General features: G+C 54.1%; 53 protein-coding genes and 1 pseudogene (1 of these 54 running past the window's edge). 29 read left to right on the forward strand and 25 right to left on the reverse strand.

Going from position 1 to position 56903, the window contains the following annotated elements:
• Positions 1-267: pseudogene (locus ABF287_RS05600) on the reverse strand (sodium:alanine symporter); the annotation flags it as partial.
• Positions 268-277: 10 nt separating this feature from the next.
• Positions 278-715 carry a universal stress protein gene (locus ABF287_RS05605; RefSeq protein ID WP_347184031.1) on the reverse strand — a complete coding sequence of 146 codons (438 nt, stop codon included), beginning with the start codon at positions 713-715 and terminating at the stop codon, positions 278-280.
• 201 nt (positions 716-916) lie between these two features.
• Here ABF287_RS05605 and ABF287_RS05610 point away from each other — a divergent pair, with 201 nt between their 5' ends.
• The 3 genes from ABF287_RS05610 (at position 917) to ABF287_RS05620 (ending at position 5854) form a co-directional block, all read left to right on the forward strand.
• Complete coding sequence (locus ABF287_RS05610; RefSeq protein ID WP_347184032.1) at positions 917-1399, forward strand: Lrp/AsnC ligand binding domain-containing protein; 483 nt, start codon at positions 917-919, stop codon at positions 1397-1399.
• A gap of 397 nt (positions 1400-1796) precedes the next feature.
• A complete protein-coding gene (locus tag ABF287_RS05615) occupies positions 1797-2747 on the forward strand; it encodes an efflux RND transporter periplasmic adaptor subunit (RefSeq protein WP_347184033.1) in 951 nt (316 codons plus the stop codon).
• On the forward strand, positions 2744-5854 hold the full coding sequence (locus tag ABF287_RS05620; RefSeq protein ID WP_347184034.1) for an efflux RND transporter permease subunit: 3111 nt from the start codon (positions 2744-2746) through the stop codon (positions 5852-5854). The genes ABF287_RS05615 and ABF287_RS05620 overlap by 4 nt, the downstream gene beginning before the upstream one ends.
• Before the next feature lie 59 nt (positions 5855-5913).
• On the opposite strand, the gene ABF287_RS05625 is transcribed toward ABF287_RS05620, so the two are convergent.
• The 9 genes from ABF287_RS05625 to ABF287_RS05665 form a co-directional block, all read right to left on the reverse strand.
• Entirely contained in the window at positions 5914-7296 is a 1383-nt protein-coding gene (locus ABF287_RS05625) for an FAD-linked oxidase C-terminal domain-containing protein (protein ID WP_347184035.1), read from the reverse strand.
• 80 nt (positions 7297-7376) lie between these two features.
• Positions 7377-7913 (reverse strand): TRAP transporter small permease subunit, encoded by a 537-nt coding sequence (locus ABF287_RS05630; protein WP_347184036.1) that lies wholly within the window; start codon positions 7911-7913, stop codon positions 7377-7379.
• A 64-nt stretch (positions 7914-7977) separates the two neighbouring features.
• Entirely contained in the window at positions 7978-8517 is a 540-nt protein-coding gene (gene dctP / locus ABF287_RS05635; protein WP_347184037.1) for a TRAP transporter substrate-binding protein DctP, read from the reverse strand.
• The gene (locus ABF287_RS05640) at positions 8514-8957 is read right to left on the reverse strand and encodes a hypothetical protein (RefSeq protein ID WP_347184038.1); all 444 of its coding nucleotides are present in this window, start codon (positions 8955-8957) and stop codon (positions 8514-8516) included. Before ABF287_RS05640 ends, dctP begins: the two co-directional genes overlap by 4 nt.
• 22 nt (positions 8958-8979) lie before the next feature.
• Positions 8980-10086, reverse strand: a complete 1107-nt coding sequence (locus tag ABF287_RS05645; RefSeq protein WP_347184118.1) for a TRAP transporter large permease — start codon at positions 10084-10086, stop codon at positions 8980-8982.
• The gene (locus tag ABF287_RS05650; RefSeq protein ID WP_347184039.1) at positions 10044-10196 is read right to left on the reverse strand and encodes a hypothetical protein; all 153 of its coding nucleotides are present in this window, start codon (positions 10194-10196) and stop codon (positions 10044-10046) included. The genes ABF287_RS05645 and ABF287_RS05650 overlap by 43 nt, the downstream gene beginning before the upstream one ends.
• A gap of 12 nt (positions 10197-10208) precedes the next feature.
• Positions 10209-11735: an amidase gene (locus ABF287_RS05655; protein ID WP_347184040.1), complete on the reverse strand. Its 1527-nt coding sequence runs from the start codon at positions 11733-11735 to the stop codon at positions 10209-10211.
• Positions 11736-11850: 115 nt separating this feature from the next.
• Positions 11851-12798, reverse strand: a complete 948-nt coding sequence (locus ABF287_RS05660) for a LysR substrate-binding domain-containing protein (protein ID WP_347184041.1) — start codon at positions 12796-12798, stop codon at positions 11851-11853.
• An 83-nt stretch (positions 12799-12881) separates the two neighbouring features.
• Positions 12882-14216, reverse strand: coding sequence for a PLP-dependent aminotransferase family protein (locus tag ABF287_RS05665; RefSeq protein ID WP_347184042.1), 1335 nt, complete (start codon positions 14214-14216; stop codon positions 12882-12884).
• Positions 14217-14303: 87 nt separating this feature from the next.
• Here ABF287_RS05665 and ABF287_RS05670 point away from each other — a divergent pair, with 87 nt between their 5' ends.
• The 6 genes from ABF287_RS05670 (at position 14304) to ABF287_RS05695 (ending at position 20281) form a co-directional block, all read left to right on the forward strand.
• Positions 14304-15455, forward strand: coding sequence for an MFS transporter (locus ABF287_RS05670; RefSeq protein WP_347184043.1), 1152 nt, complete (start codon positions 14304-14306; stop codon positions 15453-15455).
• 170 nt (positions 15456-15625) lie between these two features.
• Entirely contained in the window at positions 15626-16369 is a 744-nt protein-coding gene (locus tag ABF287_RS05675; RefSeq protein ID WP_347184044.1) for a GntR family transcriptional regulator, read from the forward strand.
• On the forward strand, positions 16366-17337 hold the full coding sequence (locus ABF287_RS05680) for a TRAP transporter substrate-binding protein (RefSeq protein ID WP_347184045.1): 972 nt from the start codon (positions 16366-16368) through the stop codon (positions 17335-17337). Before ABF287_RS05675 ends, ABF287_RS05680 begins: the two co-directional genes overlap by 4 nt.
• A gap of 104 nt (positions 17338-17441) precedes the next feature.
• Positions 17442-17948 (forward strand): TRAP transporter small permease subunit, encoded by a 507-nt coding sequence (locus ABF287_RS05685; protein WP_347184046.1) that lies wholly within the window; start codon positions 17442-17444, stop codon positions 17946-17948.
• A 3-nt stretch (positions 17949-17951) separates the two neighbouring features.
• Positions 17952-19229, forward strand: coding sequence for a TRAP transporter large permease (locus ABF287_RS05690; RefSeq protein ID WP_347184047.1), 1278 nt, complete (start codon positions 17952-17954; stop codon positions 19227-19229).
• An 8-nt stretch (positions 19230-19237) separates the two neighbouring features.
• A complete protein-coding gene (locus ABF287_RS05695) occupies positions 19238-20281 on the forward strand; it encodes an L-idonate 5-dehydrogenase (protein WP_347184048.1) in 1044 nt (347 codons plus the stop codon).
• 59 nt (positions 20282-20340) lie between these two features.
• On the opposite strand, the gene ABF287_RS05700 is transcribed toward ABF287_RS05695, so the two are convergent.
• Positions 20341-20799 carry an Lrp/AsnC family transcriptional regulator gene (locus ABF287_RS05700; RefSeq protein WP_347184049.1) on the reverse strand — a complete coding sequence of 153 codons (459 nt, stop codon included), beginning with the start codon at positions 20797-20799 and terminating at the stop codon, positions 20341-20343.
• A 130-nt stretch (positions 20800-20929) separates the two neighbouring features.
• Here ABF287_RS05700 and ABF287_RS05705 point away from each other — a divergent pair, with 130 nt between their 5' ends.
• Positions 20930-21676: a tryptophan 2,3-dioxygenase family protein gene (locus ABF287_RS05705; protein ID WP_347184050.1), complete on the forward strand. Its 747-nt coding sequence runs from the start codon at positions 20930-20932 to the stop codon at positions 21674-21676.
• 54 nt (positions 21677-21730) lie between these two features.
• Here the strand turns inward: ABF287_RS05705 and ABF287_RS05710 are convergent, their stop codons facing one another.
• The 4 genes from ABF287_RS05710 to ABF287_RS05725 form a co-directional block, all read right to left on the reverse strand.
• Complete coding sequence (locus tag ABF287_RS05710) at positions 21731-22852, reverse strand: aminotransferase class V-fold PLP-dependent enzyme (RefSeq protein WP_347184051.1); 1122 nt, start codon at positions 22850-22852, stop codon at positions 21731-21733.
• A gap of 156 nt (positions 22853-23008) precedes the next feature.
• Positions 23009-24028 (reverse strand): ABC transporter substrate-binding protein, encoded by a 1020-nt coding sequence (locus ABF287_RS05715; protein WP_347184052.1) that lies wholly within the window; start codon positions 24026-24028, stop codon positions 23009-23011.
• Complete coding sequence (locus ABF287_RS05720) at positions 24004-25374, reverse strand: sensor histidine kinase (RefSeq protein WP_347184053.1); 1371 nt, start codon at positions 25372-25374, stop codon at positions 24004-24006. The genes ABF287_RS05715 and ABF287_RS05720 overlap by 25 nt, the downstream gene beginning before the upstream one ends.
• Positions 25367-26032, reverse strand: coding sequence for a response regulator transcription factor (locus tag ABF287_RS05725; protein WP_347184054.1), 666 nt, complete (start codon positions 26030-26032; stop codon positions 25367-25369). The genes ABF287_RS05720 and ABF287_RS05725 overlap by 8 nt, the downstream gene beginning before the upstream one ends.
• A gap of 107 nt (positions 26033-26139) precedes the next feature.
• Between ABF287_RS05725 and ABF287_RS05730 the strand changes: the two genes are divergently transcribed.
• From ABF287_RS05730 to ABF287_RS05740, 3 genes are all read left to right on the forward strand, one after another.
• The gene (locus ABF287_RS05730; protein ID WP_347184055.1) at positions 26140-27126 is read left to right on the forward strand and encodes a tripartite tricarboxylate transporter substrate-binding protein; all 987 of its coding nucleotides are present in this window, start codon (positions 26140-26142) and stop codon (positions 27124-27126) included.
• 75 nt (positions 27127-27201) lie between these two features.
• Complete coding sequence (locus tag ABF287_RS05735) at positions 27202-27684, forward strand: tripartite tricarboxylate transporter TctB family protein (protein WP_347184056.1); 483 nt, start codon at positions 27202-27204, stop codon at positions 27682-27684.
• 1 nt (position 27685) lies between these two features.
• Entirely contained in the window at positions 27686-29197 is a 1512-nt protein-coding gene (locus tag ABF287_RS05740) for a tripartite tricarboxylate transporter permease (RefSeq protein ID WP_347184057.1), read from the forward strand.
• A 132-nt stretch (positions 29198-29329) separates the two neighbouring features.
• On the opposite strand, the gene iolG is transcribed toward ABF287_RS05740, so the two are convergent.
• The 5 genes from iolG to iolD are packed head-to-tail and all read right to left on the reverse strand — an operon-like array spanning position 29330 to position 34866.
• Positions 29330-30316: an inositol 2-dehydrogenase gene (gene iolG / locus ABF287_RS05745; protein WP_347184058.1), complete on the reverse strand. Its 987-nt coding sequence runs from the start codon at positions 30314-30316 to the stop codon at positions 29330-29332.
• A 4-nt stretch (positions 30317-30320) separates the two neighbouring features.
• Positions 30321-31160 carry a class II fructose-bisphosphate aldolase gene (locus tag ABF287_RS05750; RefSeq protein WP_347184059.1) on the reverse strand — a complete coding sequence of 280 codons (840 nt, stop codon included), beginning with the start codon at positions 31158-31160 and terminating at the stop codon, positions 30321-30323.
• Positions 31157-32011, reverse strand: coding sequence for a 5-deoxy-glucuronate isomerase (locus ABF287_RS05755; protein ID WP_347184060.1), 855 nt, complete (start codon positions 32009-32011; stop codon positions 31157-31159). Before ABF287_RS05755 ends, ABF287_RS05750 begins: the two co-directional genes overlap by 4 nt.
• 9 nt (positions 32012-32020) lie before the next feature.
• Positions 32021-33001, reverse strand: a complete 981-nt coding sequence (gene iolC, locus ABF287_RS05760; RefSeq protein WP_347184061.1) for a 5-dehydro-2-deoxygluconokinase — start codon at positions 32999-33001, stop codon at positions 32021-32023.
• A complete protein-coding gene (gene iolD, locus ABF287_RS05765) occupies positions 33001-34866 on the reverse strand; it encodes a 3D-(3,5/4)-trihydroxycyclohexane-1,2-dione acylhydrolase (decyclizing) (RefSeq protein WP_347184062.1) in 1866 nt (621 codons plus the stop codon). Before iolD ends, iolC begins: the two co-directional genes overlap by 1 nt.
• A 119-nt stretch (positions 34867-34985) precedes the next feature.
• On the opposite strand from iolD, the gene ABF287_RS05770 reads away from it, so the two are divergent.
• The 3 genes from ABF287_RS05770 to ABF287_RS05780 are packed head-to-tail and all read left to right on the forward strand — an operon-like array spanning position 34986 to position 38140.
• Positions 34986-36083 carry a Gfo/Idh/MocA family oxidoreductase gene (locus ABF287_RS05770; RefSeq protein ID WP_347184063.1) on the forward strand — a complete coding sequence of 366 codons (1098 nt, stop codon included), beginning with the start codon at positions 34986-34988 and terminating at the stop codon, positions 36081-36083.
• A gap of 20 nt (positions 36084-36103) precedes the next feature.
• Entirely contained in the window at positions 36104-36994 is an 891-nt protein-coding gene (locus ABF287_RS05775) for a TIM barrel protein (RefSeq protein ID WP_347184064.1), read from the forward strand.
• 12 nt (positions 36995-37006) lie between these two features.
• Positions 37007-38140 carry a Gfo/Idh/MocA family oxidoreductase gene (locus ABF287_RS05780; RefSeq protein ID WP_347184065.1) on the forward strand — a complete coding sequence of 378 codons (1134 nt, stop codon included), beginning with the start codon at positions 37007-37009 and terminating at the stop codon, positions 38138-38140.
• A gap of 12 nt (positions 38141-38152) precedes the next feature.
• Here ABF287_RS05780 and ABF287_RS05785 read toward each other — a convergent pair whose 3' ends face one another.
• Entirely contained in the window at positions 38153-39151 is a 999-nt protein-coding gene (locus tag ABF287_RS05785) for a LacI family DNA-binding transcriptional regulator (protein ID WP_347184066.1), read from the reverse strand.
• 189 nt (positions 39152-39340) lie between these two features.
• Here ABF287_RS05785 and ABF287_RS05790 point away from each other — a divergent pair, with 189 nt between their 5' ends.
• The 3 genes from ABF287_RS05790 to ABF287_RS05800 all read left to right on the forward strand — a co-directional run bounded on the left by ABF287_RS05790 (position 39341) and on the right by ABF287_RS05800 (position 42247).
• Complete coding sequence (locus ABF287_RS05790) at positions 39341-40285, forward strand: sugar ABC transporter substrate-binding protein (protein WP_347184067.1); 945 nt, start codon at positions 39341-39343, stop codon at positions 40283-40285.
• Positions 40286-40358: 73 nt separating this feature from the next.
• Positions 40359-41471, forward strand: a complete 1113-nt coding sequence (locus tag ABF287_RS05795; RefSeq protein WP_347184068.1) for an ABC transporter permease — start codon at positions 40359-40361, stop codon at positions 41469-41471.
• Positions 41471-42247 carry an ATP-binding cassette domain-containing protein gene (locus ABF287_RS05800; protein ID WP_347184069.1) on the forward strand — a complete coding sequence of 259 codons (777 nt, stop codon included), beginning with the start codon at positions 41471-41473 and terminating at the stop codon, positions 42245-42247. Before ABF287_RS05795 ends, ABF287_RS05800 begins: the two co-directional genes overlap by 1 nt.
• Positions 42248-42328: 81 nt before the next feature.
• Here ABF287_RS05800 and ABF287_RS05805 read toward each other — a convergent pair whose 3' ends face one another.
• Positions 42329-43189, reverse strand: a complete 861-nt coding sequence (locus ABF287_RS05805) for a helix-turn-helix domain-containing protein (RefSeq protein ID WP_347184070.1) — start codon at positions 43187-43189, stop codon at positions 42329-42331.
• A gap of 189 nt (positions 43190-43378) precedes the next feature.
• Here ABF287_RS05805 and ABF287_RS05810 point away from each other — a divergent pair, with 189 nt between their 5' ends.
• From ABF287_RS05810 to ABF287_RS05835, 6 genes are all read left to right on the forward strand, one after another.
• Positions 43379-45391 carry an ABC transporter substrate-binding protein gene (locus tag ABF287_RS05810; RefSeq protein WP_347184071.1) on the forward strand — a complete coding sequence of 671 codons (2013 nt, stop codon included), beginning with the start codon at positions 43379-43381 and terminating at the stop codon, positions 45389-45391.
• A gap of 80 nt (positions 45392-45471) precedes the next feature.
• Entirely contained in the window at positions 45472-46485 is a 1014-nt protein-coding gene (locus tag ABF287_RS05815; RefSeq protein ID WP_347184072.1) for an ABC transporter permease, read from the forward strand.
• Between the two features lie 11 nt (positions 46486-46496).
• Entirely contained in the window at positions 46497-47642 is a 1146-nt protein-coding gene (locus tag ABF287_RS05820; RefSeq protein ID WP_347184073.1) for an ABC transporter permease, read from the forward strand.
• On the forward strand, positions 47635-49245 hold the full coding sequence (locus ABF287_RS05825; protein ID WP_347184074.1) for an ABC transporter ATP-binding protein: 1611 nt from the start codon (positions 47635-47637) through the stop codon (positions 49243-49245). Before ABF287_RS05820 ends, ABF287_RS05825 begins: the two co-directional genes overlap by 8 nt.
• 88 nt (positions 49246-49333) lie before the next feature.
• A complete protein-coding gene (locus ABF287_RS05830) occupies positions 49334-50704 on the forward strand; it encodes an alpha-glucosidase/alpha-galactosidase (protein WP_347184075.1) in 1371 nt (456 codons plus the stop codon).
• 18 nt (positions 50705-50722) lie between these two features.
• Complete coding sequence (locus ABF287_RS05835) at positions 50723-52267, forward strand: tryptophan halogenase family protein (RefSeq protein ID WP_347184076.1); 1545 nt, start codon at positions 50723-50725, stop codon at positions 52265-52267.
• A 20-nt stretch (positions 52268-52287) separates the two neighbouring features.
• Here ABF287_RS05835 and ABF287_RS05840 read toward each other — a convergent pair whose 3' ends face one another.
• The gene (locus ABF287_RS05840; RefSeq protein WP_347184077.1) at positions 52288-53091 is read right to left on the reverse strand and encodes a helix-turn-helix transcriptional regulator; all 804 of its coding nucleotides are present in this window, start codon (positions 53089-53091) and stop codon (positions 52288-52290) included.
• Between the two features lie 107 nt (positions 53092-53198).
• Here ABF287_RS05840 and ABF287_RS05845 point away from each other — a divergent pair, with 107 nt between their 5' ends.
• Together ABF287_RS05845 and ABF287_RS05850 are read left to right on the forward strand one after the other, a co-directional pair.
• A complete protein-coding gene (locus tag ABF287_RS05845; protein ID WP_347184078.1) occupies positions 53199-53927 on the forward strand; it encodes an aspartate/glutamate racemase family protein in 729 nt (242 codons plus the stop codon).
• Entirely contained in the window at positions 53924-54772 is an 849-nt protein-coding gene (locus ABF287_RS05850; RefSeq protein ID WP_347184079.1) for an asparaginase domain-containing protein, read from the forward strand. Before ABF287_RS05845 ends, ABF287_RS05850 begins: the two co-directional genes overlap by 4 nt.
• Here the strand turns inward: ABF287_RS05850 and ABF287_RS05855 are convergent.
• Positions 54765-55235: an Rrf2 family transcriptional regulator gene (locus tag ABF287_RS05855; RefSeq protein WP_347184119.1), complete on the reverse strand. Its 471-nt coding sequence runs from the start codon at positions 55233-55235 to the stop codon at positions 54765-54767. The genes ABF287_RS05850 and ABF287_RS05855 overlap by 8 nt on opposite strands.
• 160 nt (positions 55236-55395) lie before the next feature.
• Between ABF287_RS05855 and ABF287_RS05860 the strand changes: the two genes are divergently transcribed.
• Positions 55396-55989, forward strand: coding sequence for a hypothetical protein (locus ABF287_RS05860; protein ID WP_347184080.1), 594 nt, complete (start codon positions 55396-55398; stop codon positions 55987-55989).
• Positions 55916-56903, forward strand: partial view of a DNA polymerase Y family protein gene (locus ABF287_RS05865; RefSeq protein WP_347184081.1) — the 5' portion only. It continues 464 nt past the right edge of the window; the window shows 988 of its 1452 coding nt (coding positions 1-988); its start codon is at positions 55916-55918; the stop codon falls past the right edge of the window. The genes ABF287_RS05860 and ABF287_RS05865 overlap by 74 nt, the downstream gene beginning before the upstream one ends.

A 56903-nucleotide genomic window follows, 5' to 3' on the forward strand; every position in this document is an offset into this window, starting at 1 on the left:
AAGCTGAATAGCGTGCTTGAAGAAGCGGAACTGAACAAAGCCAAAGTAGACAGTGAAAATTGTCGCAGCGATCACAAGCCACATCACGATCCACGGAAAACTTGTTCCGGGGAAAGGTGCAAAGATCAAATTGACGAACCAGCCAGTCGAGGCGGCAAATGCGTCGTTTACTTTTTGGTCGAGCGTCATGGCTTCTTGCGCGAAAGCTGGTGATGCGACCAGTGCGGTCAGGCCGGTCAGGCCCAGAATGTTGCGTTTCGTATTCATGATCTTCCCTCTATCCGACAACCGTGACAGGCACATCGGCGTGCATCACTAGGTTTTGTGTTGAGCTGCCAAAAATGCGTTTGGTAAAGCCATCCGAAGACGAGCGGCCAACAATAATTTGCGCCCCGCCGTTTTCAACTGTGAGCTTGTTAAGTGTCTCAGCGACGTCGCCATGACGCACAAGTCCCGATGCCTTAAATCCGGCAGCGGTGAGTGCTGCGACGGCTGGTTCGACAATACGCTTGCTCGCGAGCGCGATCTCTTCTTCGCGGCGCTTGTGGCGTTGCGCATTCTCTTCCGCTGTTTGGAAGGTGAAGGGCGACCATTCGATGACGTAGATGGCTAGCAACTCACAAGAATCCATTTTGGCTGCCAAGTCCTTGGCAAATGTGAGTGCACGTTCACCGGTTTCGGTTCCGTCCAGTCCTATGACAATTTTGAGTGTCATATTGTTCTCCATGTTGGTTTCGTTTGCAGTCTGGTGGGCATTCGCCCTTGTCTTGAGTGTAGCGTGCACAGGCTTTTGCTTTCATGCAATCAAATTCACTCAACTTTTATAATAGTGATAATCACTAGACATTGGGCATTTATTGACGTTTATTTTGGTAATAATTCTCGTAATGTAGGTCAAAATTAGGAAATATTGCTAGTGAGTAGGGATTTAGACAAGATCGACCGTAAGATTCTTGCGGAGCTGGAATCGGATGGACGCCTGTCAATCGTCGAACTTGCGGTGCGGGTGAACCTGACCAACACTCCGTGCTCAGAGCGCGTGAGGCGGTTGGAACGTGACGGATTCATCAGTGGATACCGTGCAGTTCTGGACTTGGAAATGCTGAATCTAAGCCATTTGACTGTGGTTCAGGTGTCGCTCACGGCGACTGGTGGAGACGACTCGTTGGAACGTTTCAACGCCGCTGTGCGTCGCATTCCAGAGGTCGAAAGTTGTTTGATGACGGCCGGATCTTTTGACTATGTGTTGATCGTAAGGACGCGCAATATGGCGCATTTTCGGATGGTGCTGGGCGACAAGTTGAACAAGCTTCCGGGCATCATGCAGACCAATTCTTTCGCGGTTATGGAAACTGTTAAAGAGGCCAAAGAGTATCGCGGTGCGCCGCAGGCCGACTAAATAGTCGTGCCTTTCGTACGCACACATGGGTCTTGCAGCTTCAAAATTTAGTGGCGAGCTGAGACCAGAAAAGCGCTATATATGATGCACAGTGTTGTGGTTGAGCGACGATTGCCAAATCGCTCGCCTTTTTTGCGTGTTTCCTATGGTAACGTTGCAGCCAGGTCCTATCTATACCCACAATGAAATGCGCCAATTGCAATTACTCTTGGCCAAAAGGAACGCATATATGACGCCCGCAGATCAAAAAACAAAGGTGCTCTCTTTCGACAACGATAAAGGAGCGTCGCGCGCTACGTGGATTGCTGTGGTGCTTTTGCTTCTCATTGTTGGATGGATGGGAAGCGGATTCATTTTTCCTTCTGAGAAAGAAGAAGGAAAGACTGAAAGAGCCGTCTTGGCGCCCGTTTCAGTTGCGGTGGACCCATCGACTGCTGAAGTGGTTGTGCAAAACTATCAAGCCGAAGGTCAGGCATTACCAGATCGTGACACGATTTTGCGGGCACGCACTTCAGGCGATATTTCCGAAGTCCTGATTGAAAAAGGCGAAATCGTCAATTCGGGCGATGTGATTGCACGATTTGTGTCGTCTGAAAACGAGGCGGATATTAAACAAGCAACAGAAGGATTGGTACGTGCGCAGCGCGAGTTGGACAATGCGCAACAATTGTTGGAGCGTGGCGTGGCCACCACTGATCGGCTTGTAAACGCACGTTCTGACCTTGCTGCTGCAGAAGCGCGTCTGACGGCCGTGCAGCGCGCCGCGGACAATCTCGCGATCACCGCGCCCTTCGGCGGCCGGTTGGAAACGCTCGATCTAGATGTTGGCGAATATGTTGCGGCGGGCACAGAAGTGGGTCGCTTGGTTGACAATACGCCGTTGACAGTTGCCATTCAGGTGCCACAGCAAATGCTGACGCGGATCAAAGCTGATCAAGTGGCAACAGTGCGGTTTATCACCGGTGAAGTCCGCGAGGGCGTGGTGGCTTTTGTTGGCACATCTGCCTCAGCAGAGACACGGACATTCTTGGCTGAGATCAAAGTAGCAAACGAAGACGGCGCCATTCCAGCGGGCATTTCCGCTGAAATCAGCATCCCGACAGGCGAAGCGAAAGCGCACTTCTTGTCTCCCTCCATCGTCTCTTTGAACGAAACCGGTGCTCTCGGTGTGAAAACGGTTAGCGACGACAACACCGTTAAATTCTACCCGATCGAGGTTGTGCGCGCACAGATTGACGGCATTTGGGTCACCGGTCTGCCCAATCAAGTTGACGTTATCACTGTCGGACAGGGCTTTGTAAACGAGGGCGAAACCGTCGATCCGTTGCCTGAGGAAGCTGCCCAATGAACGCACTTATAGACGCAGCGTTTTCACGCACACGCATTGTAATTATGACCTTGGTCATCCTTTTGGGCATCGGTGTGATCTCGTACGGGGCCATCCCAAAAGAGGCCAGCCCAGAAATTCCGTTGCCTTTATTTTATGTTTCAACGGGTTTGGATGGTATCAGCCCCGCTGATGCTGAGCGGCTTTTGCTTGAGCCTATGGAAACCGAGTTTTCATCGATTTCAGGCCTGCAAAGTATGAACTCGGACGCGACTGAAGGCTTTGCGAGTATCCAGTTGGAGTTTCTGTCAGGGTCTGACACCAATGAGGCACTCGATAAGGTGCGCGAAGCCGCGGATCGTGCACAAAGCGACCTGCCCGACGATGCCCGCGACATCACGATTACAGAAATCAATACAGCGCTGTTTCCCATTATCACGGCCATTTTGTCTGGCCCTGTGCCCGAACGGACGCTGAACAACATCGCCGAAGACCTGCAAGAAAACATCGAAGGTCTTGGGGGCGTTCTTGAAGTTGATATTGGCGGGCAGCGCTTTGAGTTCCTCGAAGTTCTGATCGATCCCACTGTGTTTCAAACGTACAACCTGTCCTTCGATGAACTGATCGGACAAATCCAACGCAACAATATGCTCATTGCCGCTGGCGCGATTGAAACAGATGCGGGCCGTATTGTTTTGAAGGTCCCCGGTTTGATCGAGGACCTTGAAGACGTTATGGCGATGCCGGTGAAGGTACGCGGCAATGCGGTTGTGACCTTTGGCGACGTCGCAACTGTGCGGCGCACCTTTGAGGACCCAAGCTCATTCGCACGCATCAACGGTCAGCCTGCATTGGCATTGGAAGTGAAAAAGCGCTCTGGCGCAAACATCATCAACACTGTGGACGAGGTCAAAGCCCTTGTCGAAACCATGAGTGTCGACTGGCCTGACAGTATCGAAGTGACCTATTTGCTCGACGAAAGTAAGCAAGTGAAGTCGCTGTTGACCGATCTGGAAGCCAACGTCATCGCCGCTGTTATTTTGGTGATGATCGTGATCGTCTTTGCGCTCGGTTTTCGGTCGTCCATTCTTGTTGGTGTTGCCATCCCTGGGGCGTTTTTGGCGGGTGTGATTGCCCTGCTGCTCATGGGTTACACGATGAATATGGTGGTTTTGTTTTCTCTCATCCTCGTGGTGGGGATGTTGGTGGACGGGGCGATCGTCACAACAGAACTTGCTGATCGAAAGCTGCAAGAAGGCCTTGCGCCTAAAGAAGCCTATGCCTTTGCGGCAAAGCGTATGTCTTGGCCCATCATTGCATCAACTGCGACGACACTCAGCGTGTTCTTTCCATTGTTGTTTTGGACAGGAACCATTGGCGAGTTCATGAAATTCTTGCCGATCACTGTCATTCTGACACTCTTCGCTTCCGTGTTTATGGCGCTTGTCTTTATTCCGGTCCTTGGTGGTTTGATTGGTAAACGTCCACCACAAACGGCCAAGTCGAAAGCCGCGTTGCATGCCGCTGAGTTTGGCGATCCTCGCGATATCGGTGGGTTCACTGGTATGTACGTGCGGGTTCTGCAGTGGGCCATTTTGCGCCCTGTGGCGACGCTTTTGCTTGCACTATCGTTGCTGTTGGGGGGCTTCGGTCTCTACGGTCAATTTGGCAAAGGCGTTACTTTCTTCCCATCGGTCGAACCTGACTTTATGCAAGTTCAAGTGCGAGCACGTGACAACTTTTCAATCTTTGAACGCGATGCGCTTGTGCGCGCGGTCGAAGAGCGGTTGTTGGGCTACGATGAGATCGCAAGTGTTTACGCGCGCTCTATGATGAGTGCTGGTCAAGGTGACGAAGAAACCATCGGGACCTTGCAGCTCGAGCTCACAGATTGGGACACGCGGCGTAAGGCGGTAGAGATCGGTGCAGACATTCGTGAAAGTGTCGCAGACATCGCGGGTATCGACGTGCAGGTGCAAACCGAAAGCGAAGGCCCCAACTCTGGCAAACCCGTTAGCCTGAAAATCACAGCTAAAAACCCAGATGCACAAGCCGAAGCTGTCGCGCAAATCAGAGCGATAATGGACGAGCTAGGCGGGTTCACCGATGTGACCGACACGCTGCCTTTGCCGGGTGTCGAGGTCTCGATCTTGGTCAATCGGGCTGAGGCCGCGCGCTTTGGCGCGGATGTCAGTTTGCTTGGACAAGCGGTGCGTTTGTTGACCCAAGGTATCACGGTGGCAGATTACCGCCCCGATGACACCGACGGCGCGCTTGATATTCGTGTGCGCTTCCCGCGTGAAGAACGCACACTTGCACAGTTGGGCAGTTTGCGTGTGCCGACCTCTTCAGGTCTGGTCCCAATTTCAAACTTTGTGACGTTTGAGCCGTCTGCCCGCACGGGCGTCATTCGGCGCATTGACCAAAAACGGGTCACAACCATCGAGGCCAACGTCGCGCCTGACGTTCTGGTGAACGACCAAGTTGTGGCGCTTACAGAGGCCTTGAGCAAAGCAGAGCTGCCAGAGGGCGTTGAGTTTAGTTTCGGTGGTGAAGCCGAGGACCAACAAGAGAGCATGATCTTTTTGATGAGCGCTTTTGGCGCTGCGATCTTCTTGATGTTCTTTATCTTGGTCTTGCAGTTCAACAGTTTCTATCAGGCGTTTATCGTGATGAGTGCGATCGTCTTTTCGATCGGCGGCGTGTTGCTTGGCCTAATGGTCACGGGGCGTCCGTTTGGCATCGTTATGGGGGGGATCGGCGTGATCGCTCTGGCGGGGATCGTGGTCAACAACAACATCGTTTTGATTGACACCTACAATGATCTCAAAAGGGCAGGTCAGTCGCCGCTTGAGGCGGCCTTGCGCACCGGTGCCCAGCGTTTGCGGCCCGTTGTGTTGACCTCTGTGACAACCGCTTTGGGTCTTATGCCAATGGTTATCGGGCTGAACCTGAACTTCTTCACGCGTGAAATCGTCTACGGTGCTCCGTCAACGCAGTGGTGGACAGAGCTGTCGTCAGCCATCGCCGGCGGATTGGTGATCGCGACGGTGCTTACACTCGTGGTGACGCCAGCAATGTTGATGTTGGGAGAGCGCAACCGCGCGGTTGGCAAGAAAACAGCTTAAACGACACTTTACGTCAAAGCATAAAACGGCAGCACACTCGGATGTGCTGCCGTTTCTTTTTAGGTGTTCCCCACCGGGAAAATTTTCCCAGGGTTGAGAATGTTCTTTGGATCGAGTGCGATTTTGACCGCTTTCATGACGTCGACCGCGCCGCCAACTTCTTGGCGCAGATATTTTTGCTTGCCTTGGCCGATGCCGTGTTCGCCGGTACATGTACCGCCCATCTCGATCGCGCGCATGGACATGCGACCCAAATAGCCTTCGACTTTTTCCACGTCATCAGCGTTTTCTGGGTCAAAGCACAAAATCACGTGGAAGTTGCCGTCACCGACGTGGCCCAAAATGGTCCCCGCAAGGCCTGACTCGATCAGGTCATTGTTTGAGGCTTCGATGCAATCGGCCAAGCGTGAAATAGGTACACAAGCGTCTGTTGAAAGACCCTTTTTACCAGGGTGCTGAGCCAAAGCCGCCCAATACGCATTATGGCGCGCTGTCCACAAAACGTTCCGCTCATCAGCGTTTTGCGCGTATTTGTATTCAGTCGCACCGCAATCCGTCGCAATTTCGCGGAACATTTCATTCATCTCGTCCGTGCCCGCTTCGTGGCCTGAGAATTCAAAGAACAACGTTGGGCAGACTTTCAAATCAAGTTTGGAATAGTCATTGCACGCCGCGATTTGGCCCGCATCCAGCAATTCAATCCGCGCCACATCCAGCCCACATTGGATCGCCAGAATAACAGCGTTACAGGCGTCCTCAATCGTGTCGAACTGTGCCATGCCGCCGATGACTTTGTCAGGGATGCCGCGCAGTTTCAACGTGAGCTCGGTGATGATCCCAAGGGTTCCCTCTGCGCCAATCATCAAATGGGTCAAGTCATAGCCCGCAGATGACTTTTTCGCACGAGTGCCCGTACGGATAATTTCGCCATCGGCCAAGACGCATTCCATAGACAAAATGTTGTCCGCCATCGTCCCGTAACGCACAGCGTTGGTGCCAGACGCGCGCGTCGACGCCATGCCGCCGATGCTGGCGTCGGCGCCAGGGTCAATCGGAAACGTGAGTCCTGTGGCGCGCAGTTCTTCGTTCAGGCGTTTGCGGGTGATGCCCGGCTGCACAACGACCAAAAGGTCTTCGTCGCAGACCTCAAGCACCTCGGCCATTTCAGACATGTCCAATGAGATCCCGCCGTTCGGGGCGTTGATTTGCCCCTCAAGGGACGAACCCGCGCCAAAAGCGATGACAGGAAAATCATGCGCGTGGCAGATCTTCAAGATTTGAGAAACTTCGTCAGTTGATTTTGGGTAAGCAACCAAGTCTGGGCTTTGCGATGCTATGTATGTGGCTGTGCTGGCGTGGTGGTCACGGACGGCCTGCGCAGTGTGCAAGCGGTCCCCTAACAATGGCGCTAAGGCCTCTGCAACAGTGTGTGGCAAAGTCATTTAAAGTCTCCAATGTCGCGCGAATGTCGCGCAAAGTATAGATGTTCGTGGGGAAAGTCGATCGGCACGCTTAGCCGAGATCAATCCAGTTGGGTGTTTGTCACATCATTTGTAGTGACACTCTGTGGCGCCGCCCAGCGGGCCGCGAGGTGCAGCAAAATAATGATGAAAGCGATGGGAACGGACATTGAAATCCAAACCATCGGAATACCCAAAGTGTCGGCCGTCAGACCTGATTGGCGCATCAAGTAGCCTTTGGAAAAGCCGCCCTTGAGGCCAACGAAACAAAAGTAGATGACCGGCAATGTAAACGTCAAAATCGCAGCTGTTTGGATCGCATCGGTGACCAAACCCATGATATGTGGGCGCTTGGGGAAAACAGTGTCCATCAAGATCGCATCAGAGTTGGTTTTAAACGACAACGTCGCGCCCAAAAGGCCAGTCCAGACCATTGAGTAGCGTGCAATGTCTTCTGTCCAAACAGGTGGAGACGAAAACGCATATCGAGCTACAATTTGGATCATCACAGTTACAAACATCGCACAGACGGTGAAAACCGCAGCGCGTCGTGCCACTTGGTGAATGCCGTTGCTGGCCGATACAATAATCTGTCGCATGTTGGACCTCTTTGTAGAGTGGGCGGGCAGCATGATGCCCCCCGCCACGTTGGTTGAGTATAGCTTAGCGTGTGCCGTCAGACAGGTCTGTCCAAAGTTTCACGTCCTCGGATGGCATCAAGCCTGAGTCGTAAACAGGTTTGGACATTTCGCGGAACGCAGCGCGCTCTTCGTCTGTCAAACGCTGAACTGTTACGCCCAACTCTTCGAGAGACACAAGACCGGAAACAGACACGTCGTCCAACCATGTACGTGTTGCGGCATCCGCTGCGTCAACCGCACCGTCTACAGCTGCACGGTCGTCTGCAGACAGACCATCGTACCAATCTTTAGACACGAGCACGGCACGCAGTGGCCAGATAACACGTGCGTCAGAGAAGTTTTTGACGAAGTCAGTTTGACCCCAAGTCACAGGTACAAGCGGTGAGTTGAGGTAGCCATCGACCACACCAGTTTGCAACGCCGCTGGAACTTCACCCCAAGGCACGATTGTGCCTGCAGAACCCCAAGCTTCGTACATAGCGATCTGAGCGTCATCCAATGCACGCATGCGCAAAGAGCTCATGTCTGCAGGTGCGCGAACAGCCTGTTTCGTGGTGATCACGCCGGATGATGGCCCAAGCGGTGCCAAAGCAACAACATGATGTCCTGACCAGCGAGGTTTTCGTTGATGCGATCGAACACTTGGCCTTTTTCCAAAGCGCGATCCATGTGCGCGATGTCGTCAAAGATGTAAGGCAAACGTACGCCGTAGATGAATGGGTCAACTTGCGCGATGGAGCGCACGTCAGGCAATGAAACTTCCAAAAGACCAGTTGAGACTTGGTCGAATTTCTCAGCTTCGTTGCCCACAGAACCGCGTGGCAATTCGCGTACTTCCATACCCGCTTCTGTCAAAGCAGCGCCGAATGTTGCGGCCCAGTTGTAGGATCCAGATGTTGCCAGATCAGGTTTGCTGTCGAGTGCGATTTTGACTTCGGCAGAGGCCGCCATCGCTGTGGTCGCGGCTAAAAGGGCCGTGAATGTGAGTGCTTTAAGGTTCATGAGTATCCTCCCTCATTTGTGGTTAGTTTACAGAAAATCCGAACAACGTCGGTAGGTAAAGGCTTAGTGACGGCCACAATACCAACGCCGCCAAGACAAGAACTTGGACAACGATGAATGGCAAAACAGTGTAGGCCAGTCGCCAGTAGTTAAGATTGGTCATTGCAGAAACGACGACCAAACATTTGCCTAGAGGTGGTGTGATCAGGCCAACGCAAAGGTTGAAACACAACACGATGCCAAGGTGGATTGGGCTGATACCTTGCTCTAGGGCTTGCGGTGCGAAAAGTGGGATCAAAAGCGTCAACGCAACGGGTGTGTCCATGAACATACCAGCGATCAAAAAGACGCCAACCAAGAAAAAGAGGTATTTGGTGCCGGTCAAGCCAAAGGCTTCGACCCAATCGGCCAATGCCGAAGACCACCCCATTTGCCCAGCCAGATATCCCAAGACGGAAATCGCAGCCAAGATAATAAAGATAGTGCCTGTCATACGCGCTGTTGCTTCGACAGCGTCGTAGATCATGCGAAAGCTCAAACCTCTGTAGTATTGGCCGGCCATCAACGCGACCAAAACAGCAATGGCAGAGCCTTCCGTTGGGGTGGCCAAACCAAAGACCAGTGATCCCAAAATAACGACGGGCAAAAGCAAAGCAGGGGCGGCTTTACGCAGGCTTGGCCAGAACTTTGGTAGATCGTCAGATGCACCACCGGGGTGATCTTGGACGTGTGCCAAAATGCTGTTCAGTGCCAGCAAAGAAACGGCCAACAAGATGCCAGGAATGACGCCTGCAACAAACAAGGCTGCCACCGATGCGCCTGTCAAACCACCATAAATGATCATAATGATCGAGGGCGGAATGATTGGTCCAATCATAGATGACGCGGCAGTGATCGCGCCTGCATAGTAACCATCATAGCCACGCTCTTTCATCTCAGGAACGAAAGTACGCGACAGGGCAGCACTGTCAGCAATAGCTGAGCCAGAAATGCCCGCAAAGAAGACGCTGGTCAGAATGTTCACGTGACCAGGTCCGCCTTTGAAACGACCAACGATGGCCATCGCAAAGTCGATGAGGCTGCGCGTTACACCTGCGCGAAAATGCGCTGCGGTAGGATCGATAAAAATTGGCGTTTATCCACCGCGACAAAGCTCAACACCGACACTGCGCCCATAAGATAGGCAAAGGCAGTGCCGCTGATCAGCAATACGATGAATACGATTGGAATGAGCCACATAGTCTTGTTCCTCTACACTGCCGTTTTGACGGCGTGCGTTTTCGTTGCGCCATCAAAAATGGGCGGGTGGGTGACGATGGATCTTAGATCGACAGTCGAAGCGGCAACGTCTGCAACATTTGCGATCGGGCGAGCGGTTTCGGGGGTTTGCGCAAGAAACGCTTCCACCGCATGGGATGCGGCTAATAGGTTTTCGTCGCCACGTACAGGTCCGAGCAGTTGAAGCCCGAAAGGCATACCGTGAGGGTCAAGCCCGCTCGGCAACGTGATGGACGGACCACCTGGCAAGGATCCGCGATAGGTCAGCGCAAGCCAGCGGTAGTAGATGTCCAACTCTTGCCCATCGATGTGCGTGGCATGTGCTTGGGTCCACTGGAATGATGATACGGGAACTGTTGGCAGCAAGATAACGTCGTAATCTTCCATCAAGGCATTGAAGTTGCGCAAAATTTTCGTTTGCTCAATATGCGCCCAGCTGCGGTCTGCCAAGGTAAAGCTGTTCCCCAGCGCGACATTGGTTTTGATGTTGTCGCCATATAGTTCGGGCGTGTCTTCGACACCTTGACCAAAGGCGGCGACAAAACTCTCCGCGCGCAAAATATCAAATACGCGGTCCATATCACCTAGATTTAGATCAACCGGTGTGCATGACCGAGCTTGCGGCGCGAGTGCTGCAACCCGTGCGCGGAATGTCTCGCGAATCTCAGGGTCCACCGGAGCGCCGCCAAAATCTTCGCTATAGCCAATCCGCAAATCGCTCAACTCAACATCCGGCAGCGTTTCAAACCGCGCCTTATCTGATGCAGGAATGGACAGCGGGTCGTTCGGATCATCTGATTGAATCAGCTTGAGCATCAGAACAAGGTCTTCGACAGTGCGCGCCATCGGGCCCAGCACTGAAATGCCAGACCAGCCCAATGGGCGCGTCGGGTGCGCGACAACATCAACCGACGGACGATATCCAACAATACCGCATAGTGCTGCAGGAAGTCGCAACGACCCACCCGTATCTGAGCCCGTGCACAGAGGCAAAAGGTCGGCCGCCAATGCTGCAGCGGATCCACCTGAGGACCCGCCCGCAATGAGATTTGGGTTAAACGGATTGCCCGTTGCACCCCAAACAGGGTTGCGGCTGTTACCACCTGCGCCCAGTTCCGGAACGTTTGTTTTGGCCAACATGATTGCACCAGCGGCACGCAATTGCGCCACCATTGGCATATCTGACGCAGGAATGTTGCCACGCGCACGTGGATTGCCATGTGTCGTCAACAGACCTTTGGTGTCTTGCAGATCTTTTACCCCGATCGGCAACCCATCAAGTGGGCCAATCGGCTTGCCTTCTGCCCAGCGACGCGTCGCCTGCGCGGCCTCAATCGCCGCGTTTTCAGCGTCCGTAGCTGTCAGCGCGTTAATTTTCGGATTGAGTGCTGCAATCTGGTCAAGGCAGGCAGATAGGTAATCGGTCGGCGTCAAAGACAGGTCTGCAAAAGCAGCCAGCACTTTTGTGGCAGACCATTTGGTCAGGTCAGAGTTACCCATTCGGGCACGCCAAGCGATGCAAAGAAAATACTGACACAAGGCCCTCCCAAGAATTGTGTTTCGTTATCTTATGCAGTGCAACTTTGAGATAATAGTGAATAATTGGCTCAAAACATTAACCATATGGAATTGTTTTGACGTCGCTGGCGGCTTGTTGGAGGCATTTCAAAAACAATGACATCGTGCCGCCAGTTGTCATTCTGTCTGTGCGCCAAAAGCAGCGCGCCTCGGACAAGAGCCCATGCGTATCCAAGGGCAATATGACAAGATCGCCACGCGCAGCATGGCTTTGCGCAAGGCTTTGTGGCAGCAGGCAAAGCGTTGGCATTACACGAAGAATCTCCAAATTGAGCGCTAAAGACAATGACGCAATCGTATTGGTTGGGGTCGTTAAGCCGTGCTCGGCAAACAATGTATCGACAGCTTGGCGTGCAACGGAATTGGCCTGTGGCAATATCCATTGCGACGATGCCACGTCCGCCCACTCAAGGCTTTTCGCGCGCGCCAGAGGGTGCGTGCGGCCAGCAGCAACCACAAGAGGTTCGGAATGCAAAGACATCTGTTCAATGCCTGCCAGCTCGCGGGGTTGCCAAATCCGTGCGATCACAACATCCAGTGCACCAGATTCGAGTTCGGGAAACAGGCTGACAAAGTGACCCTCAAACACTGACACATTGGCGTGCGGTGCGCTGCCCTTGAGCAACGACAACGTGCCAGGCAACAAAACGGGCGCGACGGAGCTCACGACACCGATGGCCAAGGATCCAGAAACACCTGTTGCCATGGCTTCAATGTCAAATGCGGCCCGATCCACTTGGCCCAAAACCTGTTTGGCATGTTCCGCGAGCCGCGCGCCGATGGCGGTCAAATACAGTCGGTTTTTGGTGCGGGTCACCACAGGGACGCCCACAATGCGTTCTAATTCAGCGATCTGCTTAGAGACAGCGGGCTGGGTCACATTCAACGCTTCTGAAACGCGCGCGACCAATCCCAAATCGGACAAGGCAGCGATCACCCGTAAGTGGCGCAGTGTGATGGCCTTGTGAAAGTCATTGCCCTTCATTGCGTATCCTGTCTGAGAATTGGGCTTTACCGTAGGTTATTTCACATGAATTGAAGTCCAGCACAACGACAGCGTGCCAAACCTTAGCTTGGGCTCGCATCATCAATCGCTGTTCGTACGGCTTTGAGCGCCGTTTGGAACTCATGCTTTGGCACGCCGCCAAATGCGATGCGCAACGCCTGTGGAATGGCGGAACCAACAGCAAATGGGCGCGCATCTGAAACAGATACCCCCAATTTTTTGAGCGAGATCACAATCGGTTCAGCACGCACGCCCTGTTCAAGCGGCAGCCATGCAAAGCTGGCATTTCGATGCGACAGCAACCTGTGATCCCTCAAGATGTCCGCACAAATGTTTTGGCGTTCGGCGCCGTCTTCGCGTCTATTGGCTTCAAACTGTGCCAAGGTGCCGTCCAAGATCCAGTTTGTGACCAAGTCCGAAATCAACGCGGGCGCATTCCAAGTTGTGGCACGGATCGCTTCGGTAAGCGGTTCAATCTGGGGAAGGGGCGCGATCAAATAACCAAGGCGCAAACCTGTTGCGAGGGTTTTGGAAAACCCACCAATGTGGACGGTACGTTCCGGCGCGAGGGTCAAAAAACCTGTGGGCGGATCGGGTTCTAGAAAAGCGTAGGCCGCGTCTTCGAAAATCATCAGATCATGCCTGCGCGCAACATCGACGATGCGCAGGCGCGTTGCCAAGTCCATCACAGTGCCCAATGGGTTATGAACGGTTGGCATCAAATAGACGGCTTTGATCCGCTTGGACTGGCAGCTTCGTTCAAGCGCTTCTGGGTCCATGATGCCGTTGCTGCTGGCGATGGGCACTAGGTCTAGACCTTGCAGCGCCGCCACAGATTTGAACCCCGGATACGTGAGCGCGTCCGTAGCAACAGCATCGCCATGTGTCAAAAGCCCGAACCCAAGCAAAGACAATCCATGCTGCCCACCTGATGTGATCAACAGCTGCGCAGGATCGATAGGGCCAAGCGTGCGCTGCACATCATTGGCGATAATGGCGCGTTCGTGGTCGCGCCCGCCGTGTGGTTGATAGCGCAGCATTGCGGATAAATCGCCGGATGTCGCCAGCCGTTTCAGCGCGCTGCGCAGCGTGTCTGCGTCAGACGTGTCGCTTGGCATATTGAACACCAAATCGACGCTGCCATCTGCCGCAGACTGCTGTAGTCCCAGCGACAGAGGAACGCCTTTGTCACGCACAAATGTGCCACGGCCCGCTTCACCAACAACGGCGCCCCGTCGTTCTAGCTCCCCGTAGGTCCGTGTCGCCGTCGCCAATGCAACGCCAAATCGTTCGGCAAAGGCGCGATGGGTGGGGAGTTTGGATCCCGGCGCGAGCTTGCCGCGTTTGATCGCTGCTTCGAGTGTGTCAGCCAGTTGGAGGTATCGCGCTTTTGCCATGGGCTCACTGTATCTAGTACAATTGAAAAATTGTCATAATTGTGGCGGCGTGGCATGTCGATTTCAAGTTCAATCTTGAGGTCAATTATGTCCAAGCCGCTCTCTGCATCTCTTCTCGCAATCGCTTTGTTTGTCGTCACCTTCGCGGTGAACCTGCAAGCGCCACTTTATGACGTCTACGCGCAAGCTAGCGGCGTGGGCAACGTGGCGGTCACCATCGCTTTTGCAGCCTATGTCGGGGGGCTAATGCCGACTTTGATGGTGCTCGGCGGGTTATCTGATCGTGTTGGCCGCAAAGTGCCAATTGCATTTGCGCTCATTTTAGGCGCGCTGGCCACGGTGTTGCTGGTGCTTTGGCCAAACATGATTAGCCTTGTTTGTGCACGTCTTTTGCTTGGAGTGGGAACAGCGCTCGCGGCGACGTCTGGTGCGGCCTATATGACAGATATATTGGGGCGGGAGCGGCAGAAGTTTGCTGCGTTGGTCGTCACGTCAGCAACATCGCTTGGCTTCGGCGGCGGTGCGCTTGCAACGGGTCTATGCCTCGCCGTTCAAGGGCAAACAGTGACCCCTATGAGTTACCATGTTCTGATCCTTGTCGCGCTTGTCTTGGCTGGTGGCGTCTTAGGACTGCCTCGCTCGCAGGTGTCGTTGTCCGTGTCGTTGATGCGATTGCCGGTCTTTGCGTCTGGCACATGGATGTTTGGTCTGGCGATGGCTTTGGCGTGGTCCACCAGCGGGATGACAATTGCCGTAGTGCCGCTTGAATTGGCTGCCCGTGGCCTTGGAGGATGGACTGGACTTGTTGTGTTCTTGGCGATTTTTGTAGGCTTTCTGTGCCAACCATTGGCACGTCGCATGACAAACGCCCGCGCGCTCTCGGTGGGGTTTGTATTGGTGCCGCTGGGGTTTGTCGTCTTGCTGCTTGGCGTGTGGTTCAACGCATTGATACTGGTGCTGCTTGGAACGTGCATCACAAGTGCTGCCAGCTATGGCTTTACCTATCTCGCGTCTTTGGCAGAGGTCGCGCGCCGTGCGCCTGACGATCAAGCACGGGCCACAGCCGGTCTATTTGTCTACGCGTATCTCGGGTTTTCGGTGCCTGTTATTGTAACCGGATTGCTTGCGGATGCTCTAGGACTTTTGCCTGCAATGATTTTGTTTTTGGCAGTTCTGGTCAGTGCGACTTTGACTGTTTTTGGACGGTGGCAGCGTTCAGATTCTGCTCTGATCGTGTAAATTTTTCGCAGGAGCGTTGGGGTTTTCTGCGGAAGTTTTATAAAAATAGTAATAAATTCAATTACCTAAGGATAATTATCTGGAGTCGTCTGGTTTTTTAGATTTGGCATACAATTTTCATTGCTAACTTGTATGGAAGTATGCAAGTTGTGACTGGGAGGAGATTCTACATGTTGCAAATGGACCCAATTCGGCCACTTGATCCGGCTTTGCCGATCACGCCGCAGCTGACCAAACGGCTGCGCAACCGTATCATTCGCAACCATCTCAAGCCTGGGGATACCATTTCGGAAACCGAGATCGCGCAGGTGTACGACGTCAGTCGCCAGCCAGTGCGCGAAGCGTTTATTAAGCTATCTCATCAAGGTTTGATTTTGATCCGCCCACAACGACGCACAGTCGTTTCAAAGATCGCATATCAAGACGTGTTGGATGCGCGTTTCCTTCGGGAAGCCATCGAAGCTGACATCGTTCGATTGTTGGCGAAGACGCGTGATGATGCCGTGATCGGTGCTTTGCGTGACCAGATCGAACAGCAAAAACGCGTGCGTGCGGATGATCCTGAATCCTTCACGCGTTTGGACGAACAATTCCACAGCATGCTTGCAGAAGCGGCGGGCAAAGCGGGCACTTGGGGGTTCGTCGAAGGCGTCAAAGCCCAAATGGACCGTGTGCGCTTTTTGTCGTTGGCCGACTATCCAACCGAGTTGCTTGTTCAGCAGCACACGGAAATCGTGGACATGGTCGAGGCGCGAGATTTGGACCGCGCCGAAGAAAACGCTCGTCAACATTTGCGCGCGATGCTGGACAATTTGCCCAGCGTCATCGCGGCAAACCCCGACTTTTTCGATTTGCCTGATGGCGGCATTGCCCCGTCAGTCAATACACCCACTCTAGGAGGAGAGTATTCATGACAATCAATTGGAAACTACCAGCGGTCGTTGCGACTGTTGCTGCGTTGATGTCCACGCCACTTATGGCACAGGACATGACGCTGAAACTTGGCCACCTCGCCAATGAAGAAAACCCATGGCACAAAGCGGCCGTTAAATTCGGAGATGAACTGTCTTCATTGACCGAAGGTCGTATTGCGGTCGAAGTGTTCCCAAACGAGTCTCTTGGCAAAGAAATTGACCTGATCAACGGCATGCAGCTTGGCACTGTTGATATGACGATCACAGGTGAATCGTTGCAAAACTGGGCGCCAATGGCGGCTCTTTTGGCTGTTCCTTATGCGTATAAATCGCTTGAGCACATGGACGAAGTCGCCTCTGGTGAAATCGGTGACCAGATCAAAGCGCAGATCATCGAAAACGCACAAGTTCGCCCGATCGCGCACTTTGCACGTGGCCCGCGCAACCTGACATCCAACCGTGCGATCACCACACCTGACGATCTTGACGGCTTGAAGATGCGCGTGCCAAACGTGCCGCTTTTCGTTGATGTTTGGAAAGCCCTTGGTGCGCAACCCACACCTATGGCCTTCTCTGAAGTGTTTACGTCGCTTCAAAATGGCACCATCGGCGCACAAGAAAACCCGCTCGCTTTGATCCGCTCTGCGAACTTCAACGAAGTGCAAAGCCACATCAACATGACCGAGCACGTGCGGTCTTGGATCTACCTGACAATCGCTGAAAGCACATGGTCGAAGTTGTCTGCGGATGACCAAGCTGCAGTGATGAAAGCTGCAGCCGTTGCACAAGCTTACGAGCGTGAGTTGTTCGAAGCTTCCGTTGCTGATGACCGTGCCTACCTCGAAGGCAAAGGTGTTACCTTTGTTGAAGTCGACGGCCCTGCGTTCCAAGCAAAAGCGAAAGACGCGGTCTTGGCCAACGTGAACGACGAAATCAAGCCTATCGTAGAAGGCCTGTTCTCTAACTAAACCTCCCAGTTTAGGTCGTCCCCACGCCTATTGCGCTCCCTGGCGCAGCAGGCGTGGGTTCATTTTTGACAGCAGCGCAGCGCGCAAGATCGATTGAGCACCGTATGAAAATACTACAACAGATAACGCAGGTCTTTGTTTGGTTGGCCAGAGCCGGCGCTGGACTGGCCTTTTTGGTCTTGATCTGCGCCGTTTTGGTTCAAGTTGTGGGCCGCACCATCGGCAATTCGCCGGTTTGGACCGAAGAGCTGACACGCTACGCTTTGCTGTATCTCGTCGCCTTTGGTGGCGGGTTGGCGCTGCGATCTGGTGACATGGTCAACGTTGATGTCTTTAGTGAAAACTTGCCGGGACGTGGCCCTTGGATGCTGCGATTTTTCTCAGCCGTCGCGACCCTTGGCTTGACTGTTTATCTTTTGGCACCTGCATGGAAATACGTCTCGATCGGACGCATGCAGACATCGCCTGCATTGGGTCTGCGTATGACCTATGTTCATTTCACCGTCTGGCTGTTGCTGGTTGTTCTTGCTGTTGCCGCTTTGGTGCGCATCGCGGGCATGATTGCGGGCACGGATGACGGCACGCCTGAAAAGAAACCCGAGGAAGCATAAGCCATGGAAGTCACAGTTCTTTTCAGTTTGTTTGTTGGCGGTCTTGTTATTGGCTTGCCAGTTGCGATCACGCTTGGTGTCGCCTCATTGGCGTATCTTACGCTTGCCGGCATTCCAGCCGTGGTCATGCCGCAAAAAATGTACGCGGGCATGGACGTGTTCGTGCTGCTGTCCATCCCAGGCTTTATTCTGGCAGGCAATTTGATGAACCTTGGTGGCATCACCCAGCGGATCATTCGCTTTGCCAACGCTTTGGTCGGTTGGATAAAAGGCGGACTTGGATTGACCAACATCGCTGCCTCCATGCTGTTTGGTGGCATCACTGGCACGGCTGTTGCTGATGCCGCGTCCATCGGTGGTGTGATGATCCCCGGTATGAAAAAGGCGGGTTATCCGGCTGCGTTTTCGGCTGCTGTGACCGCTGCGTCCTCGACCGTTGGTCCGATTATTCCACCCTCTGTGCCAATGATCATCGTTGGCGCGCTCAGTGGCATTTCCGTGGGCAAGATGTTCTTGGCGGGTGCTATCCCCGGTATTTTGATGGGGCTCGCCATGATGGTGACCACGTATATCATTGCACGTCGTCGCAACTTTCCACATCAGCCTTGGCAGGGATTTGGTGAGGTTGGGCGTGCATTTGCCGGCGCCATTTGGGCCTTGGCGATGACATTCTTGATCATCTACGGATTGCTGTCTGGTCTTGCAACGCCAACGGAAACGGCCGTGATTGCCTCCGTTTATGCGATGATTGTGGGGTGCTTTATCTACCGCGAGCTGCCATTGCGGCAGGTGCCTAAAGTGGTGATCGACAGCGCGGTCTCCTCGGCTGGTATTTTGGTGCTGGTCGGGTTCGCCAATGTCTTTGGCTGGATCTTGGTGTCTGAGCAAATTCCCCAAGCGATCGCTGATGGTGTTTTGTCGTTCACCGACAACAAGATCCTAGTGATCTTGATTATCAATCTGCTGTTGTTGTTTGTCGGTATGTTTATGGAGACAATCGCAGCACTGATCATTTTGTTTGTGCCGCTGCTGTCCCTCGCTGAAGCCGTTGGGGTTGAGCCGCTCCACTTTGCGACCTTCGCCGTGCTGAACTTGATGATCGGACTGACAACACCGCCAGTGGGGGTTTGCTTGTTCGTCTGTGCGGGGATCGCGCGCCTGCCGCTTGCACCGGTCGTTGTCGCAATCTTGCCTTTCTTACTGACAAATATCTGTGTACTTCTGGCCGTATCCTATGTCCCCGCTTTGGCGACATGGTTGCCGTCCGTTATGATGCCTTAGGAGACTATATGAAAACCCGTGTTTGCTGCTTGCACAGCGCAAAAGATATCCGCGTTGAAACACGTGACGTCGCACCACCCCAAGCTGGCGAGGTGCGCGTGGCTCTTGGGGCTGGCGGCGTTTGTGGCTCAGATTTGCACTACTACCAGCACGGTGGTTTTGGCGTCGTTCGTGTGCGCGAACCCATTATTTTGGGACATGAAGCTGCGGGGTTTGTTGCTGAAATTGGCGCAGGTGTCACGGGGCTTAAAGTTGGCGATATGGTTGCCCTGAACCCCAGCACCAACTGCGGAAAATGTGAATACTGTGTGCAAGGCCTCGAGATGCATTGCACCGATATGATCTTTAACGGCTCAGCCATGCGCATGCCGCACGTCCAAGGGTTTTACCGCGACCAGATGACCGTCGACGCACGCCAATGTGTGCCCGTCACTGGCGATGTCGCGGTGTCTGAAGCTGCATGTTCTGAGCCTCTGGCCGTGTGTATGCATGCGGTTAGCCTTGCAGGAGATCTGAAGGGCAAACGCGTCTTGGTCACGGGCGCCGGACCAATCGGCGTTTTGTGTGTTGCTTTGGCGAAAGAGGCAGGTGCTGCTGAAATCGTTGTGACAGACTTGCAAAAGGTGCCTTTGGACGTGGCCTCTGAAATGGGCGCGACGAAGGTGGTCAACGTGATAGATGACGCCGACACAATGCAGGCCTACGCGCGTGGCAAAGGATACTTCGACGTTGCATTTGAATGCACTGGCGTGGCATCTGCACTCGTCTCGGCCTTGGGTGCATTGCGTCCGCGTGGCGTTATCGTTCAGGTTGGTATGGCAGGCGATACGGCCGTTCCGCTGGGCATTCTTGTCGCCAAAGAGATCACCCATCGTGGGACATTCCGCTTCCATTCAGAGTTCCAAGACGCGGTTGACGCCATTTCCACACGGCGCATCGATGTGCGCCCCATGATCACGGCGCAAATGCCGGTTGAAAATGCCGAGGAAGCATTCGAACTCGCAGGTGACCGCACGCGCGCCGTAAAAGTTCACTTGGTTTTCAATACCTAACAGGCCGCAAAACCTGATTGCCAACTTGAGGCCCGCGTCTGCAACCCACAGGCGCGGTCTTATCTGGCTTGCGCCAATGCCGCGAGGGATTGGGTTTCTTTGATCGTGCGTGTGGCCACCGTTGTGCTGGTGCGGCGCACTCCCGGAAGGCGCGCAACCTCCGAGCGGATCAGCTTATCCATGTCATCCACATCTCGCGCGATGATTTGCAACAAATAGTCGGCCTCCCCCGTTGTGGCGTAGCAGCGCCAGATTGACGGATGTCGTGCCACGGCGACCTCAAAGGCATCTGCTGCTTCGAAATCCAGCACGACCTCGATAAAGGCTGACAGCCCAAATCCCATCGCTTTCGGCGACAGGCGGGCCTCATAGCCTTCAATGACGCCAGCGTCTTCTAGCGCCTTCACCCGTTTCCAGATGGGGGTTTTGGACATGCCTTGGCTGTCAGCCAAATCCGCGAACGACAGGCGCGCGTTGGCTTCAAGGCGTTTGAGGATGGCGAGGTCAAGTTGATCCATGTGTTATCCAATATTGTCAAAAATCTGCACATTCGTTCTATCATTTATCCTGTATCGGGAAATAAAGGAACAATGACATCGCAAATTCCCGGCAAAAAGGTACCAACACAGATTCCAAAGGACGCACATCATGAACCGCCAAGAGTATCACGCACTGATCGAGAACCCGAAGATGTTGGACTACGGCGTCTACTTGGATGTGCGCAAACTGCTCGACTGCCAAAAGCCGATCAAAGACCTGTGCAACGCCGAAGAGCTGCAATTTCAGATCGTCCACCAAGTTGAAGAGCTGTGGATGAAGCTCATGGCCTACACACTCGTGGACGTGCTCGACTACATGCGTGAGGGCAACACCAACCGCATCGTGACGCTCATGGGCCGTGTGCACCGCCTGATGCGCCTGATGACCGATCAGCTGGACGTGCTGGAAACCATGTCCCCGCTGGAATACCAAGAGGTGCGCTTGCAGCTTGGCAACGGATCAGGCCAAGAAAGCCCTGGGTTTCAGCTGCTTCTGCGCATGCCAGTGGACCTTTGGGATACCTATAAGGCCACATATTTGGACGGCAAAGGCCTGTCTGTGGCGGATGTTTATGATGGCAAATATGACCACGGCGATAGCTATGTCGTGGCCGAAGCTTTGATCGAATTTGACGAGTTGTTCCAAAAATTCCGCGCCAATCACCTGTACCTGATCCACCGCTCCATCGGTCTTGGATCAAAGTCTCTCAAAGGTCGCCCTGTTGAAATTCTTGAGTCTGGCGCACGCCACCGGTTCTTCCCTGAACTGTGGGATATCCGCTGTGATATGACAGACGCTTGGGGGCAAAGTTACGGTGTTGTGCGGGATATTATCCACGACAAGGAAAACGCCTAAAACGCCATCAAAGATCAAAGCGGCGGGGCGTCAAAGCCCCGCCGTGCATTTGTTTTACATGTTTAAAAGTTTGCCCAAAATCGAAATTAAATGTTTGCAATCTTCCAATTCAGTCACATTGCCCGGTGACAAGCGCAACACCTGACCCCGCGCATCGGTGAACAGATTTTCACCCCGCAAACTGTCAACCACATGGGTCGGATCGATGGTATCCGGCAGCGCAATCATCACACTGCCGCCGCGTTGATCTGCCTCCATTGGCGACACCAAAGTCACGCCCGCGTCTTTGACCCAATCGACCAAAATCGCCGTTTTCGCGGCGTTGTCTTTCGCCAAATTCGCGACGCCCTTGCCGAGCACAAAGTCCAAACCCGACAAACAAGAAATCGCAGGCAAAACATTCGGCGTGCCATTGCCAAAGCGCCGCGCATCAGGGGCAAATTCGAACGCATCCAAATCCCATGAAAACGGATTGCCTTGTGAAAACCAGCCGCGAAATTCGGGCTGACAGCTGGCGATCAACTCTGGCGTCGCGTGAATCACCGCAGCACCTGACACACCGCAGAGCCATTTCAACGATGATCCCACCGTGAAATCCGCGCCAATATCTGTCACATCATAAGGGCGAATGCCGATGCCTTGCGTCACATCGATGCCCACAAGCGATCCCATTTTATGACCATGTTCGGTCAAAGTTTTGATGTCGGATTTGTGCGAACTGGTCGAGGTCACCCAAGTCAAAATCGCCAAACGCACATCGCCATCCCAAGCGGACAACATCTGAGCGTCGCTGACAAAGGCCTCACCCTGCGCCGGTTCCACCGTTTTCAATGTGCCGCCCATGCGGGTGACGGTTTCGGCCAGCAAAAAATGCAAAGACGGAAAACAGTCTTTCGCGATCAAAACCGTGCCGCCTTGAATGCGCCTCGGGTCCAAACCGCGCAAAATTGAATAGAGCCCGCCGGTCACGCTTTCGGCTTGGGCCATATGCCTGGGTTCTGCGCCAATGAGTTCCGCCCATTTTGACAAAAACGCCGCTTGTTGCGTCAAAGCATAGCCCCATTGCGCATCATCTGTCGCAGCCCAATGGGTGGCAAAATCAGTCAAAGTTGCAGTGAGTTTTGCTTGTTTGTCAGCAAAGGTTCCGATGGAATGATACAGGAAATATCCGGCCATTTTGTCGTCCTAAATCAAGGCTCGCGCGCCGCGCAAGCAAGGCCCGCCAAGCCCGGCAGGATTGTGCCGCCTTATACCAGTTTACCTCATGTTTTTAAAGGAAAATACCGACGCATACCGCATCAAAATCAGCACAAATATAAGGCATTTCCATGCCTATTTTTGAATGATCGCGCTGACCCATTCGCTCAAAAATGTCTGGCGCTTCAATTGATCCAAATAGGTCAAAAGTTCCGGCCCCAATCCGATCGTGGATTGGCGAGCAGTCCCCTGTTCGGTGCTCAAAGGTGGCAGCATAAACACCTCTTTGTCGATCGGTGCCGATTGCAAAGAAATCAAGTGACGCAGGAAATTTTTCGCATGCTCGATGTGCTGACTGTCGCGCGACACAAAGGCTGTGCGCATCATCGTGGTCGGAAAATCCGAAGGCAAAATGATCTGCAACGCATCACCGGTGTCGCTGCGGGCGGCGGCATAACTGCCCAAAACATTGTACGCCACGGCCAGTTTTCCGCTGGCCAAATCGTCGATCATCTCGCCAGAACAGCAATAGAGTTTGGTGTCCAAGCTGCCCATCACCTCCATCAACCGCCAAAAAGTTTCCGAATTGCGCGCGTCTTGCGTTGCGAATAGATAACCAAGCCCCGAGCTCCGGACGTCATAAGTGCCTATTTTCCCATGAAAAATATCCGGTCTTGCGCGCAGGGCCAAGATCAAGTCTTGCCGTGTTTGCGGCAGGCGCTTGCCTTTAAACGCGGCGCGATTGATCACGATGGCGGCGGGTTCCGAGGTGAATGCAAACAGGCTGCTGCGCCAATCGGCCCAGTCAGGCAGCGCGATGCCGGTGGTTTTCGCGGCATACCCGTCATTGGCCAGTTTGAGTTGCAGGTCCATCGCACTGGAAATCACCACGTCAAATTGACTGGGATTTTTGCGGAAAAAATCGTCCAAATTGGAGGTGCTGGTGACGAGATATTCAACAGAAGTCTGCGGATTTTGCGCCAAAAAACTTTCAATAATCGGCGCGAAAAACGAGGTATCCGTACTGCTGAGGACGCGCAAAATACGTGTGGGCTCTTCAGCGGTGAACAGGGATTTCTCTTCCCAGTCTTGCGCAACTAATGCGCTGGCGAAAAGGGCGTAAAGGCCCGCTATGAAAAAGAAAATGTAACGCATGCGCCCCCTCGTGATGGGTTGGAAAGCTCCAAGGTGCCGCCATGTGCTGCAGCCACTTCTTGGGCGATGGTCAGCCCCAAGCCGGACCCGATGATGCCCGCCGCATTGTCGCCCCGCGCGAATCGGTCTGTCAGCCCTGCGATTTGACCCGTCGGAAAGCCCGGTCCTTGGTCGCAGATGGTGATTTGTGTCACGGGTTCGGCGGCTAAGGTGATGAAAATTGTGCTTTCGCTGGGAGCATATTTCAGGGCGTTGTCGATGATATTGCGCACCGCGTTTTGCAGCAAAATCGGGTCGCCTAGAGTGCGACAATCGCCTGTGCTGTCGCGCTTGAACTCGATGTCTTTCATGTCGGCGATGGGGGTCAATCCGCGCAAGATTTCATCAACTAAGTCAACCAAATCAATGTCTTGTCGGTCCAAATGGTCAGCGCGAAAGGTGATCATCGCGTGATCTAAAAGCTGGGTGGCCGCGCGTGAACTTTCATCAATCGCGCGCACCATCGACCGCAAAGCTTGGCGGTTTTCTTCCTTAGAGACCCGCTGCAACGTAGCCTCTGCATAGGAGCGCACAGTGGCCAGCGGCGTGCGCACACGGTGGGCGGCTTCGGCGATGAAGTCTTCTGAGCGTTGCAAGGATTGATCAAGTCGGTCCATCAGCGTGTTGAGCGAGACAACGAGAGGCACCATTTCCACCGGCACGGGTTTGGCCACAGGGGTCAAATCTTGCGGCCCGCGCCGTGTGATCGAGGTGGTCAGGCGTGTCAATTGATCGATGGTTTTTGATGAGGCCCAAATGGACAAAACCGCCGCCAACAAGAAGAAGCCGATGCCTGCCAAAGCCACGTTGCGTGAGATGTGATTGAGCGTGACAGAGAGCGCATCTTGGGTTTGCGCCACAGTCACATAGACCTGCGTGCGCAGATTTTCCCCCACCAAAACCCGACGGGCACGGATCAAACGGACGGTATCGCCTTGGATATCTGTGGTGAGAAACGCCTGATTGCTACTGCCAGATAAAGGCGGTTGGGGCAGGGCGTTGTAGCCCGACAGCAGGGTGTCATCGCGGTGAATGGCATAGAAAACGCGGTCGTCTTGGGGCGTGTCCAGAATGGAGAATGCGGAGTAGGGGAAATCGACTTCGACGCTGCTGTTGCGGATCACAGCGGCGTCCAAAATGGAGGTGGCCGAGGCGCTTAAAATGCTGTCTTGGCCTTGCTGTGCGATTTGGGCGGCATAGGCGCGGACGACGAAAAACAGCAAGATCGCCAAGATCGCAGCGCCGCCGATCAAGGTGATCGTCAAGCGATTGCGCAAGGATCCTGAGACGTTCACGCGGTCAGTCATGATCAAGCCGATAGCCAAGACCGCGCAGGGTGGTGATGCTCAAACTTGAGCCTTTCAGATGCTTGCGCAGCCGCCCGATATAGACCTCGATGGCGTTTTCAGAGACGTCGTCATCATAAGAAAACAACCGATCCACCAGCTTTTGTTTGGCGAAAATTTGCCCCGGTGCGTTGATCAAAAGTTCTAACAAGCGCAGCTCGCGGTTGCGCAATTGTATTGCCTCGTTCGCGACCTCAAGCGTGCCAGCCACGGGATCAAACGCGAGGTTATCGATGCGGATCACTGTCTGCGATGTACCGCCGCGACGGCGCAAAACAGCGCGCACGCGGGCCTCGAGTTCTGCGTGATCAAAGGGCTTTGTGACATAGTCATCCGCCCCCAAATCAAGGATGCTGATTCTGTCAGACACCTGCGAACGGGCGGTCAAAACGATGACAGGCGTGTCCTTTTTACCGGCGCGATGATGCTTGAGAAAGTCGCGCCCATCCCCGTCTGGCAGCATGATATCGAGCAAGATTAGATCGTAATCTTCGGTCTGAGAAAAGGCCCGTGCGTCTTCAATTGTTGCAGCATGATCAATGACATGTCCATCGAACCCCATCCGCGAACAGATCGCGTGGGCGAGGTGTGAGTTGTCTTCGATCAGCAAAAATTTCATCGGTGATTTTCGGTCTTTTTGGCACGTGACAGGTTTGTGTCAGGTTGAAGTGATTGGTTGGTTCAACTGAGCCGCTTAGCGGTCGGTTGTCAAATGGGAGGAAACTTATGACGACTTTTAAACTGGGCCGCCGCGCCCTTATGCTTGGTGCTGCCGCAGCACTTGGTCTCGCCACATCAGCCTTTGCAGATGGTCACAAGAAACTCGACAGCGTACACTTTTTGATCCCCGGCGGTGCTGGTGGTGGTTGGGATGGTACTGCGCGCGGTACTGGTGAAGCTTTGACCACTGCGGGCCTTGTGGGCACTGCATCTTACGAGAACATGTCAGGTGGCGGTGGTGGTAAAGCCATCGGCTATTTGATTGAAAACGCTGAAAGCAACTACGGCACATTGATGGTGAACTCTACGCCAATCGTGATCCGGTCTTTGACAGGCGTTTTCCCACACAACTTCCGCGACCTCACTTTGGTGGCAGGGACAATCGGCGATTACGCCGCGATTGTTGTTGGCAAAGACAGCCCGCTCAACTCTATGGCGGACCTTTTGGCGGCTTATGACGCGGACCCATCCAAGACGGCGATCGGTGGTGGCTCTGTTCCGGGTGGCATGGATCACCTCGTGGCGGCTATGGCTATGGAAGCGGCAGGCAAAGATGCGCTTGGCGTGAAATACATTCCATATGACGCAGGCGGTAAAGCGATGGCGTCTTTGCTGTCAGGTGAAATCGCAGCGCTTTCAACAGGTTTCTCTGAAGCTGTTGATCTGGCCGCCGCGGGCGAAGTAAAAATCATTGGCGTCACAGCTCCTGAGCGCGTTTCTGCTGCTCCGGATGCGATGACAATGGTTGAGCAAGGCATCGACACAACATTCGTCAACTGGCGCGGTTTCTTTGGTGCACCTGGCATGCCAGCAGAAGATGTTGCTGCATACCAAGAGGTTCTTGAAGCCATGTACGACACACCTGAATGGGAAGCTGTCCGTGCACGCAACGGTTGGGTGAACATCCACAATTCAGGCGACGACTTCAAAGCGTTCCTTGAAGACCAAGAGCAGGTTATCGGCGATTTGATGAAGAAACTCGGCTTTCTCTAAGCCCGTCGTACACTAAATTTACGGCAGGGTGGGTTTCCTCTCTGCCGTTTTTCTTTTCAAAGGGAGATGGATGCAATGGCGTTAGATCGTTGGATCGCTTTGATTTTGGCGGGGATTTGCCTCGTCTATGGATACACCGCATGGTTCACAATGGACGCAGGGCTTGCCCCTTTCATGCAACGCAACCCGATATGGCCAAGCACCTTTCCGAAGGTTCTGTCGATCCTCGGATTGATCGCGTCATGCATCATTCTCTTCAATCTTGAGAAAAGCGAACATGAGGTCGGCGAGATCGATTATCGCCGTTTGCTTGAATACAAACTCGGCCAAGCCTTGCTGCTTTTGGGGCTGATGGTTGTCTATGCGTTGTGCCTGCGCCCGCTTGGGTTTTTGGGGTCAACCATGGGGTTCTTGATCCTCGGAGCGTATATTTTGGGTGAGCGCAAATACCACATCATGGTGCTTGTCGCGCTGATTGCGGCGTTTCTTGTTTGGTATTTGGTGTCTCAAGTTCTTGGCATCTACATGCGCCCCTTGCCCGGTTTCATAGGAGGTTGATATGCTTGAGGGACTTCTGATTGGCCTACAAACGGCCCTGTCACTTCAAAACCTGTTACTCGTGATCGGCGGGTGTTTGATTGGCACATTCATTGGCATGCTGCCGGGTCTTGGCCCCATGTCTATCATTTCCATCATGATCCCTGTGGCGATTTCCATGGGCGATCCATCTGGCGCGCTGATCTTGCTTGCAGGTGTGTACTACGGCGCGATCTTTGGCGGGTCTACATCGTCAATTTTGCTCAACGCACCGGGTGTGGCGGGGACTGTGGCCAGTGCGTTTGACGGCTATCCCATGGCACAAAAGGGCAAGGCGGGCAAAGCCCTGACCATTGCTGCGATTTCCAGTTTCGCAGGCGGCACCATTGGCGCGATTTTGCTGATGATCTTTGCGCCCGCGTTGTCCTCTGTCGCTTTGCTGTTTCACTCTGCCGAATACTTTGCCTTGATGGTCGTCGGCCTGTCCGCGATCGCTGCCTTTGCTGGCACGGGTCAAGTGGCCAAGGCCATGATGATGACCGTTTTGGGTTTGATTTTGGCCACAGTGGGCGAAGGCGCATTGTTCAACCTGCCGCGTTTCACCATGGGCATTATGGACCTGCAATCGGGCTTTGGCTTTATCACTTTGGCGATGGCGATGTTTGCTTTGCCTGAGGCCTTGTTCTTGGTGCTTAAGCCGAAAGTGATCGAAGGCGATGGCGGCGAGATCAAAGATTTGCGCATCACCAAAGCCGAAGCAAAAGCCATTGCGCCCGTCATCGGTCGCCAGTCGTTGCAAGGCTTTTTCATCGGCGTTTTGCCCGGTGCCGGCGCGACCATTGCGAGCTTTCTGGGCTATGCGGTTGAACGCAATATCGCCAGTAAAGAAGAGCAAGAAGAGTTCGGCAAAGGGTCGATCAAAGGCTTGGCTGCGCCCGAGACTGCCAACAACGCGGCCTGTACTGGGTCCTTCGTGCCGCTGCTCACCTTGGGCATTCCAGGCTCGGGCACAACTGCGATTTTGCTGGGGGCTTTGATTGCTTTGAACGTGACCCCTGGTCCACGTTTGATGATCGACCAACCGCAGGTGTTCTGGGCTGTGATCATGTCTATGTTCATCGGCAACTTGATCTTGTTGATCTTGAACCTGCCTTTGATCCCTTACATCGCTAAGGTGTTGTCGGTTCCGCGTAACTACCTGATCCCGTTCATTTTGTTCTTTACCCTGATGGGGGCCTACATCGGCCAGAACAACGCCACTGAGCTGTTGATGCTCGTTGGGTTTGGGGTCTGTGCGACGGCCTTGCGCTTTGCCAATTACCCATTGGCGCCGCTGTTGATCGGCTTCATTTTGGGCGGCATGATGGAAGACAACTTTGCCCGCTCCATGCAGCTTTATGATGGCGTGGCCTTCATCTGGGAACGCCCCATGACCCTTGGTCTTTTGGCGATCGCGGTGATTTTGGTTGTGTTGCCAAGCTACCGTGCACAGCGTGCTAAGGCAAAATCCAAAGGCGTTGCTGACGGCGATTGAGTTTAAGCACATTTGAAATTGAAAAGCCCCGCAGAGGTCATCACCTGCGGGGCTTTTTGTGTCTGGATGTTGGGGCATCCAAAGAAAACGGGGGCCAAATAGCCCCCGCTCTTAGGTCGAAAATACTGTCGATTAGACGGAAACAGGCTTGCCTGTTTTCCAAGATTCAGTCGCTGCATCCGCCAAAACTTGCGCGCGCAGGCCGTCTGTGATGCTTGGGGCCGCAGGTGTGCCGTTGGTCACCGCATCCACGAAGTGCTGCATCTCGGACAGGTAGGCTGCCTCGTAACGCTCAAGGAAGAAGTTCAACGTTGGCGCGCGTTTGAAGCCCGCTTCGGTCGCCACTTCTACGTGGTTTTCAAGCACGTTTTCCGCGCGCAACATGCCTTTGGACCCGTGCACTTCAAGACGCTGGTCATAGCCGTAAGAGGCGCGGCGCGAGTTGGAAATCTGACAGATTTTGCCGCTCGCCGTGGTCAACGTCACCGCTGCGGTATCGACATCGCCAGCCTCACCAATCGCCGGATCAACCAAGGCAGAGCCAACTGCAAAGACCTGCACAGGCTCTTCGCCCAGCAAGAAACGCGCCATGTCCAAATCGTGGATCATCATGTCGCGGAAAATGCCGCCTGAGCTTTCGATGTAGCTGACGGGTGGGGCGGATGGATCGCGCGATAGAATGGTCACGATCTCAACATTGCCCACTTCGCCCGCAGCGATGCGCGCTTGGACATTGGCAAAGTTTGGATCGAAGCGGCGATTGAAGGCGGTCAAAAAGCCCACGCCGTTTTCTTCGACCACTTTAATACAATCGCGAATGCGGTCTGCGGACATGTCCACAGGCTTTTCGCAAAAGATCGACTTGCCTGCTTTGGCGGCAGAATGGATCAGGTCGTAGTGCGTGTCTGTTGGCGTACAGATGATGATCGCATCCACGTCGTCAGAGGCCATGATTGCGTCCACGTCGCGCACTTCGGCACCTGTTGTTTCTGCCAAAGCCGCAGCCGAAGCTGGAAAAGCATCCGCAACAGCGACGATTTTCGCTGAATCGAGACGCATCAACGAGCGTGCGTGCACCTGACCGATGCGCCCGCATCCCAAAAGTCCAATTTTGAGCATTTTTCTATCTTTCTTGAACGGGGCCAAACGCCCGTAAAACTTGCCGTGTCGCTGCGACGAGCGGCTCATGAGTGTCTTTTAATATTGTGACGCGGTCAAAACGCGACGGGTCTGAGTTCACGGCGTCACGCAGCGCGGTGCCAAAGGCCATACGCAGCTCTGTGCCGATGTTGAATTTGCACACCTTTGATCCAGTCGCAAGAGCGGTTCGTTGCGCAACTGGCACGCCCGACCCACCATGAATAACCAAGGGAACAGTGGTGAGCGCTTCAATGTCTCGAATGCGGGCAATATCGAGCCCACCTTCTTTGTCTTGTTGCAAGTGTACGTTGCCGACCGAAATCGCCATTGCGTCAACGCCGGACTCTGCTGCGAACTTTGCCGCATCTGCAGGGTCGGTGCCCGCGGAGTTTTCGCCGCCTGAATAGCCGACAAATCCGATTTCGCCTTCGCAAGAAATACCGGCCGCATGGGCCATCTCCGCGATCTGCGCAGTCTCATCGATGTTTTGATTGATCGGCTTGCGTGAGCCGTCAAACATCAAGGATGTAAAGCCAGCGTCGAGCGCCTCTTTGCATTCGTCAAACGTGTATCCGTGATCCAAATGCGCCACGACGGGCACGCTGGCATTTTCGGCCAAGTGACGGAACATCTTGCCCAAAATCGGCAGTGGCGTATGGGCGCGACACGACGGACCAGCCTGCAAAATCACAGGGCAGTTTTCGGCTTCAGCGGCGGCCACATAGGCGCGCATGTCTTCCCATCCGAGTGTCACCAAACCAGCGACGGCATAGTTGCCTTTGAGGGCAGGCTGAAGAACCTGCGCGAGTGTTGCTAGGGTCATTTGAACTTAGCCACCATGTCTTTGATCCCAGGAATGGTCTCGATTTGATAGGCATGTGTGGGCTGGAAATACTGCACCAAGCTGCGTTGCGACAGACCGCCCAAAATGGTGAAGTAATACATTTCATATCCGGGCATCGCCACGCAGGGGTGGTAGCCAGAGCGCAGTAAAATAGTTGAGCCATCCATCAGTTGATAGGCATCGCCCGGTTTGCCTTCTTCGTGCTGAATGATCTGCACGCCAGAGCCGTGATTGGGACGGAAACGGAAATTGTAAGTCTCGTCGTGGCGTGTCTCGATGATGTTGCCATCGGCGTCTTTGCGGTCTGTGTCGTGCTTGTGCGCTGGGAAACCGGACCAACCGCCTTGACCCACAGTGAACAGCTCAGACACCAACAAACGCCCGACTTTGTCGTGATGCGCTTGGCCGAGGATGTGTTTGATCTTGCGGTGGGTTTTGGTGTCGTCTGAACCGTATTGCACCTTGTCCAATTCGGCCACGCGCACGTCAAACGGTTCAAGCACCTTGTCGTAGCGTGCGCCTGCGATGAATGTTTCTGTGTCGCGGGTCGCCACGAATGTCACCTTCGCGCCAACCGGCACATAGACGCCCTCAGGCTCGCCGTCCCACACGTCGATCGTGCGATTGCCCAGCAACGTAAACTCAACGCCTTCGACGTTCACATCAATGGTGCCAGTGGCCGGCACGATGCAGGTCTCATATCCGGGCACTTGGTATTCAAATGCCTCGCCCGCTTTCAGCTTGACGATGTTCAGATAGTTGAGCGGAACGGTGGCATCATCCGCGTCCACAATAGGAATGTTTTTATTGTCGTGTGGGGCAATATGCATCTGATTTCCTTAGGTAACTTGTGTTGCGCCGGGATGATCGGCCAGAAAAGCTTCGAGATCGGCGGGGAAAGGCATCGCAGGCGCGCACCCCGGTTTGGCCACCACGATGGCCGCACAGGCAGACCCGCGCAGCACCGCATCTTTGATCGAATGACCATCCGCAATAGAGGCCAAAAGTCCCGCCATAAAGCTGTCGCCAGCACCCGTGGGTTTGAGTGCGGTGACGGGGTAAATACCAGTGCGCAGCTCTTGGCCATCCGCAAAGGTGATCGCGCCATGTTCGCCCATTTTATAGACCACAATGCTGGCGCTAGAGGCGGCCAATTCGCGGGCTTTGTCCAAGCCCTTGTCGATGCCGCCCGCCATAAATCCGAACTCTTCGTCGTTGCCAACGATGACGTCTGACAGCGCGCCAGCTTTGGACAGAACCTCTTCGGCGACCTGCGGTGACGGCCAACTATATGGGCGGTAATCCACGTCAAAAATGATTGGAAGGCCAGCCGCACGCGCCAGTTCGAACGCGCGAAACGCAGCCGAGCGCGAGGGCTCTGCCGCAAAGACTGTACCGGCCGTGACTAAGGCGCCGTAAGACGCGTAGTCCACGGCCTCGACGTCTTCGACAGTCATTTCAAAATCGGCGGCATGATTGCGGTAGATCACCGATTGATGGTCTTCGACGCGGCTTTCATAGACCGCCAAAGAATTGCGGGCCTCACCCCCAATAGGTTTCACATAGGTGCTATCCACGCCGTAATGCGCCAGCTTGTTGGTGCAGAACCGACCAACAGCATCATCGGACACAGATGTGACCAAAGCCGCTTTGCCGCCCAGTTTCACAATGCCTGCGGCGATATTGGCAGATGAGCCGCCCATGTCAGCGGTGAAGCTGTCAGAGGTCTCCGTGGCGCCACCGGGGGCAGTGAAAAGATCCATGCCCACGCGCCCGACGATCACGAAATTGTTCTGTTTGATGCCTTCCAAAACGGTCATTATACGCCCTTTCGTTGTTTGGCGCGAGACGCTTCGATTTCGGCATGTTTTTCGGCGACTTTGTCATGCGTGGTGACATGCGGCGTACCGACTTCCCACCATGTGTGGCCTTCAGTGGTCCAGCCCTCATAGGCGTCGACATTCATCACGATGACGCTGGTTGTGTCTGATGCTTGCGCGCGTTTGAACGCTTCGCCAAATTCGGTTGGGCTGGCCACAGTTTCGGCGTTGGCCCCCATGGATTTGGCGTGAGATTCAAAATCAACCGCGAAGGGGGACTTGATGGTTGGGCAATCTTCCAACAGGTTGTTGAAGCTCTCATTGCCCGTGTTGTTTTGCAGCTTGTTGATGACGGCAAATCCGCCGTTGTCCAACACGCAGATGATCAATTTGTGCCCCGATAAAACCGATGAATAAATATCGGAGTTCATCAACATATAAGACCCGTCGCCAGTGAAAACGATGGTGTCTTTGTTTGGTTCGCGTTCATGTTGCGCGATTCGCGCGCCCCAAGCGCCCGCGATTTCATAGCCCATGCAGGAAAAGCCAAATTCCACATCCACCGTGCCGATGTCTTTGGTTTGCCAATGCGCCGTGACCTCGGCAGGAAGGCCGCCCGCAGCAGCCACAACACGGTCACGCGGATCGCACAGATCGTTGACCACGCGGATGGTCTGCGCATAGGAATTCGGGCCATTGCCAGCCGTGGTTATCTTGTCGGTATAGGCCACCCATTTGACGCGCTCGTCCTGAGCAAATGATGTCCAAGATGCAGGAGATGTATAACCACCAAGTGCCGCTGTCAGGGCAGGCAAGCTGAGTTTCGCATCGCCGACAACTGGCAAAGACATGTGCTTCATCGCGTCATGACGGCCCACGTTGACGCCGATGATTTTGGCGTCCTGCGCGAAGGCGGTCCATGACCCTGTGGTGAAGTCTTGCAAACGCGTGCCGACAGCCAAAATCACATCGGCCTTCTCGGCGACGGAATTGGCTGAATCAGAGCCCGTGACACCGACAGGACCGATGTTGAGCGCATGATCTTGCAGCAGGTTGGCACGCCCTGCGATGGTTTCCACCACGGGGATGTTGTGTGCCTCAGCAAAGGCAGTGAGTTCCGCCACAGCGCCAGAATATTGCACCCCGCCGCCTGCGATAATGATCGGGCGTTCTGCCTTGGACAGCACTTCAATGGCGTCAGAGATGTCAGCCACATCAGGGGCTTGGCGGCGCATCCGGTGGACGCGTTTTTCGAAAAAGCTTGCCGGATAGTCAAAGGTCCAGCCCTGTACATCTTGCGGCAAGCCTAGAAAAGCAGGGCCACAATCGGCAGGGTCCAACATCGTCGCCAAGGCCGCCGGAAGCGACTGCAAAATCTGTGCTGGATGGGTGATGCGGTCCCAATACCGTGTGACCGCTTTAAACGCGTCGTTCACACCCAAAGCAGGGTTGTTGAAATGCTCAAGCTGCTGCAACACAGGGTCGGGCAGGCGGGTGATAAAGGTATCACCACACAGCATCAACATTGGCAATCGGTTGGCATGGGCCAGCGCCGCTGAGGTCAGCAGGTTCGTCGTGCCAGGCCCCGCGCTTGCGGTGCAAAACATGAACCGTTGGCGTAGCCATTGCTTGGCATAGCCCGCCGCAGCAAACCCCATGCTTTGCTCGTTTTGACCGCGATACAAAGGCAGCGTGTCGCGTGCGTCATATAATGCCTCGCCCAAACAGGTCACATTGCCGTGGCCAAAAATACCAAAGCCACCACCACAGACTCGCATCTCTTGCCCATCGATTTCGATGAACTGATTGTCGAGATATTTGATGATCGCCTGCGCTGTTGTCAGGTGTATTGTTTTGTTCGTCATGTGCTTAATTCTTCCTCACGCTTATCGATTTTGCGATTGTTGCTTGCGCGCTTTCGAATCTGAAGATACTAATTTTGCAACCGGTTGCAAATAGAATCTGAAAAGAAAGACTCAGCGGCATGACAGAAATAGGAATTGGGATCATTGGCGGCGGCTATATGGGCAAAGCGCATGCGGTCGCGATGTCTGCTGTTGGTGCAGTGTTTAACACGGCGCTGCGGCCCCGTCTTGAGATGATCTGCGCCAGCTCTCCGGCAAGTGCGCAGCGCTATCTTAAGGCCTATGGCTTTGAGCGCGCAACGGACGATTGGCGCGTGCTGGTCAACGATCCACGGGTTGAGGCCATCGTGATTGCCTCGCCGCAAGAAACCCACCGCGAAATCGCATTGGCCGCTTTTGCATTGAATAAACCTGTGTTTTGCGAAAAGCCGCTTGGCGCGTCTTTGAGTGACAGCCAAATCATGACTGAAGCCGCCCGTGGTCAGATCAGCATGACGGGATTCAATTACATTCGCACCCCTGCCAGCCAGTTTGCCCGCAAGCTGATTGCCGAGGGCGCTATCGGCGATATCACATGGTTTCGCGGGGAACACACCGAAGACTTTATGGCCGATCCCGAAAGTCCCGCGACATGGCGGACCATGGGGGATGCCAACGGCACGATGGGCGATCTGGCCCCGCATATGATCAATGGCGCAATGGCTTTGATCGGCCCGATTGCCAAGTTGATCGCCGAAGTCGAAACCGTGCATGCCACGCGTCCGGGCGGCACAGTGGACAACGATGATCATGGTCAAATGATGTGTCGTTTTGAAAATGGTGCGATGGGGCAGATGTATTTCAGTCGTATCAGTCACGGTCGCAAGATGGGCTATGCCTATGAAATTACGGGTACTAAAGGCGCGATTAAATTCGACCAAGAAGACCAAAATGCGCTGTGGCTTTATAACGCTGATGAGCCTGAGGCCACACGCGGATTTCGCAAAATCCTGATCGGCCCCGCGCACCCAGATTACGAAAACTTCTGCCAAGGCCCCGGTCACGGCACAGGATACCAAGACCAAATTATTATTGAAGCGCGCGATTTTTTACGTGCGATCGAAACCCAAACACCCGTTTGGCCCACATTCCAAGATGGGTTGGACGTTACTCAAGTTGTCGCAGCAGCACTGGCATCCTCTCGCGCAAAAGCGTGGGTCGATGTGACCGCTGACTAGCTCTTTCGAAAGGCTCTCACATGACTATTAAAATCGGCAACGCCCCCTGTTCTTGGGGGATCGAATTTCCAAGCGATCCCGCTTACCCGACATGGCAATCCGTGTTGGATCAATGCGCTGGCGCGGGTTACAAAGGCATCGAACTTGGCCCCATCGGCTATATGCCTGAAGATCCAAAGGTGCTGGCCCCAGCTTTGGCAGAACGTGATTTGGAAATCATCGGCGGCGTGGTGTTTCAAGCGTTTCACGACCCAAGCAATTGGGACACTTTGCTGGACGCGGCGACGCGCACTTGCAAAGCGTTGGTGGCTCATGGGGCCGAACATCTGGTGTTGATCGACAGCATTTCGCCGCGTCGTGCGCCCACTGCGGGTCGCGCGTCAGAGGCGGAGCAAATGGACAAAGCGGAATGGATCGCCTTTCGCGACCGCATCGCGACCATCGCTAAAATGGGCGCCGAAGACTACGGCCTGACCGTGGGCATTCACGCCCATGCGGCGGGGTTTATGGATTTTGAGCCAGAGCTGGAACGCCTGTTGTCCGAGGTCGATGAGAGCATTCTCAAGATCTGTTTTGACACGGGTCATCACTCTTATGCGGGCTTTGATCCGGTGGCGTTTATGGACCGCTATATCGACCGTATTTCTTATATGCACTTCAAAGATATTGACCCGAAAGTGAAAGCCGAAGTGGTTGAAAACCGCACCGATTTTTACACCGCTTGCGGTCAGGGAATTTTCTGCAATCTAGGGCAGGGCGATGTCGATTTCCCAGCCGTGCGTCAGCGTCTTTTGGATGCTGGATTTCAAGGCTGGTGTACGGTCGAACAAGACTGTGATCCGTCCATGCCAGGCACGCCGCTGGAAGACGCGCGCGCCAATCGTGAATACTTGCAATCCATTGGATTCTAAGGAGGAATATCAATGACAAAACTGAAATGGGGCATGATCGGTGGTGGCGAAGGCAGCCAGATCGGGCCTGCACACCGCTTGGGCGCTTTGGCCGATGGGCGATTTGAGCTTACTGCTGGCGCGCTGGATCACCGTGCAGACGTGGGCCGTGAATATGCGCAGCGTTTGGGCATCGCGAAAGACCGCGCTTACGGCGATTGGACCGAGATGTTGGCGGGCGAAAAAGACCGCGCGGATCGCATTGATTTGGTCACTGTGGCCACGCCCAATGCGACGCATTTTGAAATCACCAAAGCCTTCCTTGAGGCGGGGTTCAATGTGCTGTGCGAAAAGCCGATGACCATGACCGTGGAAGAGGGCGAAGACATCGTGCGTATCGCTGAAAAGTCTGGCAAAATCTGCGCGGTGAACTACTGCTATTCCGCCTATCCCATGGTGCGCCAAGCGCGTGCGATGGTGCAAGCGGGCGAGATCGGCCAGCCACGTTTGGTCGTGACAAACTTTGCCCACGGGCACCACGGCGATGCGACGGATGCGGACAACCCGCGGGTGCGCTGGCGCTATGATCCGGCGATGGCGGGCGTGTCTGGCCAGTTCGCAGATTGCGGTATTCACGCGCTGCACATGGCGAGTTTCATCTGCAACGATGAGGTTGAAAAACTGTCTGCAGATTTCGCATCGACCATTTCCAGTCGCGAGTTGGAAGACGACGCGATGGTCAATTTCCGCATGGCGGGCGGCACGGTTGGACGGCTTTGGACCTCGTCTGTGGCCATCGGGCGACAGCACGGGTTTGATATTCAAGTGTTCGGTGAGACCGGTGGTTTGCGCTGGGCGTCTGAGCAGCCAAATCAGTTGATCTACACCCCCGTTGGTGGACGTACGCAGATCATTGAAAAAGGCGAAGCTGGCCTGTCTGAAGATGCGCAACGTTTGTCACGCGTGGCGATTGCTCACCCTGAAGGCTTTCCGTTGGCAGTGGCGAATATCTATTGCGATTTGGCGGATGCGATCAGCGGCGAGACCCGCGATGCTTTGCCAAATGCATCTGACGGCGTGCGCTCTATGGCGGCTGTGCACACGGCTGTGGCCTCGGCCAAAGAGGGCGGTGTCTGGATGGACGCGCGTCCATCGATCTTTAGATAAGATTGGTTAAGATCAGGGGCGGGGCCGCAAGGTGCCCCGTTCCACCACGCGGCAAGGGAACAGACGCGCCTCTGGGTATCTTTCCGGATCTTCCAACATTGCGACCATCAATTCCACAGACGAGCTGATGATTTGAGTGATCGGCTGATGGATCGTGGTGAGATTGATGTTTTCCCATCCCGCCATGGTCATATCGTTCAAGCCGATGAACCCGATATCTTCGGGCACTTTCAGCCCCATGTCTTTCGCCGCACTGAGCGCGCCAATCGAAATAACATCATCGGCGCAGAAGTAAGCTTCTGACGGATTGGACTTCAGCAACCGCAGCATTTCGGTACGCCCCGCATCAAAGGTATAGGCGTCAGCGTAACTGTGAGATCGCTCGATTTCGGGGTGACGCGACATCTCGTCTTCGAAGCCTTTAAAGCGGTCTTGGGTCGAGGTCGCAGACAAAGGTCCACCCATGTAGGCCACTTTTTTGTAGCCACGTCCCACAAGTTCACGCGCTGCCATGCGCCCTGATTCGACGTTATCAATGCCGACGATGTGCACATCTGGACTGCTGGCATAGCGGCCAAAAGTGTGCACGATAGGCAGCTTTCGATCGCGGAAGGCTTTTGAGAAATAGGGCGGCAAGGTTGATGAGGCGACGATCACGCCGTCGACGGAATATTGCTGCAACATCCGCAGGGAATTTTCGGGATCGGTTTCATCACTCAAGTTCACCAAGAGTGGACGCAATCCGGCGTCTTGTAACCCGCGCGTAAATAGATCGAAAACCTGAAGAAAAATTGGGTTGTGAAAGTTGTTGCTAACCAGACCAATAAGCTTTGTACGGCGGGTGGTTAAGCTTCTTGCAAGGAAGTTCGGGCTATACCCGAGTTCCGAGGCCGCTTTTTCCACTTTGCGTCGCATTTTGTCGGACACGGACGCGCCATCTGTAAAGGTGCGCGATACCGCAGAGGTAGACACCCCCGCCCTTATAGCGACATCTTTAAGTGTTGCTGTCATATTGTCGTCCCCTCCCAAGCACGAGCTTTATGCCTTTTTTCAACTGAAATGTCAGTACAGACCAAGGTAGGTACGAAAAATAATTTTTGCAACCGGTTGCAAAAAAAACGAATCCGTGTTTTGTTGACTGCAGAGTTGGGAATTACTCACTCACTCGTGATATAAAATTGCGTTCTTGGGAGGAACAAAATGAAATCGACTTTGACAAAACTTATGCTCACAGCTGCGGTTATCGCATCGCCAATGGTTGCGACTGCAGATGATCACGAGCTTACATACGTGATGGTCAGCCACGCACCTGATTCAGACAGCTGGTGGAACACTGTTAAGAACGGTCTCGCACTCGGTGGCGAACAGATGGGCGTGAACGTTGAGTACCGCAACCCACCAACCGGTGACCTTGCAGACATGGCGCGTATCATTGAGCAAGCTGCCGCGTCTAACCCAGATGGCATTATCACAACACTCGCTGACTTTGACGTTCTTAAAGGACCAATCATGTCAGCTGTTGATCAAGGCATCGACGTGATCATCATGAACTCTGGTTCCCCTGCTCAAGCCCGCGAAGTTGGCGCTTTGATGTATGTTGGTCAGCCTGAGTATGACGCTGGTTTCGCTGCTGGTCAGCGCGCAGCAGGTGACGGCGTTGGGTCGTTCTTGTGTGTGAACCACTACATCAGCTCACCATCTTCCACAGAGCGTTGCCAAGGTTTCGCAGACGGTCTGGGTGTAGAATTGGGCAACCAAATGATCGATTCTGGTCAGGATCCATCTGAAATCAAAAACCGCGTTCAAGCTTACCTCTCAGCGAACCCTGAGACAGACGCGATTTTGACACTCGGCCCGACCTCTGCTGATCCAACCATGTTGGCTTTGGCTGAAAACGGTTTGGCGGGTGACATCTACTTCGGTACATTCGACCTCGGTGAAGAAATCGTAAATGGTTTGAAATCCGGCGTTATCAACTGGGGTATCGACCAACAGCCATTCTTGCAGGCTTACCTGCCAGTTGTGGTTTTGGCGAACAAAGACCGCTACGGCGTTCTTCCAGGCAACAACATCAACTCTGGTCCAGGTTTCGTGACCAAAGATGGTCTTGAAATGGTAGAAAAATACGCGGGCGAATTCCGCTAAGTTAAGACTTAATTTGGGCGAGGAGTGCACGAATTCCTCGCCCTTTTTGTAACTAAATTTTGGAGGGGGCGCGATGTCAGACGCGACCAATAACGACGAACGTATCAAGGAAATGTCCAAGTTACGGGCAGCTATGATACGTCCAGAGCTGGGCGGCATTGTTGGGACAATTGCTGTTTTCACATTCTTTCTTTTGTTTGCTTTCGACAGCGGCATGTTCAACGCGCAAGGTGTTTTGAACTGGTCCACTGTTTCGGCGCAATTCATGATTATTGCAGTCGGCGCGTGTTTGTTGATGATCGCGGGTGAGTTTGATCTCTCCGTGGGTTCAATGATCGGCTTTGCTGGCATGATGATCGCAATCTTCGGGGTCGTGCTTGGATGGCCGATGTGGCTTGCGATTATTGTCACGTTTGCGATCTGTTTGGCCTTTGGCGCTCTCAACGGGTACATCGTTGTGCGCACCGGACTGCCGAGCTTTATCGTGACGCTTGCGACTTTGTTCATCTTGCGTGGTTTCACAATCTTTATTCCACAAACCATCGAAAGTAAGACCATCATCGGTGGCATCCGCGAAGCAGCGGAAGGCGACTGGTTGGCGTCTTTGTTCGGTGCCAAAATTGGCGGCCCTATCTTTACATGGCTTGGCGATGCTGGACTTATTTCAACCTTCTCACGCGGGAACCGTGCTGGTCAGCCTGTGGTTGACGGCATTCCGATGCTGATCGTTTGGGCGCTTGCCTTGGTGATCGTGGCGCATATCGTTTTGACACGCACACGTTTCGGCAACTGGATTTTCGCAGCAGGCGGCGACGCACAAGCGGCACGTTATGCAGGGGTTCCTGTTGAGCGTGTGAAAATCTCAATGTTCGTTTTCACAGCCTTCTGTGCGACAGTGTTTGCTGTCTGTCAGGTGATGGAATTTGGCTCAGCGGGTGCTGACCGCGGTATCTTGAAAGAATTCGAAGCGATCATCGCAGTTGTTATCGGTGGTGCTCTTTTGACAGGCGGATATGGTTCAGTCATCGGTGCGGCACTTGGTGCTTTGATCTTTGGTGTGGTGCAACAAGGCCTGTTCTTCGCGGGTGTTGAAAGCTCACTATTCCGCGTGTTCCTTGGGGTTATCTTGCTCTTGGCTGTTATCCTGAACACGTACATTCGTCGTATGATCACGGGAGAACGCTAATGGAACCTATCATCCGTATGAGCAATATCGAAAAGCACTTTGGCTCAGTGATTGCGCTGGCTGGTGTGACTGTCGATTTCTTTCCAGGTGAATGTCACTGTCTTTTGGGCGACAACGGTGCGGGCAAGTCCACGTTTATTAAAACGATGGCAGGCGTGCACAAGCCGACCAAAGGCGACATCACATTCGAAGGTCAACCGATGCACTTTGATGATCCGCGCGACAGTATCGCCGCTGGTATTGCGACTGTGTATCAAGACCTTGCGATGATCCCACTGATGTCTGTGAGCCGCAACTTCTTTATGGGCAACGAGCCGATCAAGAAAATCGCGGGTCTGCCTTTCTTCGATCATGAATACGCCAACGAAGTGACCATGACTGAAATGAAGAAAATGGGCATCAACTTGCGTGGTCCTGACCAAGCTGTGGGCACTTTGTCCGGCGGTGAACGTCAGACTGTTGCGATCACACGCGCTGTGCACTTTGGGGCGAAAGTCCTGATCTTGGACGAACCAACATCTGCTTTGGGTGTGCGTCAAACAGCCAACGTTTTGGCCACGATTGACCGCGTACGTAAGCAAGGCATCTCTGTTGTCTTCATCACGCACAACGTCCGCCACGCTTTGGCTGTGGGCGATCGCTTCACCGTTCTGAACCGTGGTAAAACCTACGGCACAGCGATGGCTGGCGAAGTGACACCAGAAGCGTTGCAAGACATGATGGCCGGTGGTCAAGAACTTGCAGCTCTCGAAGGGTCTTTGGGCGGCACAGTTTAAGCGTTTCTTAAACCTCCTGGAGTGGCGCAGCCTGTTTGTTCAGGCTGCGCCATTTTCTTGCCTTGGTGCGCGCGCAAAACGCTAATCGTGCTGTTCGCGAAACGCTGCAGGGGTGATGCCTGTTGATTTGCTGAAGGCCTCGTAAAAGGACGACAGCGAGGCAAATCCACAATCAAAAGCGACAGACAGAATTTTCTCGTTGGTGTCCGCCAGCATCATTTTGGCATGGTGAATTCGCAGGTCGATAATATAGGCTTTCACAGTTACCCCGAGCATCTTACGGAACAACTCGATCGCGTAGTTGCGCGAAATGCCTGCAGAATCTGCGACGTCTTGCACCGAGATTGGATCAAAGGCGTTGTGCGCAATAAAACGCAACATCTTATCAAAATGGGTCACCGCATTGCCGCCAATCCGCGCGTGGCGCGTGGCGTTGCGCGGGCTGGCGATTATATCCCAGCCCTCCAAATCCAGCCGCGCTAAACGCGCGTGAATTTCTTGGCGATGAAGGCGCTGCCACGCGGCATCCATTTCGCCCACTTCGCGAGCCCAACGTGTCATCAACGACAGGTCGTAGTTCTTTTCCGTTTTGGCGCAAATCAAAGCACCCGATAAAATTTGATCCACAAGCTTGGCAGACAGAGGCCAGTCCAGAAACTGTTTCAACGACACATAGGCGTTGGTGATCGTGCCCTTGCCTGTCACCGACACAGGACGGTGCGGGTAGGCGGCCCAAAACACACACAAGCGGTCACGCGGAATGGTGATTTCTACGCCAGAGAAGGAATAGGTCATATCACATTCGCGCAGATAGTTTATCTCGATGGAGGGATGCGTGTGATACGGGTCGCTTGACCCTTCGGGCTGATGATGTTCCAGAAAGACGTTTTCGCCATAGGAAACAACGTCCACCAACATGCTGCCATGATTTTCATCATTCATTTCAATAACTTTCGCGTCTGTTGATCCAAGGTTAGCTGCGGATCTTCAAGACAACACTAGGGAGATTCATTGCTACAAGGCAAGGGTTGAGTGATTTTCCGGAAGCCTTATCCTCAATTTCGGAAGACAGAAAATACCCCGTTCGATTGAATGGTTGGACATATCATTGTGTCAATGGGAGGAGACAATATGTATAAGAAACTCACAAGCACCTGCGGTTTGATGGGCGCGACAGCATTGCTGTCAGCCATCGTCGCACCTGCTTTTGCGGAGATGATGCCGCCGGAAAAAAGCCTATCTGGTTTGGAGTATGAATTGATCGGCAAGGCCGACATTTTCGATTACGCCGCACTTGATAGCTATTCTGAGGCACCGTTTTTGACTGAGTTCGTTGCGGCCGGCAAATTGCCAGCTGTGGCAGATCGTTTGCCATCTGAGCCAATCGTCATGAAAACAGGCGCGATGTCCGATGGCATTGGCGAATACGGCGGTGTGTTCCGTCACGTGATCGGTGGCCGCCCTGAGGGTTGGAACTGGATGGCGGGTCAGCACCAAGGCTGGGGCGGCATCAACATGGCGATGCAAGAATGTCTCGTGCGCCAAGGTCCACGCTGGCAGGTGAAAGCCGAAGAGCAAACAGGCCCACTGCCGAACCTCGCGCAGTCATGGGAATGGAATGCAGATCGCACCGAAGTCACCATGCACCTTATGGAAGGCGTAAAATGGTCTGACGGCGATGCGTTTGACGTCGAAGATGTGCGCTTCTGGTGGGAAGACAACGTTCAAAACGAAAGCGTTGCCTCACGTATGCCGGCTGATTCATTCGGTGGCGCTGGCACAACGATGGAAGTGATTGACGACTACACGTTCAAATTCACCTTTGCATCGCCACAGTCCGAGAACGTTCTCGAAGGCCTCGCCTACATCCAAGGGTGCCCTGGTCCGAGCCACATTTTGAAATCCAACCACCCGTCTTACAATTCAGACGCGACATATGAGAGCTACACAGGCTCCATGCCAAATGACGTGACGCCTGCGGTTGTTTTGGGCGCTTGGGTGCCAACAGTGCACCGCCCAGACGAGTTGGTGATCATGCGTCGCAACCCGTACTACTTCAAAGTGGACGAAAGCGGCCAACAGCTGCCTTACTACAACGAAATGCACTTCAAACTCTCCACTTGGGGCGACCGGACTGCACAAGCTGTGGCTGGCACGGGTGACTTTTCCAACATGGAAGATCCAGGCAACTTCGTTGAAGCCTTGAAACAATCCCAAGATGCAGACAGCCCCGTTGTGGCCAACTTTGGTCCACGTGTTTTGTCTTGGCGCTTGATGCTCAACTTCGATGTGGCCTCTGCACCTGATGATTACGAGAAAGCACTGCGCGGCGTGTTCCGTGAAAAAGACTTCCGTGTGGCTTTGTCTCACGCGCTGGATCGTAACGCGATTGGTCAATCCGTAGCTCGTGGTCCGTTTGCTTACCCCTACGTGGCTGGTTTCGCGACAGGCTCACCTTACTACGATGCGGACTCATCTGTGTTCCAAGCCTACGACCAATCCAAAGCAGCAACCCTGCTTGACGGTCTTGGCCTTGCAGACTCAGACGGTGACGGCATTCGCAACCTGCCAAACGGTGGCGACAACATCATCATCGATGTGCTTGTCGAAGCTGAGCGCAATGCGGACTCCAAACAGCTAGAAGCCGTGGCATCACAGCTCGAAGAAGTGGGCATTCGCCTGCAGGCACGGTCTTCTGATGGCACAACGCTCGACACAAACCGCACTGGCGGCACTTACACAGCGATGCTCTCGCGTTTGCCTGTGATTTTGCCAACACGTGAAACTTGTGAGAGCTTCCCAGCTGGCACCAACTGCCCGAACTTCAACAAAGGCGGCGATCGTCTGGACTTTGAAGCGGAGCTTGAAACAGCGTTTAACGCGTTCAATGCAAGCAATGATGCCGCAGAGCGCGCGCAATTGGCCAAAGACATGCAAAAGCTGATGACCGAAAACGTGTACTACATCGGTACGGTTCAGGTTCCAGCGGCTCTCTTGGTCAATAAACGCGTTCGCAACGCACACCCAGGCACGCCTGTGTTCATGTACGAATGGGCAGAAGACAGCGTTATGCGTGAGCGCCTGTGGACACCAGCTAGCCTTCAGGTTGGCGAAATCCTCCCAGGAACTGTCGCCGAATACTAGGTTGATGGTAAGCGGCGCGGTGGGCTTGCTGCCACCGCGCCGCTTTTTCAAAATTCACACCAAAACCAAAGGTGGATCGAATGGGATTTCTACTCTTCATTCTACGGCGTATCGTTGTGACGATCCCGCTCTTGATCGGGATCTCCATCGCTACGTTTCTCATAATCAACGCTGTTCCGGGTGACTATGTCGACCGCTGGCTTGGCATCACGATGGCGCAAACGGGCCAAACACGTGAAAGCCTCATGCCGCGAGCCATTGAATTGCGCGCGCAGCTTGGCCTCGATCAACCTTTGTACCAACAATACTGGATCTGGATCAAAAACATCGTTCTGAGTGGCGATTTCGGCCAGTCCTTTTCGCAATCTCGCCCTGTGGCCGACGTCATCGGTCTGCGGCTCTGGCGCTCTATCGGTATCGCATTGGTGACGCTGGTTGTCGGCCAAGCTTTGGGTGTTTTGCTCGGCATTTACGCCGCCACCAATCAGTACAAATGGGGCGACAAGCTGGCGACATTCGTCGCATTCATCGGCATCGTGATCCCGAAATTTGTTGTTGCGCTTATCCTTTTGTATTTCCTCGCCTTCGTGTGGCACTCACCCTACCTCGGATCGCTGTATTCGCCTGAATTCCAAGTTCAAGAGGGCATGTCATTCGCCAAGCTTTGGGATCTGTTCTTGCACGTTTGGCCCATTCTGGTGATTTCGATCTGGGCTGGCCAAGCCTACACAACCCGCATGATGCGCGGCAACTTGTTGGACGTGATGAACGCGCAGTACATCGAAACTGCCCGTGCCAAAGGCCTGTCGCGTCGCAAGGTTTTGTACAAACACGCTGTGCCGAATGCGTTGCACCCCGTGATCATGAACATGGGCGCGCGCTTTGACTACATGATCAAAGGCGAGCTTGAGATCGCGATCGTGTTGGGTATTCCCACCCTTGGACCGCTGATTATCAACGCCGTTGGTGAACGCGATATGTACGTTGTTGCCGCGATTTTCTTGCTGGTGGCTGTCTTGATGGTGGTGGGCAACCTGCTTGCTGACATCGCGCTGGCCCTGCTGGACCCACGCGTCCGCAAAGCTACGGTTTAAGGAGCAGACCAATGACAGATCAAATGATAGATCAAACGCCAGATGCTCCTGATTTCAACATGAACTCAGAAGTCGCCTCAGGACCGTCACTGTCTTACTGGCAATTGGTACGCAAGCGCTTTCAAGGCAATCGGACAGGGATGATCGGGATGATCATTTGTTGTGTGATCGTCTTTACCGCGATGTTTGCGCCGTTCTTGGCGCCTTACACACCCGCCACCAAAGACCGCACGGCAATCTACACGCCGCCACAATTGGTGCGCTTTATTTCTGAAGACGGTGGGCTGACGCGCCCGTTCGTCTTGGGCTTTGCCGAGGAAATGAACCCTGTCACGTATGAGATCACGTTTAAACCGTCGCATGAGCAACGTGTTGATCTTGGGCTGTTTGTCCAAGGAGAAGACTACAAGTTTCTGGGCATGACGTTTTCAACACATCTTTTTGGCGGTGTTGATGGCGCACCGGTGCACTTTCTGGGCACAGATGGCCTTGGGCGCGACGTGTTTAGCCGCATGCTTTACGGTAGCCGTATTACGCTTTTGATGGGGCTGATTGTGATGGGCGCTGCCTGTGTGATCGGTACCTTTGTGGGTGTGACCTCTGGCTACATGGGCGGACGCACCGATACGATCATCCAACGCGTGATCGAGTTTGTGAAATCCTTTCCGGATCTGCCGCTCTATCTGGCTTTGGTGGCTGTGTTGCCGCGTCGCGCTGACCCGATGCTCACGTTTATCATGTTCGCTGCTATTGTTGTCGTTCTGAAATGGGCCGATCTGGCGCGCGAGTTGCGCGGCAAGGTGATCGCCATTCGCTCGGTCGAATTTGTGCGGGCTGCTGTCGCAGTTGGTGCCAATGACAGACGTATCATTGGGCGTCATATCATTCCGAATATGTCGTCGCACATCATCGTTTGGGCCACCTATGTGTTGCCCGAAGTGATCTTGCTTGAAAGCTTCTTGTCTTTCTTGGGGGTTGGCATTCAGCAACCCATGGTCTCATGGGGCGTGATGTTGAACGCTGTGCGTGACTTTCAATCGCTTGCTTCCGCGCCTTGGCTTCTTGCGCCTGTTGGCATGATTATTCTTTCCGTTCTGGCCTTTAACGCCCTTGGCGATGGCCTGCGCGATGCAATGGACCCGTATGCAAATGACTGATCCTCTCTTGAGCGTTGAGAACGCAAAAATCTCATTTCGGACTGTTGTCGGCCAAGTCGATGCGGTGAAAAACGTCAGCTACGAAGTGCGCAGGGGTGAAACCCTGGCCGTGGTTGGCGAAAGTGGATCGGGCAAATCCGTGACAGCGCGTGCGGTCATGGGCATGTTGGCCCCGAATGCGATCGTGGGTGAAGACACCAAGATCATGTTCGATGGCGAAGACCTATCCGAGTGGCCTGAATTGAAGTTGCAAGACATTCGTGGGCGCCGCATTGCGATGATCTTCCAAGAACCGCTGACCAGCTTGAACCCCGTGTATAAAATCGGTGATCAGGTCGGTGAAATCATCACGGCGCACCGCAAGATCAGCAAGGCTGACCTGCGCAAAGAAGTGGTGCGGTTGCTCGACGAAGTGCAATTGCCCGATCCTGAAACACGGTTCAGCCAATACCCGCATGAAATGTCCGGCGGTCAGCGTCAGCGTGTGATGATCGCGATGGCTTTGGCCAACAATCCCGATCTGTTGATCGCGGATGAACCGACAACGGCTTTGGACGTGACGGTGCAGGCGGAAATCCTGTCCTTGCTCAAAGACCTACAGAAAAAGCACGGCATGGCTGTGGTGTTGATCACCCATGATTTGACCGTGGTGTCCAAAGTGTCAGACACGGTTGTGGTCATGCGCCAAGGTGAAGTTGTGGAACGCGGCAACACCCAAGAGGTGTTCGAAAACCCGCAGCACCCCTACACCAAACACCTGATCAATTCAGAACCCAAAGGGCACCCTGATCCTTTGCCTGAAAATGCGGAACCTGTTCTGTCGGGTTCGCATATGTCGATCAGTTTCATGTTGAAAGCAGGTGGCTTTTTCAATCCAAAGCTGACGGAACTTAAAGCCGTTAACGATATTTCTGCGACGATCCACAAGGGGGAAACTCTTGGAATTGTTGGAGAAAGTGGATCTGGAAAAACCACGCTTGCCATGGCGATGATCAAGCTTGGAAACTATCAAAAAGGCGAGATTACTTTCCAAGGTAATCGCATCGACCAACTGTCTCGCAAAGACATGCAGCCTTACCGCACCCGCATGCAAGTGGTGTTCCAAGACCCGTTTTCATCGCTCAATCCGCGCATGATCATCCGGCAGATTTTGGAAGAGGGTCTGATCGTCAACAACATCGGCGGTTCTGCAGAGGCACGGGACGCGTTGGTGCGTCAGGCGCTGGATGATGTGCACATGCCACACTCCGCCCTTGACCGGTTCCCGCATGAGTTTTCGGGCGGGCAACGTCAGCGGCTTGCGATTGCACGTGCGATTGTCTTGTCGCCAGAATTTATCTTGCTCGACGAGCCGACATCGGCGCTCGATCTATCGATCCAAGCCCAGATTATTGACCTGCTGCGCGAGCTGCGTCGCAAGCGCGATCTGAGCTATTTGTTCATCAGTCACGACCTGAAGGTGGTGCGTGCGCTGTGTCACAACGTGATCGTTATGCAGCGCGGACAGGTCGTCGAAATGGGCCCAACCGAACAAGTTCTGACGGATCCCAAAACGGCATACACACGCCGGCTTGTTGACGCTGCTTTCAACGTGGTTGCGTGATTTTCCGGAATGGAAACGGCGTTTCCGAAACGCCAAAGCCGACCTGCTGGCATAGATAGAATCGAATACTTCTCAAGGAACGAACCTGATGACTAACTCACCCAAAATCACCTTTATCGGTGCAGGATCTACTGTCTTTATGCGCAATATCGTCGGCGATATTTTGCAACGCGAAGCTTTGGGCAACGCGCATATCGCACTGATGGATATCAACCCTGTGCGGTTGGCTGAATCCGAAGCCGTTGCAAAGCGCATGGTGTCGACTTTGGGCGTTTCTGCTCAGATCACCAGTCACAGCAATCAACGCGAAGCGCTTGATGGCGCGCATTTTGTGGTCACAGCTTTCCAAGTGGGGGGCTATGATCCGTGCACAATCACCGATTTCGACATCCCGAATGAATTCGGTTTGCGTCAAACCATCGCCGACACGCTTGGCGTTGGCGGCATCATGCGTGGCTTGCGCACTGTTCCGCACCTGTGGTCCGTTTGTGAAGACATGTTGCAGGTCTGCCCTGACGCGACGTTGATGCAATACGTGAACCCAATGGCGATCAACACATGGGCGATTGCGCGTAAATATCCAACGATCAAACAGGTTGGCTTGTGTCACTCTGTGCAAGGCACCGCCAAAGAATTGGCGCATGACTTGGACATCCCTGTCGCAGACATTCGCTACCAAAGTGCCGGTATCAACCACATCGCATTCATGTTGAAATTTGAGCAGCGTTTGAAAGACGGATCTTACCGCGATCTGTACCCTGATTTGTTGAAAGGTTATGAAAGTGGCGCATTCCCAAAACCAAGCCCCTACGACGATCCACACAGCGAGCGCTGCCCAAACATTGTCCGCTATGAGATGATGAAACGCCTTGGTTACTTCGTGACCGAGAGCTCTGAGCACTTTGCCGAGTACACACCTTGGTTCATCAAAGAGGGCCGTGACGATCTTATTGAGAAATTCAAAATCCCGCTGGACGAATACCCAAAACGCTGCATCGAACAGATGGCGAATTGGGACGAAGAGCGTGAGCGTTTGAAAACAACCGACACCATCGAGATCAAGGAAAGCCATGAATATGCCTCCGAGATTGTGAACTCGATCTGGACCGGCACGCCATCGGTGATCTACGGCAACATCGCCAACCACGGTTTGATTTCCAACCTTCCCGAAGGATGCGCTGTCGAGGTGCCATGTTTGGTGGATCACAATGGCATTCAGCCGACAACCGTGGGCATGTTGCCGCCACAATTGGCCGCTGTGATGCAATCAAACGTGACGGTGCAAGGCCTGACAGTCGATGCGCTGATCAATGAGAACGCAGAGAACATCTACCACGCTGCGATGATGGATCCGCACACTGGTGCCGAGCTGGATCTTGAACAAATTTGGGCTTTGGTTGATCGTCTGCGTGGCGCGCATGGCGACTGGTTGCCAGAATGGGCACGCTTGACCGCGTAAGCCGCCTTAGGGGATTTGATGACACAAACAGACAAAACGCAGGCGCAAAAACATATCGCGATTGTGGGTGGTGGAACGGCAGGGTGGCTGACAGCCTTGGTGTTGCAAAAAAGCGCAGAGCAATCTGGCGTGCCTGCGCGTTTGTCTGTCATTGAATCCCCAAATATTCCCACAGTTGGTGTTGGCGAAGGGTCGACCTCGATCTTTCGCCAAGTGCTGCTTGATCTTGGCTTTGATGAGGCCGAGTTCTTGCGTGAAACGGGGGCCACGTTCAAGTTTGGCATCCATCACGAAGGCTGGCGCAAAGATGGCGGCAGCTATTTTGGTCCGATTGATGACCCGAACGCTTTGGGGCCTGTGCCTGATGGTTTGCCCAGCAATTGGCTGCATCAGGCCCGCATCGGGGCAGGTAAAGATGTTGCCGCGACCCATCTGTTCACATGGCTGATGCGCGGGCGAAAATCGCCCTATGCGTGCAAGAAAAACGGGGATTTGATCGCCGTCAGCCCCTTTCATTATGCCTATCATTTTGATCAATCACGGCTTGGGCGCTATTTGGCGTCAAAAGCGCAGGGCATTGATCACATTCGCGGCGAAGTGGCTGGCGTTCAGCGCGATGCGCAAACGGGCGATATCACATCGCTTCAGATGCAAGACATGCCCGATATCCCCGTCGATTTGGTCATCGATTGCACCGGATTTCGACGTGCTCTCATAGGTCAGCTTGAGGCTGGATGGGTGTCGTATGGTGATATCCTTCCGCTGAACAAAGCGATGCCCTTTTGGCTGGATCATGATCCCAAAAAAGACATCGCGCCTTACACGCAAGCCAAGGCGCTTGGGGCAGGGTGGATGTGGGGCATTCCTGTGCAGGACCGTATGGGCTGTGGCTATGTGTTCTCAGATGCGCATTGCTCAGAAGACCAAGCGCAACAAGAAGTTGAGGCCACATTGAGGCAACCCATTGAAGTAAGACGCGTTTTGTCCATCGCACCAGGGCGCTTGAATGCAGCTTGGGTTGGAAACTGTATCGCGATTGGCTTGGCGCAAAGCTTTTTGGAGCCGCTTGAGGCGACATCCATTCATGGCAGTTTGGTGCAGGCCTTGATGATCAGCCGCATTGGGTTGGACAAAGTCCTGACGGGGGACGTGGCTGCGGTGCGCGCTGGGTACAATGCCACCGTGGCACGCCAAGTGGATGATTTCGCGCAATTCATCAATCTGCATTACGCAGGCGGGCGCGAAGACACTGAGTTTTGGCGCGCCATGACCGCCACGGGTCTGACCGCGCAAACACAAGACAGGTTGCAGCGCTGGTCCAAGCAGCCGGTTTTGCGATCTGATTTTACGCCGTTCCCCGGTGGGCTCGCCCATGTGGAAGAACAGCTTTATACGCCGGTTTTGGATGGATTGGGATTGCTGCCGCAAGCACCTGCAAAGCGTCTGTTTGATGCGAGTCCAAAATCACGCGCGCTTGCACGCAAAACAACCGAGAAACTGACGGCTGAGTTTAAGACGGCTGCGCGCTCTGCCATCGGACATCGCGCGTTTTTTGACCTCTAGGCGCTCATTTACAGGGCGCGTTATCGCGAATAGGCCTCAAACACTTGCGGGCCGCTGGCGGCGTTATCGATCATTTCAAGCACATGTTCTGGAATGTGAGGGCTGTCAAAATCGAACAACCCACATTGGCGCAGGGCCGTGAAGGCACGCATAGAGGGGGGCGGGCGCTCAAAGACCACGCGCACCGCGCAAGGCATGTGGGCGCTGTCGGCTGAAACACCAAGTTTGATGCCGTGAATACGGGTCCAGCGCATGGCGTAATCGGGATAAAGAACGGTTTGGGTCATCTCAACTTCGGCGCCATATTCATGGTCGAACATGAAAACGCGATCCCCCGTCATCATGGCTGCCCCTTGGTACTTAAAGTGGTGCCGACAAGGTTTGTCGTGTGGCCCCATGCGTTCAAGACGTTTGTAAAACATGTAGTGATCGCGTTGTTCAAAGGTGATCAAATTGCGAATGATTTTACCGGGCTGAGACATGGAAGCGTAGTATTCCCAGAAGAACCCGCTCATATTTTGGATGCGGGCCTCGCTTTTGGCCATGACGCGGTCGATATGTTGATGCAACGAGCGCCCTGTGCTGTCCGTGTCGAGCTTGCGGATTTTGATCAATTCGGCAAAGTCGTCTTGCGGCAGCATGAGTTCGTGCAGCTCTACCCCGAAATAATCGCATATTTTGCGCATGAGACCCGTGCGAGGGGTGGAAGTTCCGGCAATATACCTGTTGAGTTGACTGCGATTGAGATCCAAGTCTCGCGCGATTTGCGAGATGGATGTCTTGAACGAGCACAACAGGCGAAGGTTTTCGGAAATCTCAGACAACTGGTCCTCTTTCTTGCAAAAAATGCATCACTTCGCGCCAGTTTGCGCGGGTTGGCACAATTGTCAATGGATGTTTGAGCGCACATGATCAGATTATGGAGACATTGATGACGCATCGGCCCTTTACCATTGGGATCATTGCAGGTTCGGGACCCGAGGCTGGGATGGACCTGTGGAGCAAGGTGGTTGTGCAAACTCAGAAACAGCTTGGGGATGGGTTTCGCGGGGATATCGACGCGCCGCGGGTTGTGATTGTGTCAGAACCTCAGCTTGGCTTGTCGATGGATTTGCGGCGGAACGAAGCCGATACATGGGCTGCATTGGAGCAGACTGTACGCCAAATTGCACCGCAGGTGGATGTGTTTGCAATTGCCTGCAATACGTTGAATTGGTTCGCACCAAGGGTAGAAAAGCTTTTGGATCGCCTGTCGGATTCAGGTGATTTTCTGTCGTTTCAATCTGTTTTGGAACGAAAGCTTGCACAAACCGAACATTCTCGGGTTGGTTTGTTGGCGGCTGGCCCTGTGGCCGCATTGGATGATTTTTCGGTCTATGCCGCGATGGGATCCACGGGGCTGTTTGAGACGCCCGACGATGCAGATGCGCTGCACGGGCTTATTGAGGATGTGAAACGACTGGGGCAATCGGACCCAAGCTTGTCACCCCGCATGGCGGCTGTTGTGCAAAGTTTGGCGTCTGAGATTGTTGTGCTGGCCTGTACGGAACTGCCGCTTATTGCCACGCCTATGCGCGGAAAAACATTTATAGACGTGACAGAATGCGTGGCTGAAACGCTGGCTGCACGCGCGATCAATGCTGAAGGTGCCAAGATATGAAACTTCTTTTGATCCACACTGGCGGCACCATCGGCATGGTGTCTGGGCCGCATGGTTTGACGCCGCAAGATGGTGTCGTTGAGGCCGCTGTTTTGGCGCGACTGGCTGCGCATATCGAGTTGCATCAGCATGTTTTTACGCCATTGATTGACAGTGCCGACATGGGACCACAACACTGGAATGCTATCTTGGACGTGATTGATGCGCATCCCAATTGCGCTGTGCTTTTGACTCATGGCACCGATACGATGTCTTTCACTGGCGCGGCACTTTCGCAAGCGTTGGAAGGTCTCGGGCGGCATGTTGTATTGTGCGGCTCTATGGTGCCTTTGGGGGCAGGGGGCGACGCAGAGGGCAATCTTGATTTCGCGATTGATGCGTTGAGCAAGTGCGCCGACGAGGGCGTGTTTTTGTCCTTCGCAGGCAAGATTTTGCCCGCAAATGGGCTGGTCAAGCATAACTGCTTTGAACTCGACGCTTTTCGGGCCACACCGCAAGATTCTATTGCGGCACCCAAACGCCGCCGGTTCCCCGACAAAAAACTTGCGGTTGTGACGGTGACGCCAAACCTTCCCGTGGTGGCGCTGTCCGCGATGTTAAAAGAATTGGACGGCGCTGTTTTGCGCGTGTTCGGTGCGGGCACGATCATGTCTGACGCCAGTGTGATCGCGGCGCTGTCTGAAGCGGTTCAAAACGGCGTTGTTCTTCGCGCGGTTAGCCAATGTGAGGTGGGTAATCTTGAACCTGGCAGTTATGCTGCGGGTCAATTGCTGTGGCAAAGCGGTGTGCAAAACGGCGGGCGTGAGACGCCTGAGGCCGCATTGGTCCATCTTTGGCTTAATTGAGCGTCGGTGCGCAGCGGGCGATTTGCGGTGGGGTTAGGCTTAGAATGGCCTCTAGCCCACAGTTGTCTTGCACCAAGTCTTCAAGCGTGACCTGATCAAGTTCCTGAAAAAAGGCTTCCAAGGCGCGTTCGATATGGGCGCGCAAACGGCAGCTGCCTGTCAGGGGGCATGTGTTCGTTGTTTCGGCAAAACATTCCGCAAATGGCGTGGGGCTTTCAAACAGGCGAAACAATTGCCCGATGGATATATCCCGTGCGGGTCGCCCAAGTTTCAACCCTCCGGTTCGCCCGCGTTGGGTGGCGACATAGCCATGTGCATGGAGTTGATGCACCACCTGCGCCAGATGGTTGCCCGATGCGTTACAAGCCTTGGCGATATCGGCAGAGCGCACGGTCGTGTCTTTGTGGACGGCACAAAACATCAAGATGCGCGCGGCGAGATTGGTTTTGGTTGTGAGGCGCATGCGTTGCGTACTTTCGACTTGTGGGGCGTCCGAACGCCAAAGCGTTGTCCCGAACGTGTTCTTGATGTCGTAGTCGGTTTGGCCCCGCACGTAACTGATCTAGATCAGATGGGGGCATTCTGGGCTGGGAATCAATTAATGTTCACTCTATGTTCTATTTATGCAGTCAGATTTTACCAGTCAGTTTCCTGTGCGCGTTGGGCGCACCCATGAGGTGACAGGCCCCAGCGCGACCTCTTTTGCCTTTGCTTTGGCGGGGGCGCGCGGCGGGGCTGTGCTGTGGGTTTGTGAGGCGTGGCTGGCGGATCAGATTAATCCAATGGGGTTTGGCATCTATATGGATCCGCAAAATCTATTGATTACAAAGGTGAAAGATCAGACTGATGCGCTGGCTGTCACCGAAGAAGCCTTGCGCTCTGGCGCGGTGAGCGTGGTGATTGTGGAGCTGACAAAGCCGCTGAGCTTCACGGCGGGGCGGCGTTTGCAATTGGCCGCTGAGGCCGGAAAATCCACGGGGCTGTGCCTGTTGCCTGAGGGAATGGGGAACAATGCGGCACAAACGCGGTGGCATTGCGCCCCGCTGTTTGATGCCACGCCATCGCAGACGGACTCGACTCTACAGCGTTGGGAGATTATTAAGAACAAATCAGGAACATTGAAGATTTGGGATGTAAAGTGGGATGCGCAAACGCGTCGTATCAGTGTGGTTTCCGAGGTTGCCCAGCGAACGGGTTCTGCGCGCACGCCCGATTGATGGCCCCTTTGCCCTTACGCATCACCAAGCAAATACAGAGCGCATCTATTGTTTGAATGCACAGGCTGAACGGGCGGGGTTGCATCGCGGAATGGGCTTTTCAGATGCGCGCGCGTTTTGCCGTGATCTGCAAAGCCGTCCTGCCGATGTGCGGTCTGATCAAAGGTTTTTGCACAGTCTTGCGCGGTGGTCGGAACGGTATTGCCCTTGGGTTGGGCTGGACGGCGATGATGGTTTGGTTTTGAACATCGCCGGCTCTGCCCATCTGTTTGGCGGTGAAAGCGCCATGCTGGGTGATATGCGGCACCGGCTTGCGCGCACGGGGCTGAGCGCGCGTCTTGGAGTTGCCGATACACGCGGGGCAGCGTGGGCTTTTGCGCATTTTTCTGCGGGTCAAACAGGTGCACGGCTGCGCGATTTGCCCGTCGCTGCGTTGCGCCTTGAGGCGAAAACCTGCACCGCGTTGCAGCGGGTTGGTTTGCGGCATGTGAGCGATGTCATGGCACTGCCGCGCGCCAGTGTGGCGCGGCGCTTTGGTCAAGATGTGCTGATGCGTCTGGATCAAGCTTTGGGCGATATCCCCGAAGAAATTTCGCCGCTGCAAGAGGCCCCGCGCTATGCCGCGCAGATGAGTTTTCCCGACCCCATTGGCACAGGCGATGACATTATGGCGGCGGCCGAACGGCTGTTGGCGCAGGTCTGTATGCGTTTGAAAACGCAAGAAATGGGCGCGCGTATTTTGCAGCTGACCCTGCGCCGCGTTGACCAAAAAAGCCAGCAGGTTGAATTGCGTTTGGCGGCCCCTTTGCGGGATGCGAAACGTATTTTGCCGCTGTTTCAGCGCGGCGTTGATGCGGTTGATCCAGGATTTGGTATTGATCAGATTCAATTACAGGCCACGCGAGTGGAGCCGC

Source organism: Pacificibacter sp. (assembly GCF_039769035.1).
In the GTDB taxonomy this organism is placed as follows: domain Bacteria; phylum Pseudomonadota; class Alphaproteobacteria; order Rhodobacterales; family Rhodobacteraceae; genus Celeribacter.

What these genes read in the sequence shown, in the direction of transcription:
- ABF287_RS05605 (WP_347184031.1), bottom strand. Translation starts at nt 715, where the DNA reads ATGACACTCAAAATTGTCATAGGACTGGACGGAACCGAAACCGGTGAA.
- ABF287_RS05680 (WP_347184045.1), top strand. Translation starts at nt 16,366, where the DNA reads ATGACAATCAATTGGAAACTACCAGCGGTCGTTGCGACTGTTGCTGCG.
- ABF287_RS05715 (WP_347184052.1), bottom strand. Translation starts at nt 24,028, where the DNA reads ATGCGTTACATTTTCTTTTTCATAGCGGGCCTTTACGCCCTTTTCGCC.
- ABF287_RS05670 (WP_347184043.1), top strand. Translation starts at nt 14,304, where the DNA reads ATGTCCAAGCCGCTCTCTGCATCTCTTCTCGCAATCGCTTTGTTTGTC.
- ABF287_RS05640 (WP_347184038.1), bottom strand. Translation starts at nt 8,957, where the DNA reads ATGAACCTTAAAGCACTCACATTCACGGCCCTTTTAGCCGCGACCACA.
- ABF287_RS05845 (WP_347184078.1), top strand. Translation starts at nt 53,199, where the DNA reads ATGACGCATCGGCCCTTTACCATTGGGATCATTGCAGGTTCGGGACCC.
- iolC (WP_347184061.1), bottom strand. Translation starts at nt 33,001, where the DNA reads ATGACCGTTTTGGAAGGCATCAAACAGAACAATTTCGTGATCGTCGGG.
- ABF287_RS05800 (WP_347184069.1), top strand. Translation starts at nt 41,471, where the DNA reads ATGGAACCTATCATCCGTATGAGCAATATCGAAAAGCACTTTGGCTCA.
- ABF287_RS05725 (WP_347184054.1), bottom strand. Translation starts at nt 26,032, where the DNA reads ATGAAATTTTTGCTGATCGAAGACAACTCACACCTCGCCCACGCGATC.
- ABF287_RS05755 (WP_347184060.1), bottom strand. Translation starts at nt 32,011, where the DNA reads ATGCATATTGCCCCACACGACAATAAAAACATTCCTATTGTGGACGCG.
- ABF287_RS05785 (WP_347184066.1), bottom strand. Translation starts at nt 39,151, where the DNA reads ATGACAGCAACACTTAAAGATGTCGCTATAAGGGCGGGGGTGTCTACC.
- ABF287_RS05810 (WP_347184071.1), top strand. Translation starts at nt 43,379, where the DNA reads ATGTATAAGAAACTCACAAGCACCTGCGGTTTGATGGGCGCGACAGCA.
- ABF287_RS05770 (WP_347184063.1), top strand. Translation starts at nt 34,986, where the DNA reads ATGACAGAAATAGGAATTGGGATCATTGGCGGCGGCTATATGGGCAAA.
- ABF287_RS05700 (WP_347184049.1), bottom strand. Translation starts at nt 20,799, where the DNA reads ATGGATCAACTTGACCTCGCCATCCTCAAACGCCTTGAAGCCAACGCG.
- ABF287_RS05860 (WP_347184080.1), top strand. Translation starts at nt 55,396, where the DNA reads ATGCAGTCAGATTTTACCAGTCAGTTTCCTGTGCGCGTTGGGCGCACC.
- ABF287_RS05750 (WP_347184059.1), bottom strand. Translation starts at nt 31,160, where the DNA reads ATGACCCTAGCAACACTCGCGCAGGTTCTTCAGCCTGCCCTCAAAGGC.
- ABF287_RS05780 (WP_347184065.1), top strand. Translation starts at nt 37,007, where the DNA reads ATGACAAAACTGAAATGGGGCATGATCGGTGGTGGCGAAGGCAGCCAG.
- ABF287_RS05815 (WP_347184072.1), top strand. Translation starts at nt 45,472, where the DNA reads ATGGGATTTCTACTCTTCATTCTACGGCGTATCGTTGTGACGATCCCG.
- ABF287_RS05695 (WP_347184048.1), top strand. Translation starts at nt 19,238, where the DNA reads ATGAAAACCCGTGTTTGCTGCTTGCACAGCGCAAAAGATATCCGCGTT.
- ABF287_RS05690 (WP_347184047.1), top strand. Translation starts at nt 17,952, where the DNA reads ATGGAAGTCACAGTTCTTTTCAGTTTGTTTGTTGGCGGTCTTGTTATT.
- ABF287_RS05655 (WP_347184040.1), bottom strand. Translation starts at nt 11,735, where the DNA reads ATGGGTAACTCTGACCTGACCAAATGGTCTGCCACAAAAGTGCTGGCT.
- ABF287_RS05850 (WP_347184079.1), top strand. Translation starts at nt 53,924, where the DNA reads ATGAAACTTCTTTTGATCCACACTGGCGGCACCATCGGCATGGTGTCT.
- ABF287_RS05820 (WP_347184073.1), top strand. Translation starts at nt 46,497, where the DNA reads ATGACAGATCAAATGATAGATCAAACGCCAGATGCTCCTGATTTCAAC.
- ABF287_RS05735 (WP_347184056.1), top strand. Translation starts at nt 27,202, where the DNA reads ATGGCGTTAGATCGTTGGATCGCTTTGATTTTGGCGGGGATTTGCCTC.
- ABF287_RS05775 (WP_347184064.1), top strand. Translation starts at nt 36,104, where the DNA reads ATGACTATTAAAATCGGCAACGCCCCCTGTTCTTGGGGGATCGAATTT.
- ABF287_RS05720 (WP_347184053.1), bottom strand. Translation starts at nt 25,374, where the DNA reads ATGACTGACCGCGTGAACGTCTCAGGATCCTTGCGCAATCGCTTGACG.
- ABF287_RS05830 (WP_347184075.1), top strand. Translation starts at nt 49,334, where the DNA reads ATGACTAACTCACCCAAAATCACCTTTATCGGTGCAGGATCTACTGTC.
- ABF287_RS05625 (WP_347184035.1), bottom strand. Translation starts at nt 7,296, where the DNA reads ATGACTTTGCCACACACTGTTGCAGAGGCCTTAGCGCCATTGTTAGGG.
- ABF287_RS05795 (WP_347184068.1), top strand. Translation starts at nt 40,359, where the DNA reads ATGTCAGACGCGACCAATAACGACGAACGTATCAAGGAAATGTCCAAG.
- ABF287_RS05675 (WP_347184044.1), top strand. Translation starts at nt 15,626, where the DNA reads ATGTTGCAAATGGACCCAATTCGGCCACTTGATCCGGCTTTGCCGATC.
- ABF287_RS05825 (WP_347184074.1), top strand. Translation starts at nt 47,635, where the DNA reads ATGACTGATCCTCTCTTGAGCGTTGAGAACGCAAAAATCTCATTTCGG.
- iolG (WP_347184058.1), bottom strand. Translation starts at nt 30,316, where the DNA reads ATGCTCAAAATTGGACTTTTGGGATGCGGGCGCATCGGTCAGGTGCAC.
- ABF287_RS05805 (WP_347184070.1), bottom strand. Translation starts at nt 43,189, where the DNA reads ATGAATGATGAAAATCATGGCAGCATGTTGGTGGACGTTGTTTCCTAT.
- iolD (WP_347184062.1), bottom strand. Translation starts at nt 34,866, where the DNA reads ATGACGAACAAAACAATACACCTGACAACAGCGCAGGCGATCATCAAA.
- ABF287_RS05835 (WP_347184076.1), top strand. Translation starts at nt 50,723, where the DNA reads ATGACACAAACAGACAAAACGCAGGCGCAAAAACATATCGCGATTGTG.
- ABF287_RS05665 (WP_347184042.1), bottom strand. Translation starts at nt 14,216, where the DNA reads ATGGCAAAAGCGCGATACCTCCAACTGGCTGACACACTCGAAGCAGCG.
- ABF287_RS05620 (WP_347184034.1), top strand. Translation starts at nt 2,744, where the DNA reads ATGAACGCACTTATAGACGCAGCGTTTTCACGCACACGCATTGTAATT.
- ABF287_RS05740 (WP_347184057.1), top strand. Translation starts at nt 27,686, where the DNA reads ATGCTTGAGGGACTTCTGATTGGCCTACAAACGGCCCTGTCACTTCAA.
- ABF287_RS05685 (WP_347184046.1), top strand. Translation starts at nt 17,442, where the DNA reads ATGAAAATACTACAACAGATAACGCAGGTCTTTGTTTGGTTGGCCAGA.
- ABF287_RS05650 (WP_347184039.1), bottom strand. Translation starts at nt 10,196, where the DNA reads ATGTGGCTCATTCCAATCGTATTCATCGTATTGCTGATCAGCGGCACT.
- ABF287_RS05730 (WP_347184055.1), top strand. Translation starts at nt 26,140, where the DNA reads ATGACGACTTTTAAACTGGGCCGCCGCGCCCTTATGCTTGGTGCTGCC.
- ABF287_RS05630 (WP_347184036.1), bottom strand. Translation starts at nt 7,913, where the DNA reads ATGCGACAGATTATTGTATCGGCCAGCAACGGCATTCACCAAGTGGCA.
- ABF287_RS05855 (WP_347184119.1), bottom strand. Translation starts at nt 55,235, where the DNA reads ATGCGCCTCACAACCAAAACCAATCTCGCCGCGCGCATCTTGATGTTT.
- ABF287_RS05660 (WP_347184041.1), bottom strand. Translation starts at nt 12,798, where the DNA reads ATGAAGGGCAATGACTTTCACAAGGCCATCACACTGCGCCACTTACGG.
- ABF287_RS05790 (WP_347184067.1), top strand. Translation starts at nt 39,341, where the DNA reads ATGAAATCGACTTTGACAAAACTTATGCTCACAGCTGCGGTTATCGCA.
- ABF287_RS05705 (WP_347184050.1), top strand. Translation starts at nt 20,930, where the DNA reads ATGAACCGCCAAGAGTATCACGCACTGATCGAGAACCCGAAGATGTTG.
- ABF287_RS05710 (WP_347184051.1), bottom strand. Translation starts at nt 22,852, where the DNA reads ATGGCCGGATATTTCCTGTATCATTCCATCGGAACCTTTGCTGACAAA.